Raw genomic sequence first — 56224 nt, forward strand, 5'->3', positions numbered from 1 at the left:
CTGCTGATGACGAACCAGCTGGAGCAGCAGGTCATGGATAGCAACACCATCCTGATCTACCCGAATACGGCGGCCAAGCTGAAGGAGTACCAGGAAACGGTGGTACGCACCTTCTACCTGTCCAATGCAGAAGCCAAGACGGTCGCCAACACACTGAAAACCATCCTGAAGACGCGCGACGTAGTGGCCGATGAAAAGCTCAACCTGGTGATCCTGCGCGACAGTGCCGACGCGGTGAAACTGGCTGAAAAAATCATTGCCACGCAAGACCAGGCCGAGCCTGAAGTGATGCTGGACGTGGAGATCCTGGAGATCAAGCGCAGCCGCCTGATGAAGCTGGGCGTGGAGTGGCCGAACACGGTGGGCCTGACGGTCCTGGGCAGCGCCCGCGACGACTCGAAGCTGACATTGCGCGACCTCGATTTCATCAACCGCGACAACATCGCCGTATCGAAGCTCGGCACGACCATCAATATCAAGAAAACCGACGGCGACACCAACCTGCTGGCCAGCCCGCGCATCCGCGTGCGCAACAAGGAAAAGGCCAAGGTCGTGATCGGCGAAAAGGTGCCGGTGATTACCACCACCATTTCTCCGGGCACGGGCGGCTTTGCCTCGGAGTCGGTGAGCTATGTCGACGTCGGCCTGACGCTGAATGCGGAGCCGATCATTTACCTCAACAACGAAGTGGGCATCCGCATTGCGCTGGAAGTGTCGAACTTGATCGACCGGGTGACGACCGCCACCGGCACCACTGCCTACCAGATCGGTACGCGCCAGGCATCTACCTTCCTGCAACTGAAGGACGGCGAGAACCAGGTGCTGGCGGGCCTGATCAACAGTGAAGAGCGCAGCACGGGCAACCGCGTGCCGGGCCTGGGCGACCTGCCGATCCTCGGGCGCCTGTTTGGCGCCCAGACCGACGACAACCAGAAAACCGAGATCGTGCTGTCGATTACGCCGCACCTGGTGCGCAACCTGCAACGCCCTGAAGTGACGGCGGCAGAATTCTCGGCCGGCACCGAGGCCAACTTCCGCCGCAAGCCCGATGTCACGCCGCGCCAGCCTGTCGTGCTGCCGGGCGCCCGTCCGGCCGGCGCTCCTGCCGCGCCGGCCGCGGGCACCCCCGATGCTGCTGGCGGCGCCGTTACAACCGCCGTGCCGACGCCCGGCGCCGTGCCGGCTGCGGCCGGCGAGCTGTCCGCGCCGCAGAAGCTGCCGCTGTCGGGCACGCAGCCAGGTCCCGCTTCGAGCGTGACCAAGCCGCTGCCCGCACCTGCGCCGGCAAACACCGTGCAGCCGCCTGCCAGCACGGAGCGCAAAGAGTAAGCATGCGCGCGCGCGGATTCACCCTGATCGAACTGCTGGTGACGCTGGCCATCCTCGGCCTGCTCGCGTCGCTGGCAATTCCGGTCGGGCAGACCGTGGTCCAGCGCCGCAACGAGCAGGAATTGCGCCACGCCTTGCATGATATCCGCAAAGCGCTGGACGACTACAAGAGCGCCTACGATGAAGGCCGTATCGCCAAGACCATCACAGGCAATGGCTATCCGCGCACGCTGGAAGTGCTGGTGGAGGGCGTGGTCGACGTGCGCAGCCCGAAGCGTGCCAAGATCTACTTCCTGCGCCGCATTCCGCGCGATCCCTTCAACCCGGACTCCAATGCCAGCAACGGACAAAGCTGGGGCAAGCGCAGCTACGCCAGCGATGCCGACGACCCGCGCGAAGGCGAGGATGTTTTTGACGTGTATTCGACTTCGGAGCAGGTGGGCCTGAACGGCGTGCCTTACAAGAAATGGTGAACAAGAAGGGCTTCACGCTGATCGAACTGCTGGTAGTGCTGGGCATCATCGCCTTGCTGCTGACGCTGGCTGTGCCGCGCTATTTCCCGAGCGTGGACAAGACCAAGGAAACCATCCTGGCCGACAACCTGCGCAGCACGCGTGCCATTATCGACCAGTACTACGGCGATACCGGCCGCTTCCCGGACAGCCTGGAGCAGCTGGTCGAGAAGAAGTACCTGCGCGCGCTGCCGATCGACCCGATCACGGAAAAGAGCGATAGCTGGACCATCGTGCCGCCCGACGATGTCGGCAAAGGCGGCGTGGCAGACATCAAGAGCGGAGCGCCCGGCAATGACCGCAGCGGCAAGCCCTATTCGGAGTGGTAAGCAGTCAGGGTTCACCTACGTCAGCGTAGTGATCCTGGTGGCGATTATTGGCCTGGTGGGCGCGATGTCGCTACGCCTGGGCACGACCATCCAGCGCGCGGCCGCCGAGCAAGCCTTGCTTGACATTGGCATGGAATACAGCAATGCGCTGGCCAGTTACGCCGCAGCGACGCCGCAAGGGCAGCCCAATTATCCGAATTCTTTTGCCGAACTGCTGAAAGACCCGCGTTTTCCGCAGTTGCGCCGCCATTTGCGCCGGGTGTATGTCGATCCGATGACGGGCAAGGCCGAATGGGGCCTGGTAAAGGCCAATGAGAATGGCGGCATCCTGGCCATCTACAGCCTGTCCACAGCGCCCCCGATCAAGATCGGCAATTTCCCGCCGCGCTTTGTGGCATTTGAAGGCAAGACCAGCCTGGCCGACTGGAAGTTCAGCGGCGAGGGCGTGCAGATCGCGGGAGCGAAGGGCGCCGATGGTCTGCAGCCCGGCCAGCAACCGGGCCAACCGGCCAAGCCGGGATCGGGCATGCAGCCCGGCAGCCCCATGACCGGCATGACCGGAACGCCACCTGGCGGATTGACCGGCACTCAGTCCGGCAGCAAAGCGGGCACGCCGCAGGAGCCGCCGCAGCCCGCTGAACCGCAGGAGCCGCCGCAGGAGCCGCCGGAGCCACCGCCGGAGCCACAAGAGCCGCAAGAGCCGCAAGAGCCGCCGCAGGATTCGCAGCCGGAGCAGTCCGGCGACCAGTCGCGCGAGGAGCCGCCACCGCCGCCTCGGCGGCGCTGATGCCTCGGCGTTCCTACTTGGCGCGGCGCTTGAAGTCGCGCAGGCGGAAGCCCAGCGCGAACAAGGTGCCGAAGTAGATCGCCACGCAGCCGCCGATTACCAGGAACAGCGCACCGGCGCGCAGGATCGAATGTTGGCGCATGCCCAGCCAGTCGAATTGCTGTGCGCCGAACCAGCCTGCCAGGCCCATCAGCACTACCGCCAGCAACAGCTTGAGGAAGAACGTCAGCCATCCAGACTGCGGAGCGTAGATACCTTTCCGGCGCAGGCCGCGGAACAGCAGGGCGGCGTTGAGCAGGGCGGCTACACTGATCGACAGTGCCAGGCCGGCCACCTTGAAGGCGGGAACGAAGGCCAGGTTCATGAGCTGGGTGGCAACCAGCACAAACAGTCCGATGCGTACCGGCGTGCGCACATCCTGGCGCGCGTAAAACGCCGGCGTCAGCGTCTTGACCAGGATGATGCCGACCAGGCCCACCGCATAGGCCAGCAGCGGCTGGGCCGACATGATTGCTGCCTTATCCGAGAACTCGCCGTGGTGGAACAAGGTCGCGATCAGCGGCAGCGAGAGCACGGCGATACCGATGGCAGCCGGCACCGCAAGCAGGAAGGTCAGGCGCAAGCCCCAGTCCAGAAGGGCCGAATACTCGGTAAGGTCCTGCTCCTGGCTGGCCTTGGACAGGCTTGGCAGCAGGATGGTGCCGAGCGCCACGCCCAATAGGGCATTGGGAAACTCCATCAGGCGGTCGGCGAAAGTCAGCCAGGAGACGCTGCCCTCTTCCAGCCAGGAAGCGTAGGTGGTGTTGATCATCAGGCTGATCTGCGCCACCGAGACGGCAAACACCGCCGGGCCCATATTCTTCAGCACGCGGCGCACGCCCGGATCGGACAGCCCATGGCGCGGGTTCCAGGACAGGCGCGGCAGCATGCCGATCTGCACCAGGGAAGGTACCTGGATCACGACCTGCAGGATGCCACCCACCATGACGGCAATTGCCATCGCATACACGGGTTGTTCCAGGTGCGGCGCCAGGAACAGGGCGGCAGCGATGAAGGAGAGATTGAGCAGGACTGGCGTGAAGGCCGGGATCTTGAAGTGGCGCCAGGTGTTCAGCACGCCGCTGGAGAGCGCGACGAAGGACATGCAGGCGATGTAAGGGAACATCAGGCGCGTCATCCAGACCGCCGCGTCGAAGGACTGGGGATCCTTGCTCAAGCCGGAACCAATCAGGTAGACGAACAGGGGAGCGCCTATAATACCGACTGCACTGGTTAGCAGGGTGGCCCAGACCAGCACGGTCGCTACATGGTCGACCAGGGTGCGGGTGGCCTCTTCTCCCTGCTTGGTTTTGTATTCTGCCAACATTGGCACAAATGCCTGTGAAAATGCGCCCTCGGCGAATAGCCGGCGCAGCAGGTTGGGGATGCGGAAGGCAATGTAGAAGGCGTCGGTCAATCCCCCGGCACCGAAGGCGCGGGCAAACAGGATGTCGCGCAGGAGTCCCGTGATGCGGGACAGCATTGTCATGCTGGAAATAGCAGCGAGGGTTTTGAGCAAGTTCATGGGGGGCGATTATATTTTGAATTGCCCTGGCAGCAAAACCCCGTTATAATTTAAGGCTGTACAGAATTCAGTAAGGCAGGCAGCGACGTTCAGCCGGCTCTGAAAACACCGCACCGGTTTGGCAAACGCTATTGTTTGCAAACGAACTTTGACAACGAATTAGGATTCTCAAATGGCAAATACCGCACAAGCGCGCAAACGCGCTCGTCAAGCAGTTAAGCAAAACGCGCACAACTCCGCTCAGCGTTCGACCCTGCGTACCGCTATCAAAGCTGTTCGCAAGGCAATCCAGGCTGGCGACAAAGCTGCTGCTACCACCATCTTCCAGGCTTCCGTGTCGACCATCGACTCGATCGCTGACAAGAAAATCATCCACAAGAACAAGGCTGCTCGTCACAAGAGCCGTCTGGCAGCTGCCCTGAAGGCACTGTCCGCCTAAGTTCGTGTGCTGGCGGCATTAGCCGCCAAACAGGTGTACCGGAATAACCCGCATGGCATTGCGCCATAGCGGGTTTTTCGCTTTGTAATTACTTCATCGAAGCGGCCGGCATGGCGCTGGCGGCAGGTGCGGCCGAGGCAGCCGGCGCGGAAGCGGCGGCTTTCTTGGTCTTCTTCGGCATCGAGGCCGCCGATGCGGCGGAAGCGGCAGAAGCAGCCGATGCGGCGGATGGCGCCGACGCCATGGACGCGGCCGAGGCCGCGGCGGAAGCGGAAGCCTTCATGTGGTGATCGGCAGCGTAGGCGGAAACGGAGAGCAGGGAGGCAAGCAGCACGACAGTAGTCTTGGACATGACGAACTCCTTTTATAGTGGATGCAGGTTCAGGTGAACCTGATTCATCAACGCTGCCGGAACTTGCCTGGTTGACTTATTTAGCGCGTGCCAAGGTCATCTGGCGAGACTTCCATCCACTCACCCGGCATCAGCGGATGGCTGGCCAGGGAAATGCCGCCAATAGCTGAGCGCACCAGTCGCAGTGTGGGGTGGCCGATGGCGGCGGTCATGCGGCGCACCTGGCGATTCTTGCCTTCCTGTAGTGTGATCGCCAGCCAGGAGGTGGGCTGTCCGGCGCGCTGGCGAATCGGCGGGTTGCGCGGCCACAGCCAGCCCGGTTCGGCGATGCGTACCGCCTGGCAGGGCAGGGTGGTGAAGTCCCCCAGGTCGAGCGGCGCCTGCAGGCGCGCCATGGCGCCGGCATCCGGTATGCCTTCCACCTGCACCAGGTAGGTCTTGGCTTCCTTGCGGTCGGGGTGGGCGATCTTGTGCTGCAGCTTGCCGTCGTCGGTCATCAGCATCAGGCCCTCGCTATCGTAGTCGAGGCGGCCGGCGGGGTAGACGTGCGCGATCTTGATGTAGTCGGCCAGCGTCTGCTTATCGCCAGAGGGGGAAAACTGGCACAATACCTGGAAAGGTTTATTAAAAAGTATCAGGGACATAGGCTGGATTGTATTCGTAAAAGCATGGCGCCCAGTAAAATACTGGTGCATAATGTGGAACGCCAGTGTCTTATGTCTTATAGAAGACTGCAAAAAACCCTTCTTCGGAGAACACGATGTACCAACATATCAAAGTACCTGCCGACGGCCAGAAAATCACCGTAAATGCCGATTTTTCCCTGAACGTGCCTGACACGCCGATCATTCCATACCTGGAAGGCGATGGCACCGGCGTAGACATCACCCCAGTGATGATCAAGGTGGTCGACGCTGCGGTAGCCAAGTCCTACAGCGGCAAGCGCAAGATCAGCTGGATGGAAATCTTCGCCGGCGAGAAGTCGACCAAGGTGTACGGCCCGGACGTGTGGCTGCCGGAAGAGACCTTGAAGGTATTGAAGGATTATGTTGTGTCGATCAAGGGCCCGCTGACCACCCCGGTGGGCGGCGGCATCCGTTCCCTGAACGTGGCACTGCGCCAGGAGCTGGACCTGTATGTCTGCCTGCGTCCGGTGCGCTACTTCAAAGGCGTGCCTTCGCCAGTACGCGAGCCTGAGAAGACCGATATGGTGATCTTCCGCGAAAACTCGGAAGACATCTACGCCGGCATCGAGTACCAGCAAGGCACCGAAGGCGCCAGGAAGATCATCGATTTCCTGACCAAGGAAATGGGCGTGAAGAAGATCCGCTTCCCTGAAACTTCGGGCATCGGCATCAAGCCTGTGTCGATCGAAGGCACCGAGCGCCTGGTGCGCAAGGCGATCCAATACGCGATCGACAACGACAAGCCATCCGTGACCATCGTCCACAAAGGCAACATCATGAAGTACACCGAAGGTGGCTTCCGTGACTGGGCCTACGCGCTGGCGCAAAAGGAATTCGGTGCTGAACTGATCGACGGCGGCCCATGGTGCAAGTTCAAGAATCCTAAGACCGGCCGCGAAATCACCGTCAAGGATTCCATCGCCGACGCGTTCCTGCAACAGATCCTGCTGCGTCCGGCGGAGTACTCCGTGATCGCCACCCTGAACCTGAATGGCGACTACATCTCCGACGCGCTGGCGGCGCAAGTAGGCGGCATCGGTATCGCTCCTGGCGCCAACCTGTCCGACTCCGTGGCCATGTTCGAAGCGACCCACGGCACCGCGCCTAAATACGCAGGCAAGGACTATGTGAACCCGGGTTCGCTGATCCTGTCGGCTGAAATGATGCTGCGCCATATGGGCTGGACCGAGGCGGCTGACCTGATCATCTCCTCCATGGAGAAGGCCATCACCTCCAAGAAAGTCACTTACGACTTCGCCCGCCTGATGGAAGGCGCGACCCAGGTTTCGTGCTCCGGCTTCGGCGATGTCATGATCGAACACATGTAAGCCAGGCTCGCTTCTAAACAAACCCCGCCATCCGCAAGGTGGCGGGGTTTTTATTTTGCTCGGAGATTCGGTCTCGCGGCAGGCTTCTGCGCGAAGCGTCAGGACGTTCCCCGCTTCTGAGTTAGCTCAAAATGTGCAGGCGACGGCGAGCGGACAATAAGTCGTTTATGTCCACGCAAGGAGACGATCATGTCGCAGAGCTTGCTTGACGATCAACCGGGTGCGCCTGAAGATGATAACGAAGCGCGATTTCACCAGTTGGAGAAAAAGGTGGATATTCTCAATTGCGAATTGGCCTTGTTACGTCAGCACATGGATAGTGGCTTTACCCTGGTTCGCTCCGATATTGCCGCCCGTTTTGCCGAGGCCGACTTAAGGTCAGCGGAACGGTTTGCCGAATCCGAGCGCAGGACTGCCGAGTGCTTTGCGGAGTCCGCGCGCAGGACTGCCGAGTGCTTTGCGGAATCCGAGCGAAGGGCTGCCGAGTGCTTTGCGGAATCTGAGCGAAGGACTGCTGAACGTTTTGCCGCGGCCGCTCAGCGACAAGACGACAATATGAAGGCGTTGACGTGCCAGTTGCAAGCGCAATTAGCCGATTCGGAAAGGCGGCAAGAGATCCGTCTGATGGAATTGTCGCGGAGGCAGGATGCTTTTAGTCGCTGGATGGTCGGCATGACGGTAGGTATCGCGATACTGATCGCTAACCTGGCGAGCCGGCTCTTCTAATTGTGACGATAGTGCAGGCAAGCTAGCTGGCGCTCCGCAACGCGGGCGACGATAGAAGAGGGCCCGGCCAGGGTGAAGCCGGCGCGTTCCAGTACTCGCGCGGATGCGGCGTTGGCAATGGTGACGTGGGCGTCGAGTCCTGTGAGCTCCCAGCGGCCGTAAGCCAGGTCCATCAAATGCGACAGCGCGGCGCCAGCCAGGCCGCGGCCGATCGCGGAGGCTGCGATGCGATAGCCCACCTCGGCCCGCCCGCCAATGCGGTCGATGCTTTTCAGGTTGCAGCGGCCGATAATGTCCCCATCTTCGACCAGCAGGCAGGGATGCATGCTGCCGGATGAATAGCGAACCAGGTAGTCGTCGATATGCGCCGCTACGCCGGCCAGATTGTAAAAGTCTGGCGCTCGCGCATTGACCTGGGATTCGAACCAGTCGCGGTTTGCAAGCTCGAAGGCAAGCAGGGCAGGGGCGTCAGCTAGGCTGAGAGTGCGAATTTGCATGACGAAATCGGCATAGTCCTGACTGGCGGCGGGGCGAAAAAAAACCCCGCGGGGCGGGGCTTTTCGTTGTCCGAGGCCAGGGATTAGTTGGTCTGGATGTTGGAAGCTTGCTTGCCTTTAGGGCCCTGAGTAACTTCGAACTGCACTTTTTGACCTTCTTTCAGGGTCTTGAAGCCGTTCATGTTAATCGCGGAGAAGTGTGCGAACAAATCCTCACCGCCATCATCAGGAGTGATGAAGCCAAAACCTTTGGAGTCATTGAACCACTTAACGGTACCAGTTGCCATTTTAAAAAAACTTTCAATAAAAACGAATCACACGAGCCATAAAAGCAAGAAGCTTCCTGCCCCCTCCTCGACAACTCACTTCTTACCAACATGTACAGATCTGCACAAAGTCGATATCGCATTGTTGGCGGAACAATTTTTAATGTCAAGCGCTTTCACTAGCACATGGTGAGCTTTTTGCAACAGCTTTTTTTAGAGCCCTTGATTTTGACCAAGCTGACCGCCATCTGCGGCAATCGGCGAAAACGCGTAAGATGAGTACTGGTGGAAATGCCCCTCTTAAATGGGCGTTGCAACTAGTCTGAAAGCATTAGAATATAAGCGTATGGCAACCAAGCATGACACCGAAACCGTCCTGGAAAGGCAGGCGATAAAGCCGCCACCTATGTACCAGGTGGCGCTGCTGAACGACGACTACACTCCGATGGAGTTTGTGGTCGCCATCATCCAGGAGTATTTCAATAAGGACCGGGAAACGGCCACACAAATTATGCTGAGTGTCCATCGCTACGGCAAAGGCGTGTGCGGCGTTTTCTCTAAAGATATAGCTTCAACCAAAGTGGAGTTTGTTTTAACGCATGCACGCAAGGCGGGTCATCCCCTGCAATGTGTGATGGAGGAAGTATGATTGCGCAGGAATTGGAAGTAAGTTTGCATATGGCGTTTGTCGAAGCGCGGCAGGCGCGACACGAGTTCATCACCGTGGAGCACTTGCTGCTGGCGCTGCTCGACAATCCATCGGCAGCCGAGGTGCTGCGCGCCTGCGCAGTGAATATTGAGGACCTGCGCAAAACGCTGACGAACTTCATCGGCGATAACACGCCTACCGTGCCTGGCACCGGCGAAGTGGATACCCAGCCAACCCTGGGCTTCCAGCGCGTGATCCAGCGCGCGATCATGCACGTGCAGTCGGCTTCCAACGGCAAGAAGGAAGTGACCGGCGCCAATGTGCTGGTGGCCATCTTCGGTGAAAAAGACTCGCACGCTGTTTATTACCTGCACCAGCAGGGCGTAACCCGCCTGGACGTGGTCAACTTCATCTCGCACGGTGTGCGTAAGGACCAGCAAATGGATTCCGGCAAGGCATCCGAGGGCGTGGAAGAGGGCACCGTGCCGGAAGGCCAGGCCAAGGAATCGCCGCTGGACCAGTTCACCCAGAACCTGAACAAGTCCGCTGCCGAGGGCAAGATCGACCCGCTGATCGGCCGCGAGGACGAAGTGGATCGCGTGATCCAGGTGCTGTGCCGCCGCCGCAAGAACAACCCGCTGCTGGTGGGCGAAGCCGGCGTGGGCAAGACCGCCATCGCGGAAGGCCTGGCTTACCGCATCACCCAGGGCGATGTGCCGGAAGTGCTGTCGAATGCCGTGGTCTACTCGCTGGACATGGGTGCGCTGCTGGCCGGCACCAAATACCGCGGCGACTTCGAGCAGCGCCTGAAGGCGGTGCTGAAGCAGCTGAAAGATAACCCGAACGGCATCCTGTTCATCGACGAGATCCATACCATCATCGGCGCCGGCTCGGCGTCGGGCGGTACCCTGGACGCGTCCAACCTGCTGAAACCGGCCCTGGCCAACGGCCAGCTCAAATGCATCGGCGCGACCACCTTCACGGAATTCCGTGGCGTGTTCGAGAAAGACCATGCGCTGAGCCGCCGCTTCCAGAAGGTCGACGTCAACGAACCTACCGTGGAGCAGACCGTGCAGATCCTGCGCGGCCTGAAGTCGCGATTCGAGGAACACCATGGCGTGAAGTATTCGTCGTCTGCGCTGTCGACCGCGGCCGAACTGGCTGCGCGCTTCATCAACGACCGCCACCTGCCGGACAAGGCGATCGACGTGATCGACGAGGCGGGCGCCGCCCAGCGCATCCTGCCGAAGTCGAAGCAGAAGAAAACCATCGGTAAGACCGAGATCGAGGAGATCATCTCCAAGATCGCGCGCATCCCGCCGCAGACCGTCAACCAGGACGACCGCAGCAAGCTGCAGACCATCGACCGCGACCTGCGCAACGTGGTGTTCGGCCAGGACCCGGCGATCGAAGCGCTGGCTTCCGCGATCAAGATGTCGCGCGCCGGTCTGGGCAAGCAGGACAAGCCTATTGGTTCCTTCCTGTTCTCCGGTCCGACCGGGGTCGGCAAGACCGAGGTGGCCAAGCAGCTCGCCTTCATCCTGGGCATTGAGCTGATCCGCTTCGACATGTCCGAATACATGGAACGCCATGCGGTGAGCCGCCTGATCGGCGCGCCGCCGGGCTACGTGGGTTACGACCAGGGCGGCCTGCTGACCGAGGCGATCACCAAGAAGCCGCACGCCGTGCTGCTGCTGGACGAGATCGAGAAGGCGCATCCGGATATCTTCAATATCCTGCTGCAGGTGATGGACCACGGCACGCTGACCGACAACAACGGCCGCAAAGCCGACTTCCGCAACGTGATCATCATCATGACCACCAATGCGGGCGCGGAAAGCCTGCAGAAGCGTTCCATCGGTTTCACCGACAGCAAGGAAGCGGGCGACGAGATGGCGGACATCAAGCGCATGTTCACGCCGGAGTTCCGCAACCGCCTGGACGCGACCATCAGCTTCCGTGCGCTGGACGAGGAAATCATCCTGCGCGTGGTGGACAAGTTCCTGATGCAGCTGGAAGAGCAACTGCACGAGAAGAAGGTGGAAGCGATCTTCAGCGAGAAGCTGCGCAAGTTCCTGGCGAAGAAAGGCTTCGATCCTTTGATGGGCGCGCGCCCGATGTCGCGCCTGATCCAGGACATGATCCGCAAGGCGCTGGCCGACGAGCTGCTGTTCGGCCGGCTGGTGTCCGGCGGCCGCGTCATCGTCGACCTGGACGAGGCCGAAGCGATCAAGCTGGAGTTCCCGGAACCGGATGCGGCGCCAACTCCGCCGCCAGAAACCGTCGAAGTCGAATAAGCGGCCGCGCCGCCCGGAAAACCCGCTCAGGTCCGAGCGGGTTTTTTTTTGTTATCTTTCTTTACTATAAATCAATGGAATTGGTATAATTGCAGTTGTCATTGCCGAAAAAGGAAGATTGTGAACCAACTGACCAAGCTCTTGCTCGCTGCCACCCTGGCATTTAGCGCCACTGCCCACGCGTCCCCGATCCTGTCCGGTTTCACCCAGACCAAGCTTGCCGCTTCCGATGACGGCTCCACCAAGGTCAAGCTTGCCAAAGACATGAAGCTGGGCCTGAATGGCTCCGTCTACAACAGCCTGTTTATCAACACGAACGGCAATGTGTCTTTCGGCGCTGGCATGGGCACTTACGCGCCAGCCTCGTTCGATAAGAATTCCTACGCCGCATCGTTCCTGGCGCCGTTCTTCGGTGACGTCGATACCACTAACGGCGGCGGTTCCGTCGGCTATGGCAACACCATGTTCGACGGCCATAACGCCTTCGCGGTGACTTGGTCCAATGTTGGCTATTACCCGCGCAAAAACGACAAGAAAAACACCTTCCAGCTGGTGCTGGTGGACCGTTCGGATACCGGTGCCAACAACTTCGACTTCTACTTCAACTACGGCTCGATCAAATGGGACGAGTCCAATATGACGTCCAAGGCGCGTGCCGGCTTCCATATCGATGGGACGGCTGCGGATTTCGAGTTCAAAGGCTCGGGTGCTGCGAAGGAGATGCTGGATTCAGGCAAGCACGCCCTGATCAAAGGCAGCAATGTCGGACTGGATGGCCGCTATGCCTTCAATGTGCGCAATGGCGTAGCTGCATACGGTTTGGCGCCTGTGAGCGATCCGGCCGAAGTGCCGCTGCCTGGCTCCTTGCCGCTGGTGGGCATTGGCGCCATCGCACTGGCTTTCGGGCGCCGCCGCAAGGCCTGAGCGCAGCGCAGCACGTCGGAAAACCCGCTCGCCGAGCGGGTTTTTTTTATCCGGTCAGAACTCCTGCATCTGCTTGAGTGCGGTCACCCGGCGGCGCGACACTTCCACCGTCATATCGTCGATGCGCAAGGCCATGGCGCCGCCTTCGCCGTTTTCGATGCCTTTGACAGCGGCAAGGTTGACGATGTGGCGGCGGTTGGCGCGGAAGAATTGTTGCGGGTCCAGGCGCTGCTCCAGTTGCAGCAGGGAGCGTGCCAGTAGCGGCGTGCCGCCGTCGAAGTAGAGCCGGGTGTAATTGCCTTCGGACTCGAACAGGCGGATATCCTCCAGCCGCACGAACCAGCAGCGTTCCCCATCGCGGATGAACAGTTTGCGCGGAGCAGCGCTGGGCATTGGCGCCAGCCCAAGCCGCGCCGCTGCCCGTTCCAGTGCTGCGGCCAGGCGCAGGGGATCGATGGGCTTCATCAGGTAGTCGAGCGCACTGGCTTCGAAGGCTTGCAGCGCGTACTGGTCGAACGCGGTGGTGAAAATCACCTCCGGAGCATCGTCCAGTGTGGCCAGCAGGTCGAAGCCGCTGCCGCCCGGCATTTGCACGTCAAGCAGGAGCAGGTCGGGCTCTACTGCCGCGATCTGCAGCGCGGCTTCGGCGGCATTGGCGGCCTCGCCGATAATGGTGACGCCGGCGTGGGACGCCAGCATGCGCCGCAGTTCGGCGCGCGCCAGGCGTTCGTCGTCGACAATCAGTACGCGCATCATGGTGTTCGGCTCTCTGGATGAATTGGTCGCCGCGAGCATACATCGATTCCGGTATCTCCGCACAGGACTTCCACCGCCATCCCTGCCACGTTCAGCGCCAGGGAACCGCCCGCAGTTTGCACGATGCGCTCCACATCGGCCAGGTTGACGATATGGCGGCTGCTGGCACGCAGGAATTGCTGCGGGTCGAGCATTTTCTCCAGCTGCTGCAGGGGGCGGGCTATCAAGGGAGCAGCGCCGTCAAAATAGGCGCGCGTTTGCTGTCCTTCGGATTCGAACAAGCGGATGTCGGTCAGGCGCACAAACCAGCAGCGTTCGCCATCGCGGATGAACAGCTTGCGCGGCTTCCTGCCCATGCCGGCACGGACGGCAGCGCGTTCCAGCGCCGCAGCCAGGCGTTGCGGGTGGACCGGCTTGAGCAGATAATCGGCCAGGCAGGGGCCATGGCCGGTTACAAATATGATTTCCGGTACGTCGTCCAGCACATCAAGCAGTTCGAAGCCGCTGCCGCCCGGCATCTGTACATTCAGCAGGATCAGGTCCGGCTGCAATGCAACGGCTTGCGCGATGCCGTCGGCAACATCGGTCGCTTCTCCGACAATTTCAATTTGCGGATGGCCGGCCAGCAGGCGGCGCAGCTCCTTGCGGGCCAGCCGTTCATCGTCGACCAGCAGCACGCGCATCATAACGACAAGGGGAAAGTAAGGGTGGCTCGCACCCAGCCGTCTCGTTCCACCAGATCCAGGCTGGCGTTGCCTCCCTTTGCGTGGAGCAGCCGTTTGCGGGCGTTGCTCAGGCCGACGCGCGTCGAATTCCCGAGTCTGGCCAGCGCGCCGCGGTTGGCCACTACGATCGAGGCGTGGCCGTTGGAATGGCTGGCGCTGATGCGGATTTCGGTTCCCACGCTGGATTGCTCGACGCCGTACTTGACCGCGTTTTCCACCAGGGTCTGCACCGACATGGGCGGGATCGCCACCGTATCCATGCCGCCGGCGATATCGATACTTACGCTCAAGCGCTCCTCGAAGCGGATCTTTTCGATGGCCAGATATGACTGCACGGCTTCCATCTCCTCTTTCAGCGGTACCGTATCGGCATAGCTGGACGCGAGCGTATAGCGCATCAGCGTCGCAAGCTGGTCGATCATTTGCGCGGCCGATTGCTGGTTCTCGAAAATCAGCGCGCGTACGCTGTTCAGGCTATTGAAGAAGAAGTGGGGGTTGACCTGCGCTTGCAGGGCTTTCAGTTCGGCTTCCTTGGCCAGCACGTCGAGACGCAACGCTTCGGACTCAAAGCGGTTGGCGCGGCGCAGGGCGGTGGCGGCCATGTAGGAAACCTGCCAGGCCATCATGACGCCGGACCAGAACAGGAACAGCATCGGCAACCAGCTGCCGCCGTCGGCGACGCCGACCAGGGTACGCGCGATGATGGTGACACACGCCAGTTGCAAAGGGCCGAGGATGAAGAAGGCCACGGCGAGCTGGCGCCAGTCCGCCCGGCGGGAACTCCAGTCGCGCAGCTTCATGTAGCGGTGCCACAAGTCGGTCAGCAGCACTCCGCTGACGCCATCCAGGATGCAGGTCAGGACTGCGCCTGGTTTTTCCAGGAATGGTCCATTGACCAGCAGCACGAAGGCGGTGACCGCACCCCAGCCGAGTCCTTGGAGGGTCCAGTACCAGTTGATTCTGGCTAGCAGTGGTTTTTGGGATCGTTTCATGTCTGTGTTGCTTCAGGCGGCGAGCGGAAAGCGCAAGGTTGCACGTACCCAGCCGTCATCTTCGCTCAGGTCCAGGCTGGATTGCCCGCCCTTTGCGAGCTCCAGGCGTTTGCGTGCATTGGCCATGCCAAGGCGGGTCGAGCCGGTATTGTGAAGCAGCGCGCCCTTGTTCGAAACTTCGATCACCGCATGATCACCCGACTGGCGCGCAATGATGCGGATTTCGCTTCCATCGGTGCGGCGCTCGACACCGTACTTGACCGCATTTTCAACCAGGGTCTGCAAAGTCATCGGCGGGATCGTTATGCTTGCCATTCCGGCGTCGATTTCAAAGCGTGCGTGCAGGCGTTCCTCGAAGCGCAGCTTCTCGATATTCAGGTAGGCGCGCACGGCATCGAGTTCCTGCTGCAGCGGCACGCAATCGCTGAAGGTCGACATGAGCGTGTAGCGCATCAGGGTCGCAAGCTGGTCGACCATGTGGGCGGCGTTGTCGGTGTTCTCGTACATCAGGGCGCGGACGCTGTTCAGGCTATTGAAGAAGAAGGCGTCAATGCCAGCACAGCCACCACAGGCAGTCGCCAGTCGTTGCCATGCCGGTTCCAGCGCCACGCCTTGAAGAGTCGGTGCCACGCGCTGGTCAACATCCAGCCGCTGCCAAACACCAGGATGAATACGGCCAGCAGCTTGGCATTTGTAAAGCGGCCATTGCCAAGGATGAGCAGCAGGAAGAGGGTTCCCCAGCCGGCCATTTGCAGCAGCGGGAACCAGCCAAGCCTGGAGATGATGGAGTTGTTACGGTCCATGTCGTCGATTCCTCTATGCGGCAATCGGGAAGCGCAGGGTGGCGCGCACCCAGCCATCGTGTTCGTCCAGATCGAGCCTGGCGTGCTCGCCTTTGGACAGCGCCAGGCGCTTGCGCGCATTGCTCACGCCAACACCGGTCGATTTACCGCCTGGCAGCATGTCGCCGCGGTTGGCGACTTCGATGATGGCCGTGCTGCCGGCGCTGCGCGCGCGGATGCTGATGGCGCTGCCGATGGAGGATTGTTCGACGCCGTACTTCACTGCGTTTTCCACCAGCGTTTGCAATGCCATCGGTGGCACCGTGATGGCTTCCATGTCCTGGTCTATGTCGATGGCGAACTGCAGCCGTTCTTCGAAGCGGATCTTTTCGATTGCGAGGTAGGCGCGCACTGCGGCAAGTTCGTCTGCCAGCGGAACGCAATCGTTGTAGCTGGAGACCAGGGTGTAGCGCATCAGGGTCGCCAACTGGTCGATCATATTGGCTGCGGAATCGATGTCCTGGTAGAGAAGGGCGCGCACGCTGTTCAGGCTATTGAAGAAAAAATGCGGGTTGACCTGGGCTTGCAGCGCGCGCAATTCCGCATCCTTGGCCAGGACTTCAAAGCGCAAGGCCTCTGCTTCCAACAGCAGCGCTTCCGCTTCGAGGCGCTGGTTGCGGCGCAGGGACAGGGCGGCCATGTAGCAGACATTCCAGGCCAGCATGACGCCAACCCAGAACGATAGCAGGATCAATTTCCACGGCAGGCCGCCGCCCTTCCAGCCGGGGCCAGTCAGCAGCTTGTCCATTTCGAGGTTGCTGAGGGTCTGGATGGAGCCCAGCAGCAGGGCCGCGCCCACCGCAACCGGCCAGGTGAGCCGCTTGCCGCGCTGGAGCCGGGCGTTGCACAGGTGGCGCCAGGCGGAGCTCAGTACCAGGCCGCTCAGGCCGCACCAGGCGGAGATCGGGAACAGGATGATTTCCAGGCGGTTGACCAGGGCTACGAACAAGGCGACTCCCGCCCAGCCGGCAAGCTGCAGCAAGCAAAAGTAATGTTCTCTTTTCATGGGCTGGCAGCATACCGCATCCGGCCGGGTGCCATTTCAGCAATCTGACGAGCGGTCGAATCGGATGACGGGCGGTTGCCTCAGCAGGCATGCGCGCGGCGCCGGCGCTGGCGCCGGCGGGCGCGCAAGGGGAAGATGAACCAGGTGGCAATCAACAGCACAAAGGCGGCCAGACCGCCGCCTGCACTGCCCATGTCGCTCCCAGTAACCATGTAGAGAACCACGGCAATATCCAGCGCCAGGCCGGCGGCCAGCGGCGCGAGCGCGTAGCAGATGGCCCGTGAGGAGATCTTGATCGCATGCATCGATACCTGCCCCGGCTCGGCGAGACGGTGGTAGGCGGCAGGCAGCATGACCAGCGCAATGGCCAGCACCACCAGGGCCAAGGCGGCGGCGTGGCAGTCCTGGGCGTAGATGGGCAGCCTTTCGAAGCGGTCGTTGAAGACGGCAATGGCCTGGAAACCGAATAGCGCCTGGATACCAGGCAGTATCATGCGCGCCTCTTCAATGATGCGGCCCATCTGTTCCTTTAATGTTTCACTTTCGATTTGCTCGTCCATGCAGCCGATTCTAACGAGCAGCCGCTTTGGCAGGCGCGCGCCTGCCCAGCCGCGATATCGTGCGCTACCAGCGCCGCGCCGTGGATGGACATGTGGTCGTCATCGAAATACAAGGCCTTGGCATTCATTACGGCGTGGCAATTCCGGGCATTGCAGAACCGCGCTTCCGGCCGCAGGATGCGCACGCCGGCCGGCAGTTCGCCCAGGCGCTGCTCGACATAGGCGCTGCGGCGGCGCCACCATTCGGTGGTGACGCCATCCACGCTGCGCGGATCGTCGGCCAGCCGTATCAGTTTATCCACCTGGCGCGGCAGTTCCGGCGCTTGCAGCACTACGGTCACGCGTTTGCCCGCGTTGACGAAACGGTTCAGGATCGTTTTGTAGGAAGTCCAGATGGCGCTGCGACTGGCCTCGGTAAATTCGTCCGGCAAGCGCGGGTAAGTGCTTTCGTGGTCGCCGAACAGCGCGCTGTGAAGCCGGTAGCTGACAACCACCTCCTTGATGTGCGGATCGCCGGCGATGAAATCGACCGCTTCACGCGTCCAGTCGCTACAGCCTGGATTGGGGTCTGTGCGCAGGTAGGACGGCGTGCAACCGCTGAAAGTGAACTGGCGCACTGCCTGTTGGCTGCCCTTTACTTCCACCCCCAGCGCGTAGGCCAATTCGATCGCATGGCTGTCGCCGAAGACTGCCCACTCGCCGTCGGGCCCATTGAAGGCGCAAGCGTCTTGCGGCTTGCGGTAGTCAATCCCTTTGGTATGGCAGGCAATACGTTTCGGGCTTGCCGTGACGGTGCGCAGTACTTCCTGCTGCTGAGGCGTGGTCTTCACGCTGCGCATGCCGTCGGTCTTGTGGCCGGCCAGGCCGATGCCGAAAAACAGCAGCGATCCGGCAATGGCGAAGGCAAAGACTTGCGGCCGGCCGAATTTGCTGCGGTTGCGGAAAGGCTTCTCGACAAACCGCCAGCTAAGGTAGGCCAGTACCATCGTCAGCACGACCAGGCCGGCCATCAGTGCGGGGCTGGGACCCTCGAGGCTGCGATGGCGTGCAAATGCCAGGAGCGGCTGGTGCCACAGGTATGCGCTGTAGCTGACCAGGCCCACTGCGACCAGGATCCGGCTGCCCAGAAGTTTGCCGACCGTGGTCGATGGCGCGGCGAACAGGATGATCATTGCTGTTCCCACGGTGGGCAGGAGGGCATACACGCTGGGGAAGGGCGTGTATTTGCTGAAGGCAAAAATGCTGACGCCGATCAGTCCCAGGCCCGCCAGGCTGGCAAGTTCACGCGTGCGTTGCGCGTGCTGGCCGGAGCCTGGACGCGACATGGAATAGGCGCACAGCGCACCGATGGCCAGTTCCCAGCCGCGCGTTGGCAGCAGGAAGAAGGTGGCGGTAGGGTTCCTGGCGACGCCCCATTGCGCTGCGCCGAGGCTGGCAAGCGCCGCGCCCACCAGCACTGCCAGCAGCAGGCGCTGGTTGCGGCGCCAGAACAGCATCAGCAACAGCGGGAACAGCAGGTAGAACTGCTCTTCGACCGCCAGGCTCCAGGTGTGGAGCAAGGGCTTGAATTCGGCGGAGGAGTCAAAGTAATCGCTCTGCTGCCAGAACAGGATGTTCGAAGCGAAGGTGGTTACCGCGACCAGGCTTTGCGAAAAACTCTTCAAGTCGTCCGGTACCAGCCAGAACCAGGCGAACGGCAGGCAGGCAAGCAGCAGGAAGAAGAGCGCGGGCAGGATGCGGCGCGCGCGCCGTTCGTAGAAATGAAGGAGGGAGAACTGGCCGGCTTCCAGTTCGTGGATGAGGATGGTCGTAATCAGGTAGCCGCTGATGACGAAGAAGATATCGACGCCGACGAAGCCGCCGCCAAAGAACTGGAACCCTGCGTGGAACAGGATTACCGGCAGGACGGCAAGCGCCCGCAGACCATCAATTTCCCTGCGATACTCCATGACGCCACCCTCGAAATCAATATCAAGAAGATATCGTAATATTGTAATTTGTGCAATTGCGTGTGGCGCCGGCGCGTCGGGCTATGTCTCCTGCTCCTCGCGCAAGCGGCGCCAGAGCGTGGTGCGGCTGATGCCCAGGTAGTCGGCAGCGGCGTCGCGGCGTCCTCCGAAGCGGTCCAGCACTGCGCTGACGCTTTCCGGCATGGCTGGCCGCGGGGCCGAAGCAGGGGCCGGGTGCGGTACTCCGTGCGGGAGCGGGTTCAGTTCGGGCGCAACGCCGGCGACGAAGCTGGGCGTCAGGGCTTGCAGTGGTTCGGCGGCGAGGAACAGGGCAAGGCGTTCGGTCAGGTTGCGCAGTTCGCGCACATTGCCCGGCCAGTCGTAGCGCAGCAGCAGCGGGGCGCAGGCCGCCAGTTCGGCCGGCAGGTTGGGATGGGCACGCGCCCCCAGTCCGGCCAGTGCGGTGCGCAGCGACCACTCGGCCAGCGGCAGGATGTCGGTCGGGCGTTGGCGCAGCGGCGGCAGGGCCAGGCGCAGCACGGCCAGCCGATAGAACAGGTCTGCGCGGAAGCGGCCTTCGCGCACCCGCGTTTCAAGATCGCAGTGCGTGGCGCTGATGATGCGCACGTTGACGGGGATTGGCCGCGTGCCGCCAACGCGTACCACCTCGCGTTCCTCCAGTACGCGCAGGAGCCGGGTTTGCAGCGCAAGCGGCATTTCGCCGATCTCGTCGAGGAACAAGGTGCCGCGGTTGGCCGCTTCGAACAGGCCCGCGTGACCTCCGCGCCGGGCGCCGGTGAAGGCGCCTTCCTCGTGGCCGAACAATTCCGATTCCAGCAGCGATTCGGCGATGGCGCCGCAATTCACGGCGACAAACGGCCGGTTGGCGCCGCCCAGGGTGCGCGGCGATTCGCGGTGGATGGCTTGCGCCACTAATTCCTTGCCGCAGCCGGTCTCGCCCTGGATCAGCACCGTGGCCGGCGATTTTGCATACAGCACGACGGCCTGGCGGACGCGCTCCATCGCTTCGGACTCGCCACGCAGGTCGGCCAGCCCGTGCTTGGCGCGCAGGGTGTCGGCCACGACGTGGCGGCGGCTGCGGTTGGTCTCGAGCTGTGCCAGGCGCGCCAGTTCCAGCGCGTCGTCGAAGGCCTGGCGGATCGAGGCGGCGGAGTAGACGAACACGCCGGTCAATCCGGCTTCTTCGGCCAGGTCGGTGATCAGGCCGGCGCCGACGATGGCCTTGATGCCCGAGGCTTTCAGGTCGTTGATCTGCGCGCGCGCATCTTCTTCCGTGGCGTAGGTACGCTGCTCGATCGGTACCCCGAAGGTGGCGGCGAATTCCGCCAGCGCCGGCATGTCGTCCTGGTAGGTGATGACACCGATGCGGCTGGAGACCTTGCGAGCCCGGGCCAGGGCCTGCATGAAATCGAAGCCGCTGGCCTTGGCGATCACCACCGGAACCGACAGGCGGCCTTTCAGGTAGGCGGCATTGGAGCCGGCCGCGATCACCGCATCGCAGCGCTCCGTCGCCAGGCGTTCGCGGATATGGCGCGCGGCCTCGTCGAAGCCGAGGTTGATCGGCTCGATGTCGGCCAGGGCGTCATATTCCAGCGTGATGTCGCGGAACAGCTCCGACAGGCGCGAGACGGACACTGTCCAGATCACTGGCTTGTCCGCCGGGTCGAAGGGCAGGGGCGTGGAATGTCGCATGTTTCACTGGAAGTGTTTCACGTGTTTCAAATTGAAACATTATACTCTGGGGCTGGGGTTGCAAGTGCTTGATTTTGCTGGGCAGCCGCTGCTGGCACGCCACTTGCACTATGGACGGCAAATATTCCTCAAACTGAAAGGACATCATGAGCCAATATTCCGCAGGTGCCGCCTTCCGCAAGGCCGTGCAAGAAGAATCCCCGCTGCAGGTGGTGGGCGCGATCAACGCCAACCACGCCCTGCTGGCCAAGCGCGCCGGCTTCAAGGCGATCTACCTGTCGGGCGGCGGGGTCGCTGCCGGCTCCCTGGGCCTGCCGGACTTGGGCATCTCCAGCCTGGACGACGTGCTGACCGATGTGCGCCGCATTACCGACGTGTGCGACCTGCCGCTGCTGGTCGACGTGGATACCGGCTTCGGCTCCTCCGCCTTCAATGTTGCGCGTACCGTAAAGTCGATGATCAAGTTCGGCGCCGCGGCCATGCATATCGAAGACCAGGTCGGCGCCAAGCGTTGCGGCCACCGTCCCGGCAAGGAAATCGTCTCCAAGAGCGAAATGGTCGACCGCATCAAGGCCGCCGTGGATGCCCGTACCGACGAGAACTTCGTGATCATGGCCCGCACCGATGCGCTGGCCGTGGAGGGCCTGGAGGCGGCAATCGAGCGCGCCGTCGCTTGCGTGGAAGCGGGCGCCGACATGATCTTCCCTGAAGCGATGATTTCCCTGGACATGTACAAGCAGTTCGCCGCCGCCGTGAAAGTGCCGGTGCTCGCCAACATCACCGAGTTCGGCGCGACCCCGCTGTTTACCGTGGAGGAGCTGAAGTCGGCCGACGTAGGCCTGGTGCTGTACCCCCTGTCCGCCTTCCGCGCCATGAACAAGGCTGCCGAGAATGTCTACACCGCGATCCGCCGCGACGGCACCCAGCAGAACGTTGTCGACACCATGCAGACCCGCGCCGAACTGTACGAACGCATCAACTATCACGATTTTGAACAAAAACTGGATGCGCTGTTCGCAGCGGCCAAGAAATGATCCGAGGAGAGACCGTCATGACCGAACAAGCCCCAACCTTCAAGCCGAAGAAGTCCGTAGCCCTGTCCGGCGTTGCAGCCGGCAATACCGCCCTGTGTTCCGTCGGCAAGACCGGCAATGACCTGCACTACCGCGGCTACGACATCCTGGACGTGGCCACCACCTGCGAATTCGAAGAAATCGCCTACCTGCTGGTGCACGGCAAGCTGCCCAACGTCGCCGAACTGAAAGGCTACAAATCCAAGCTGAAATCCCTGCGCGGCCTGCCGCAAGGCGTCAAGTCCGCGCTGGAAGCGCTGCCTGCGTCGGCCCACCCGATGGACGTGATGCGTACCGGCGTTTCCGTGCTGGGCTGCTGCCTGCCCGAAAAGGATGACCACAACATCGCCGGCGCGCGCGATATCGCCGACCGCCTGATGGCCTCCTTCGGCTCCATCCTGCTGTACTGGTATCACTACAGCCATAACGGCAAGCGCATCGACGTGGAAACCGACGACGAAACCATCGGCGGCCACTTCCTGCACCTGCTGCACGGCGAAAAGCCGTCCGAATCGTGGGTGCGCGCAATGCACACTTCCCTGATCCTGTACGCGGAGCACGAGTTCAACGCTTCCACCTTCACCAGCCGCGTGATTGCCGGCACCGGTTCCGACATCCACTCCGCCATCACCGGCGCGATCGGCGCACTGCGCGGCCCCAAGCATGGCGGCGCCAACGAAGTCGCGCTGGATATCCAGCAGCGCTACGAGAACGCCGATGAAGCGGAAGCCGACATCCGCAACCGTGTCGCCAACAAGGAAGTGGTGATCGGCTTCGGCCATCCGGTCTACACCATCTCCGACCCGCGCAATGTGGTGATCAAGGAAGTGGCACGCTCCCTGTCGCAGGAAGCCGGTTCCACCAAGATGTTCGATATCGCCGAGCGCCTGGAATCCGTCATGTGGGAAATCAAGAAAATGTTCCCGAACCTGGACTGGTTCTCCGCCGTGTCGTACCACATGATGGGCGTACCGACCGCCATGTTCACCCCGCTGTTCGTGATCTCCCGTACTTCGGGCTGGGCGGCCCACGTGATCGAGCAGCGCATCGACAACAAGATCATTCGTCCGAGCGCCAACTATGTCGGCCCTGAAGACCTGGCCTTTGTACCACTGAAGGACCGCAAGTGATCATGAACACCCAATACCGCAAACAACTCCCTGGCACCAGGCTGGACTACTTCGACGCGCGCGAAGCCGTCGATGCGATCAAGCCTGGCGCCTACGCCACGCTGCCCTACACCTCGCGCGTGCTGGCGGAAAACCTGGTGCGCCGCTGCGACCCGGCCACGCTGGCCGCGTCGCTGTCGCAACTGATCGAGCGCAAGCGCGACCTGGACTTCCCATGGTTCCCTGCGCGCGTGGTGTGCCACGATATCCTGGGCCAGACCGCGCTGGTCGACCTGGCCGGCCTGCGCGATGCCATCGCGGAGCAGGGCGGCGATCCTGCCCTGGTCAATCCGGTGGTGCCGACCCAATTGGTGGTCGACCATTCGCTGGCCGTGGAATGCGGCGGTTTCGACCCTGATGCGTTCGACAAGAACCGCGCCATTGAAGACCGCCGCAACGAAGACCGCTTCGACTTCATCAACTGGACCAAGAAGGCGTTCCAGAACGTTGACGTGATCCCGCCGGGTAACGGCATCCTGCACCAGATCAACCTGGAACGCATGTCGCCTGTGATCCAGGTTACCGACGGCGTGGCCTATCCGGACACCCTGGTCGGTACCGATTCCCACACCCCGATGGTCGATGCGCTGGGCGTGATCGCCATCGGCGTTGGCGGCCTGGAAGCGGAGACCGTGATGCTGGGCCGTGCCTCCTGGATGCGCCTGCCCGACATCGTCGGCGTCGAACTGACCGGCAAGCCCCAGCCTGGCATCACCGCGACCGACATCGTGCTGGCGCTGACCGAATTCCTGCGCAAGGAGAAAGTGGTTTCGGCCTACTTGGAGTTCTATGGCGAGGGCGCCACTGCGCTGACTCTGGGCGACCGCGCCACCATCTCCAACATGGCGCCGGAATTCGGCGCCACTGCTGCGATGTTCTCGATCGATTCGCAGACCATCAAGTACCTGAAGCTGACCGGCCGTGACGACGAGCTGGTGGCGCTGGTGGAAACCTACGCAAAGCACACCGGCCTGTGGTCGGACGACCTGGCCAAGGTCGAGTATGAGCGAGTGCTGAATTTCGACTTGTCGACCGTCGTACGCAATATTGCCGGCCCGTCGAATCCGCATAAGCGCGTGCCGACCAGCGAACTGGCTGCGCGCGGCATCTCGGGCGTGGTGGAGAACGAGCCTGGCAAGATGCCTGATGGCGCCGTGATCATCGCCGCCATTACGAGCTGCACCAATACGAACAATCCTCGCAATATGATCGCCGCCGGCCTGCTGGCCCGCAATGCGAACAAGGCAGGCTTGCTGCGCAAGCCTTGGGTCAAATCCTCGCTGGCGCCAGGCTCGAAAGCCGTGACCTTATACCTGGAAGAAGCCGGCCTGCTGCCCGAGCTGGAGAAGCTGGGCTTCGGTGTGGTGGCCTATGCCTGCACTTCCTGCAACGGCATGTCCGGTGCGCTGGACCCTGTGATCCAGAAGGAAGTGGTCGAGCGTGACCTGTACGCCACCGCCGTCCTGTCGGGCAACCGCAACTTTGACGGCCGCATCCACCCATACGCCAAGCAAGCCTTCCTGGCCTCGCCGCCGCTGGTGGTCGCCTACGCCATTGCCGGTACTATCCGCTTCGACATCGAAAAGGATGTGCTGGGCCACGATGCCGCCGGTAAGCCGGTTACCTTGAAGGACCTGTGGCCGAGCGACGAAGAGATCGACGCGATCGTGGCGAGCAGCGTCAAGCCGGAGCACTTCCGCAAGGTCTACATCCCGATGTTCGCGCGCAGCGAAGAAGCTGCCGAACGCGCCGAGCCGCTGTACGACTGGCGCCCGCAATCGACCTACATCCGCCGTCCGCCGTACTGGGAAGGCGCACTGGCAGGCGAGCGCACGCTGAAGGGCATGCGCGCCCTGGCCGTGCTGGGCGATAACATCACCACCGACCACCTGTCGCCGTCGAACGCGATCATGATGGATTCCGCCGCAGGCGAATACCTGCACAAAATGGGGCTGCCGGAAGAGGACTTCAACTCCTATGCAACCCACCGCGGCGACCACCTGACTGCGCAGCGCGCCACCTTCGCCAACCCGACGTTGAAAAACGAAATGGTGCGCAATGCCGACGGCAGCATCAAGGCCGGTTCGCTGGCCCGCGTCGAACCCGAAGGCAAGGTCACCCGCATGTGGGAAGCCATCGAAACCTATATGGAGCGCAAGCAGCCGCTGATCGTGATCGCCGGCGCCGACTACGGCCAGGGTTCTTCGCGCGACTGGGCCGCGAAAGGCGTGCGCCTGGCCGGAGTGGAAGCCATCGTGGCCGAGGGCTTCGAGCGCATCCACCGCACCAACCTGGTGGGCATGGGTGTGCTGCCGCTGGAGTTCAAGCCGGGTGTCAACCGCCTGACCCTGGCTATCGACGGCACCGAGACCTTCGACGTGATCGGCGAGCGCGCCCCGCGTGCCACGCTGACCCTGGTGATCAACCGCAAGAACGGCGAACGCCTGGAAGTGCCGGTCACCTGCCGCCTCGATTCGTCGGAAGACGTATCGATCTATGAAGCAGGCGGTGTGCTGCAGCGTTTCGCGCAGGACTTCCTGGAATCGGCAAAGGCGGCATAAATGGCATACAAACCGCAAATCAAGATCCCCGCCACTTACATGCGTGGCGGCACCAGCAAGGGGGTGTTCTTCCGGCTGCAGGACCTGCCGGAAGCTGCCCAGGTTCCGGGCAAGGCGCGCGACGCCTTGCTGCTGCGCGTGATTGGCAGTCCGGACCCGTATGGCAAGCAGATCGACGGCATGGGCGGGGCCACGTCGAGCACCAGCAAGACAGTGATCCTGTCCGCCTCCACCCGCGCCGATCACGACGTGGACTACCTGTTCGGCCAGGTCAGCATCGACAAGGCCTTCGTGGACTGGAGCGGCAACTGCGGCAATCTGTCAGCGGCGGTCGGCGCTTTCGCAATCAGCGGCGGGCTGGTTGCTCCAGCGCGCGTGCCGCGCGACGGCATGGCCGTAGTGCGCATCTGGCAAGCGAATATCGGCAAGACCATCATCGCCCATATCCCGATGAGCAACGGCAACGTACAGGAAACCGGCGACTTCGAGCTCGATGGCGTCACCTTCCCGGCCGCTGAAGTACAGTTGGAATTCATGGATCCGGCCGCGGAGGAGGAGGGCGTTGGCGGCACGATGTTCCCGACCGGCCGCCTGGTCGACGACCTGGAGGTTCCAGGCATCGGCACGCTGAAGGCGACCATGATCAACGCCGGCATCCCGACCATCTTCGTCAACGCCGATGCCATCGGCTACACCGGCACCGAGCTGCAGGAAGCGATCAACGGCGATGCCGCCGCGCTGGCGAAGTTCGAGACGATCCGTGCCCACGGCGCCGTGCGCATGGGCCTGATCAAGGACGTGTCGGAAGCAGCCACGCGCCAGCACACGCCGAAGGTCGCCTTCGTCGCGCCCCCAGCCAGCTACGCCGCCTCCAGCGGCAAGCAGGTGCAGGCGGGCGATATCGACCTGCTGGTGCGCGCGCTTTCGATGGGCAAGCTGCACCACGCGATGATGGGGACCGCTGCCGTGGCAATCGGTACGGCGGCGGCGATACCCGGTACGCTGGTCAACCTGGCTGCCGGCGGCGGCGAGCGTGAGGCGGTACGCTTTGGCCATCCGTCCGGCACGCTGCGCGTTGGCGCGCAAGCAACCCAGGAAAACGGTGAGTGGAACGTGAAGAAAGCCATCATGAGCCGCAGCGCGCGGGTGCTGATGGAAGGCTGGGTAAGAGTACCAGCCGAGTAAGCCCGCAACGCCCGGCTGCGCGCCGGGCGTAGGTCCAACGCGTCTACGGCGCAAGCCATCCCTCCATGCCGGAAAGACAGCAAGCGCTCCGACATTGCTCGATTCCGAAGGGACAACGGCCCTGCCAAGCGCGATGCCTATCTTCTGCGTTGATGAATCATTAATGCGTTGACAGGTCGGGATAGAATCCTGACTCGGGTGCATCAAGCGGGCGAAAGTCTCTCTTCAAGTCTTACATGAGTGCGAGATTAACCTCTGCACAACGTCCGCACGTGTGCTGTCGCGCCAATCCGCGGAGGAAAATGCGGTCAAGGATTCCGCTCGCCATCTCCAGATTGTATTCAAACCATGGAGAGGCCTCATTTCCAAGCAGTCTTTCAAATTCGCCCAGGGCGCTCTCAACCATGTTCAATCTTTCGACGTTTTGAATCATCGTACATGGCCGCCGGAATTCCTGGACCAGGCGGCCGAAGAAGAGGGCGTGGGCGGCTCGATGTTCCGACCGGCCACCTGGTCGACGGCCTTGAGGTCGCGCATTCTCTTAGGAATCCTTCATCCATTCTTCCACTGGTACGCCGTGCTGGATGACGGTCGCATAGTATGAGGTCACGGTGTTCAGGTCGACGTTGCCCGCGAGCCTGAAGCGAATGTAGGAGACCGCCAGGATCCCGCTTCGTTTTTCGAGGGCTCGAAAATCCTCGACGTCGGCTTCGGAGAAGTCGGTAAATCCGCTCACATTGCCGGATTCGGACGAGTCGATTTCCCTTCCAAGCACCATGCCGATCTTCTTCTTCAGGTCTGGGTTCAGAGTCTTTTTATTCATTTAAGTGCAGCTTTAGGTTGGTGGCGCAGCGCGCTATTTGCTTGGCCTTCCATGGACGAATACTTTCGTTGGCAATCCATTCGCGTCGAAATTGCCAATGTCGGTCGTCAAATCTCCATAGCCAAGTTTTATGCGATTTGCGCCGAATGATATGCGGCGTATAGCCATGTCGGCAATGGCTTGATCACTGCTGACAGGGTCTTGCGCCCGTAATTGCGCGAACTCATTACGGAAATTCGCCAGGTTCTTGTCGGCCAGCGAGCCGGAAAGACTAGGTGGCGGCTTATTATAGAGCGCCTGATGTGCCGCAATTGTCTGCTCCAGCGCCGCCTCGGTCATGCTGCCGCCTTCGAGTTTCAACTTGATCGATTCGCCGGCAGAAGTTACCACGCGATTGTCGAGATAGAATTGAGGGCCATCGTCGGTCATGCTGATCAAACCTACCGTATGGTCCTCGCCTTCGGCCCTGACATAGACAGCACCTTCCCCCGACTCGTCCAGCGATACAGACAAGTCCGATTTCTTGAAGGGCACGTTCCTCGGCCCTTCGGCTGCCGCGGCAGCCTCAAGCCCCTCCGAGCGCATCACGGTGGGCGGATATTCACCCGCCGCCATGCGGGCGCTGCCCCATTTTGCGCCGTACCAGCCACCGAACAGGCTACCTGCCAGCAAGGACCACTTCTGGCCGTCGGAACCTTCGCCGAACAGCTTCCCGCCCAACATGCTGCCGCCGTAGCCGCCGGCGACACCGCCAATGATGCCGCCAATCGCAACTGCCGGCGCGGCCAGCACGAAGGCAGCGCCTACGCCGACCACCAACATGGTCACATGCATCCAGGTCGGCACCAGGTCTTCGGCATGGATCTCGTCGGTCTGCACGGTCCCGCCACCGATGGTCACGTTGGGAGAGCCTTTGGTAATCGTGGCGCTGCAAGTGGTCTTGTCGTCTACCCTAGCCGCCGGCATGCTGTTGATGAATACCTTGCCGCTGCCAGTGGCCACTTTTTCTGTGTCCGTATGCTTGTCGCATTTTGCGGTGTCGAGATGGGCGCGAATGGCGCGCAAGCCGTTGGTGAAAACATTCGGCGAGCCGGTGGCCGTGATATTGCCTACTTCCTCCTTGGGCGCCCAGCTCATGGTGCTCAAGACTTCACCGATGCCGCCGCCGGCTGCTGCGGCGCCACCGATGATTGCCGCTGCGGCCAGGCCGCCAGTGCCGACGACAGCGACCGCCGTCACGGCAATGGCAGCGGCTGCGATGACGCCGGCCAGCAGCCAGCTCATGGTCGGGCTATGACCGATCGGGTCATTCAGCCTGGCTGCCTGCGCCATCGCTAGCCTGCCTGCTGCTCGAGGAAGCTGCGCACCGCGGCCAGATGGGGCAGGGCAGGGATATCCAGCGGCGGATCGTAAATGGCCGCCAGGTGCAGGTTATCCAGCAGGGTGCCGGCATCGGGATCGGGATGGGCCGCCAGCTGGTACATGCCGGTATTGCGCAGGCCCGGATCATAGGAGTTGGGTGCCGTGAATTGCGCTTGCAGCCGGTTGCCGGCGGCGTCGAAGAATGCCCATGTGTCGAGTTCGACTTCGCGCGGGTCGGTCTTGCGGCACGCTTCGGCCTGGTTTGCAAAGACGTACAGGCTGCGCCTGCGTGCCGACAGTGCGAAGGTGTAAGGCTGTGTGGCCGCCACCACCTTGCGTTTGGGCGCGGCTGCGGCAACACTCAGTGGCCTGCGCAGCGACATGCTGGCGAGAAGCCCTTCGAACGCCGCATTCCATTCTTCGCTGAAGGCTTCCAGGCAGGTGGCGGCAATCAGCATGGCCTGGCGGCTGCCGGGAGCAGGTCCTTCGACCAGCACCACGGCCTGGCGCTGGTGCATGAAGTTGCTGTCCTTGCGCCAGCTGTAGGCCAGTTCAATCGCCGGTGAGCCGCCGACCAGGGAATCCTTCAGGGCGCGCAGCTGGAAGCGAGGCAGGGCGCGGCCAAGCTCCTTGTGCAGGCGGTCGCCGAAATCGGCCAGGCTTTCCTCCGGCGCTATATCGGCGTGTGAGATAACCAGGCTGAATTCGCTGGGGCCATCGTCGCGCATGACAAACATGTGCATCGATTTGTCTTTGAGCTGGGCCGGCAGCTCGAAGCTGGCGCTGTTGGTGTGGTATTGCATGGTGTCTGTCCTACTTGTTCAGGTCGATGCGCTCGCTGCCGACAATGTCGACAAACTTGCCCTGGATAATGATGGTGCCGTCGGCGCGCAGTTCGATCTTGCTGGCGCCGACCCGCAGCGTAATGTCGGTTTTGGCGGTCAAGTGGATGTGCTGGTTGTCGGATTTGATGTCGACGAACTTGCTGGCACCCACTTCCACATGTTCGGTTTCGGCCTTGAGCATGACGTGCTTCTTCGCCGTTGCGCCGATATGCTCGGTCTCCGCCTTCAGTTCCACGAATTTCTTTGCCGTTGCGCCGATGTGTTCAGTTTCCGCCAGTATCTCGACGTTCTTTTTCGCGGTGAGGGCGATATGCTCGGTTTCCGCCGCCAGCGCGATATGCTGTTTGGCGCGCAGGTCGATATAGGATGTCTCCGACACGATTTCGATCTGCTGATTGACCGTATTGCGCTGGTAGCCCTGGCTTACCGTGTTGGTCTGGTGCGGACCGTTGACCGTGGTCGCGTGCGCGTTCTGCACGGTGGTGACCATATCCTTCTGGGCGTGGATGTTGATCAGCTCCGAGCCCTTGGAGTCGTGGATCACCATCTCGCTGAAGCCGCCGCCGCCCGGCGTGGAACGGCTCTTGAAACCCATCATGTGGGCGCCGGCGGGCAGGGCGTAAGGCGCGGGCTGGTCGGCGTTGAACAGGCGGCCGGTACACACCGGACGGTCGGGATCGCCTTCCAGGTAGTCGATCAGTACTTCCTGGCCGATGCGGGGAATGGAAACCGTGCCCCAGCCCTTGCCGGCCCATGGCTGCGAAACGCGGATCCAGCACGAGCTGGCGTTGTCGCGCCGTCCGTAGCGGTCCCAATGGAACTGCACCTTGATGCGGCCATACTGGTCGGTGTGGATTTCCTGGCCCTGCGGGCCGACCACGGTGGCGGTCTGCGGGCCCGGCATACGCGGCGCACGGTGTTCGCGCACGGGACGATAAGGGATCTTGCGGCGGATCGCAGTAAAGCTGTTGCCGTAAACGTCCTCCTGGTCGCTGGCGAAGAAGTTATTGCGGCAATCGAGCCGCACGCCGATGACCAGGAAGTCATTGTCCTTTTCGTCCGTTACGTCGAACCAGTGGTGGCCGATCAGCTTGAAGGTGTGGCCCGGGGCCATGCCGCGGCAGTCGGATTCGCCGGCAAACAGCTTGGCCTGCCATTCCATTGCTTCCATGCGCAGCTGGGCCTCGCGTTCGCCGCTGTCGCGGTCCTTATAGGAGAATGCCGGATTGCCGTCGTAGACTTCGAGCGTCGGCACATCGCCCTGGTGCGACGCGCTCGGCAGTTCCACGTATTGCACCGTGTTGGGCGACTTGAAGTCGAAGGTGTTGAGCGCGACCTTGGTCGGCTGCAGGGTGCGCCGGGCGGTGAAGGCGGTGACGGCATCGCGGTCATGCCAGCGGTTGCCGCCGTTGAACTCGATCTCGGCGTGGGCCGTCTGCGGCGGGCAGAAGGTGCTGTCGCGCGAGTCGTCGCTGATCACCATGACGTGGCCTTCCTCGCCATGTTCGAAATAGTAGAAGAGGCCGTACTTCTCCATCAGGCGGCTGACGAAGTGTTCGTCGGTTTCGTCGTACTGGACGATGTAGTTCTCCGGCAGGTAGGTCCTGGCGGTACGGAACTCGTAAGCCGCGAGGCTGCCGTAATCGGCGGTAAAGATCTGCGTCAGCACGTCCACCACGCTCAGGTCCTGGAAGATCCGGGAGTTGGTGCGGCGCTGCAGGAAAGCCAGCCAGGGAACGATCTCGGCGTGGTAGAAGGCGAATCCGCCATCCGAGCGGGCGAATCCGAATTCATTGACATAGCCGTTGATGAAATGTTCGCTGCCATCGGCCAGGCGCACGCCGACGCTGACGTTCTTGCCCAGCAGGTCCTGCAGGTCGATGCTGGAGCTTTTGGACAACAGGCTCAGTGTGAAGCGGTAAGGCGAAGACATCCTCGCTTCACCCTTGATTGTCTCGACCAGCAGGGCCTTGTTGCCTTCCAGCGGCGCGTAAAAGCGCAACAGGCGGCTGCCTTCGTGGAATGCGGCAAAGGGCCCGCTGCCGACCGCCTGCTGCAGCGCCGCCAGGCGCGGCTTCATGACAGCCGGCGCGTATTCCGCTGCGGGCGACATGAAGTCCGAGATGGCCAGCCCGGCCAGCGGGTGTTCTTCGATCTGCAATGCCTTGGCAGCGGTTTGCGCAGCAGCGGATGGGAGCTCCCGGCCGTCCATGGGCACGCTTGCCAGGACCTGGGGGGCTGGGCCGCTGTCGGCCAGGCCGGTTGCCGCCAGCAGGGAAGTGTCTTGCGCAAGCGCGGCGGACGGCGCTTCGCTGCGCGTGGCTGCGCCAGTGCCGGCGCCGATTGCGGTCTGTGCCAGCTGCGTCAGGGCGGGCGGCATCTGCTGGGCCAGGCTGTCCGCAGCGAGCGCCGAAGCGCTGCGGGTCAGCGCCGCGCCGGGCGATTCGCCGTCGGCCGTGGCGCCAAGCGCGGTTTGCGCCAGCTGCGCAGCGGCAGGCGCCAGCTGGTCCTGGGTTGCCAGTTCAACTGCGGTGGGTAGTGCGCTATCGGCCAGCTGGCCGACTAGCGCGGACGCGGCTGGGACCTCGCTTAACGGCGACGACGTGAGCGCGGTCTTGCCATCCAATGGACCAAACGACATGCGGAGCAACTCCTATCAGATTTCCGGTTGCGACAAGTGCGCTGCGGGCACTTATCAAATTTGCAAAGTTGCGAACAATACCAAATTGCCCGGAATGCCAACGCACGGTTGAAATGGGTAGGGTGCTGCGTGGCGGCAAAAACACATGTTCTTGTTGTAACAATGTCAGCAAACCCGGGCTTTCCTTTGACTAGCCAGTTTTGTACGCTATGATCGGCTGGATACCCCCGGAGTCCAGGCGTACATGAATTCTGTTTCGAGTAACGTTGAAGTTGTGGCCAGTGCCTTGCACTTGGTCGGTATGCCAGCCTGCGCTTGCGATGCCGACGGCCTGGTATTCGCTTCCAACACCGAATTCGACGCCTTGCTGCAGTCCGATCCCCGCGGCCGCAACGTGGTGGAAATGTTTGCCCGCCATGTTCGCGCCGAAGCGAACGCGCAGTTGAATGCCGCGCTGGTGGTTTCGGCCGCCTTGCCGAATCTGGCGCCGCGCACCGCCCCCAAATGGGACAGTGTGCTGGTCAACGCCAGCGGCAATTACGTCGCAGTGCAACTGACCGTCAAGGCGCTGCCGGGCGGGCTCGATGGCGGCGCCACCATCGTCTTCAACGATATCAGCAGCGCCCAGCGCGACCAGCGCGCGCTGCGCAAGGCCATGCTGGAGCAGCAGGCCATCCTGGAAAACGCGGCTGTCGGGATCATCCTTGCCAAGAACGGCTATGTCGTCGAATGCAATATGCGTGCCGCCGAAATGTTCGGCTACGCACGCCAGGAGCTGGAAGGCGCGCCAAGCGACATCCTGTATCCGACGCCGGAAGAGGCGCTGCGCATCCGCACCGAATATTTCCCGATGCTGGCCAAGGGCACGCCGCTGACGCTGGAGTTGCAACTGCGGCGCCGCGACGGCAGCCTGTTCTGGTGCCGCTCCAACGGCCGCTCGCTGGACCCGGCCGATGCCCGTGAAGGCACAGTCTTCATCCTGGAGGACATCAACGAGCAGCGCATGGCAAACGAAGCGATGGGGCGCCTGCTGCTGGAGCAGAAGGCAATCCTGGATAACGCCTCGGTCGGCATCCTGTTCACCAGGAACCAGGAAATCATGACGGTCAATCCGCGCATGGCCGAAATGTTCGGCTATACGCTGGAAGAGCTGCGCGGCCGCCATGCCTCGATCCTGTTTGAAGACGTTGAGCAGCACAAGGATTTCGGCCGCCAGGCCGGGCCCCTGCTGGCGGCCGGCCGCTTGTTCGAGCTGCGCGAGTGCCAGCTGATGCGCAAGGATGGCACGATCATCTGGTGCCGTGTGCGCGCCCAGGCGGTGGACCAGGAACACAACGCAGGCGGCACGATCTGGATCCTGGAGGACGTGACGCTGTCGCGCCAGACCCAGATGGAAGTCGAGGCCATCATGACCAACGCTTCGATCAGCATCCTGTTTACCAAGAACCGGCTGATCACGCGTTACAACCGCGGCTTTGCCGACATGTTCGGCTACCTGGGCGACGAGGCGCTTGGCATGCCGGGCCGGGCGATCTATCCGGACGACGAAACGTACAACCGGGTCGGCTCGATTGCCGGCCCGCTGCTGAGCCAGGGCAAGCACTTCCACTCGGAGACCCTGATGCGCAGGAAGGACGGCAGCGACTTCTGGGCACAGCTGATCGGCTATGTGGTGAACCCGGAAGACCCGACCCAGGGCACGATCTGGATCATCGAAGACCGCACCGCGCAAAAGCACGACGAAGAATCGCTGCGCAATGCATTGCTGGAGAACCAGGCGATTCTGGACAGCGCAGTGATGGGCATTTCCGTCTGCGAAAACGGCCGCAACCTGCGCTGCAACGCCAAAATGGAGGAGTTGTTCGGTTACGGCCCGGGTGAAATGGCAGGCGTCAGCGTGCAGACCTTCTACCCCGACCTGGCCGGATGGGACGCGGCTCGCAAGGCAACGGAAAAGGACTTTCTGGCCGGTCACGCCAGCTCCTACGAGTACCAGCTGGTGCGCAAGGATGGCAGCAGTTTCTGGGCGCGCCTTTCTGGGCGCCCGTTCGACATGGCCGATCCGAAGGGCCGCTCGGTATGGCTGATCGACGACGTGACCTCGCGCCGCGAAGCCGCTGAAGCAGTGCGCCGTGCACGCGACGAGCTGGAAGTGCGCGTGCTGGAGCGCACCGCGGAACTGGCCGGCGCGAACGCGCAACTGCAGGCGGAAATCGTGGAGCGGCGCCAAGCCGAGGCCCGCGTGCACCACATGGCATACCACGACAGCCTGACCGGCCTGCCGAACCGCGCACTGCTGGCTGACCGCCTGGACCGCGCCATGCTGGCGGCACAGCGCTCCGAGCGCCGCCTGGCCGTGATGTTCATCGACCTGGACCGTTTCAAGACCATCAACGACTCGCTGGGGCACATGACCGGCGACGCCTTGCTGAAGGAAGTGGCGGCGCGCCTGGTGGGGGCTGTGCGCGCCAGCGATACCGTGGCGCGCCTAGGCGGCGACGAATTCGTGGTGCTGCTGCCCGGCATCCACACCACGGACGAATCAAGCCAGGTGGCGCAAAAGATCATCGACTTGCTGTCCGAACCGATTCCGCTGGAAGGCCGCCTGCTGCATATCACGCCATCGATCGGCATTTGCACTTACCCCGACGATGGAAGCGACGTCGCTACGCTGATGCGCAATGCCGATGCGGCCATGTACCATGCCAAGGCTTCCGGCCGTAACAACTACCAGTACTTCAATGAAGCGATGAACATGGCAGCGGCCATGCATTTCGAAATGGAGAGCGCGCTGCGCTCGGCGCTGCAGCTTGGCCAGTTTGAATTGCACTACCAGCCGATCATGGATATTGCCACGCGCCGCCTAGCCACGCTGGAGGTGCTGCTGCGCTGGCGCCGCCCCGCTGGCGGCCTGGTGATGCCGGACCAGTTCATCCCGCTGATCGAGGAAAATGGCCTGATCGTGCCGATTGGAGAATGGGTCATGCGCCGCGCCTGCGAACAAAGCATGGAGTGGCAGCGGCAGGGGATGGCGCCGGTACCGATGGCAATCAACCTGTCGGCGCGCCAGTTCATGCATCGGGGCCTGGTCGACTCGATCCGGCGCACGCTGGACGAGACGGGCATCGATCCGGCATTGATCGAATTCGAGATCACCGAAACGGCGCTGATGCAGCACGGCGAGCAGACGCTGGAGATCCTGGGGCAGATCAACGCGATGGGCATCCGGCTGTCGATCGACGACTTCGGCACCGGATATTCCTCGCTGGCCTACCTGAAGCGGTTCCCGGTACGCAAGATCAAGATTGACCGCGCCTTCATCAAGGACCTGGAAGAGAGCGCCGAGGACCGCGCCATCGTGGCGGCGATCATCGCGCTGTCCGACAGCCTGCAGCTATCGGTGGTGGCGGAAGGGGTGGAGACCGAAGCACAGTTCCAGCTGTTGCGCGAGCAAGGCTGCACCTATGCCCAGGGCTACCTGTTCTCGAAACCGGTGCTGGGCGTGCGCGCCCAGCTCATGATGGAGTGCCAGGCGGCTTAAGCGCCCAGGGTGGCAATCACCGGCGCGTGGTCGGACGGCTGCTGCCATTTGCGCGGCGCGCGGTCGATCACGCAGGAAAGGCAGCGTTCTTTCAGCGGCGCGGACAGCAGCACGTGGTCGATGCGCAGCCCCTTGTTCTTCTGGAAGCCCAGCATGCGGTAATCCCACCACGAGAAAGTCTTCTCCGGCTGTTCGAACAGGCGGAAGGAATCGTGCAGGCCGAGGTCGAACAGGGCTTGCAGCGCGGCGCGCTCCTTCTCCGAACAGAAGATGTCGCCCTCCATCGCCGGGTCGTGGGTGTCGCGGACATCCGGCACGATGTTGTAGTCGCCCAGCACGGCCAGGTGCGGGTTGCCGGCCAGTTCTTCGCCCAGCCAGTCGCGGAAGCTGGCCATCCAGCCGAGCTTGTAGGTGTATTTGTCCGAGTCGAGCGCCTGTCCGTTCGGCACGTAGGCGTTCACCACGCGGATGCCGTTGATGGTGGCGGCCAGGATGCGCTGCTGTTCGTCCGGGTAGCGCGGGTTGTTCTTGACCACGTCCTGCATCGGATGGCGCGACAGGATGGCGACGCCGTTGTAGGTCTTCTGGCCGTTGAACGCCACCTGGTAGCCCATCTCCTCGATCTCCCTGACCGGGAACTTGTCGTCGGTGAGCTTAGTTTCCTGGATGCAAAGCACATCCACCGGGTTTTCACCGAGCCATTTCGTAACGTGCGGCAAGCGAACGTTCAATGAGTTAACATTCCAGGTGGCTAATTTCATTTCAGTCTTTCTAATTGCGTGGGAGCAGATCTTATCAATACTCACTATGCTCTGGGAAGCTGTCGCATTTGAGCCAAACAATGATTCTACGCTGACATCAAAATTGTGCTTTCTTGTCGCAAAAAAGGTGTCACCGTAAAAATAATTTCCAATAGTGCTTCAAAGTTATCAGATTGGTACTAAAATTACGGTATCAACAACCGTCAATGTCAATATAATTACAAGGTTGGTATCGAAGTTGTTTCCACGAAGCTGGGTGATTTTGCTTATTACAACGGATTTTAATGTTGTCCTGCGTCAATAAGTGGTAATATTAGGAAACTAATTCCGATTTAACGAGCACTGCAAACTAAAGGAATACACATGCGATCTGCATTCGAAGCATGGGCGCAGAAGGACGGCCAAATCGTCCGTCGGCGCGAAGACAAACCAGAAGAGTACCTGGTTTATGAGACACAACGTCGTTGGCTGATCTGGCAAGCGGCACTGGAGCACGGCAAGTCGCCTAGCGGCCGCAAGTCCACCCGCGAGGCAAGCGCACGCGCAGCGTCCCAGCGCCCGCAAGCTATTGCTGCTGCTGACGCCGAGGTGCGTAACGAAGTCTTGAACGAAGTCCTCGACGCGTTCCAGGGCATCGGTGCGAACAGCATGGACGACATCATGCACGTCATCCAGGGGCTGCGCCAGAAAAAAGGCCAGTCGGCCGACTGAGCCCGACTGAATGCCATCCAGGCTAAGCCGATCCGCGTCCGCTGCGCTGTGCGCAGTGGCGTTGGTCGGCTGCGCCACCTTGTTCGATTCGACCGAACAGTCGGTGCTGGTGCAGACCGTGCTGGATCACCAGCAGGTGTCTGCCATCGGCTGCGTGCTCTCCAATGACAGGGGGCGCTGGTTTGTCACTTCCCCGGGCCGGGTTACGGTGCGCAAGAGTACCCAGCCGCTCGTGGTGGACTGCCGCCGCGAAGACGTCTGGGCTTACGACCAGATCGAAGCGCGCCAGAATGCCTCAAAGTGGGGCAATATCATCTTTACCTTCGGGGCTGGCCAGATTGTCGACAAGCACACTGGCGCCGGCTTCGATTTGCCTTCCACGCTGACGGTGATCCTGCAGCGCGGGGAGGGCGCTGCTGCGCGCGGTGCGCCGGCGCAGCAGCCGATGCCGACATCGGCGATCTACTGACAATAAAAAAGCCGGGTCTCCCCGGCTTTTTTACTGGCCGGCCCGGCTATCAGCCGGCGCGGCCGATCAGGAAGTTGGCCAGCAACGGTACCGGACGGCCGGTCGCGCCTTTGGCGGCGCCCGATTTCCAGGCGGTGCCGGCGATATCGACGTGCGCCCATGGATACTTGCGGGTGAAGTTTTCCAGGAATGCGGCAGCGGTGCAGGATGCGCCGCCCGGGGAGCCGATGTTTGCCAGGTCTGCGAAGTTGGACTTCAACTGCTCGTTGTACTGCTCGCCGATCGGCAGGCGCCATGCGGTGTCGCCGGTCGCTTTGCCCGATGCCAGCAGGGCGTCGGCCAGCGCGTTGCCCGCCTCGTCGTCGCGTGCGAACACGCCGCTATTGTGGTGGCCCAGGGCGACGATGCAGGCGCCGGTCAGGGTCGCCACGTCGATCACGGCGGCCGGGTTGAAGCGCTCGGCGTAGGTCAGGGCGTCGCACAGGATCAGGCGGCCTTCGGCGTCGGTATTCAGGATTTCGATGGTCAGGCCGTTCATCGAGGTGACGATGTCGCCCGGCTTGGTGGCGCGGCCCGAAGGCATGTTTTCGCATGCGGCCACGATGCCGACCACGTTCGACTTCAGGCCCATTTCGCCGATCGCGCGGAAGGTGCCCAGCACGGAGCCGGCGCCGCACATATCGTATTTCATCTCGTCCATGCCGGGACCGGCCTTGATCGAAATGCCGCCGGTGTCGAAGGTGATGCCTTTGCCCACCAGGACGGTTGGCGCATCCTTGGCCTTGCCGCCCTTGTGTTTGAGCACGATGAACTTGGGTGCCTGCTCGGAACCGTTGGTCACGGACAGGAAGGAGCCCATCTTCAGCGCTTCCATCTGCTTGCGGTCCAGGATTTCGACTTCAAAGCCGAAGTCCTTGCCCAGCTTCTTGGCGACGTTGGCCAGGTAGGTCGGGGTGCAGACGTTGGCCGACAGGTTGCCCAGGTCCTTGGTCAGTTCCATGCCGTTGGCGATGGCAACGGCCTGCGACAGCGCCAGCTTGTTGCCGGCGTTGTTTGCCACCGCCAGCGCCAGCTTCTTCGGGCCGGCCCATGCCGGGTCTTTCTTCGATTTCTGTGCGTCGGTGCGGTACACGGCGTCGCGGCCTGCCAGCACAACGGAACGGACCGCCCAGTTGGCGTCGCGGCCTTTCACTTCTTCCAGGGGCAGTGCGATAATAGCGTCCGCCGATGCCACGGTGCCCAGCGCCTTGATGGCCGCGTTGATGGCGGAGCCGATGGCTTTATCGGCGACTGCTTCATCGGCGCCCAGGCCTACCAGCAGCACGCGTTCGGCGGCAGCGCCTTTCAGGCCGCGCAGCAGCAAGGTGGTGCCGGCTTTGCCGGTGATGTCGCCGGATTTCAGTGCAGCGGTGATTTCACCTGCGCCGTCGAGGGCTTTAGCCGCTTTCGAGAGCTTCTTGTTTTCGAAGACGCCGACCACGACGCAGCCGCTTTTGGCGCTGGCGATGGTGTTCTTGGCGTCGAGTGCTTTTATGCTAAAGTCCATTTGGTTTCTCCTTAATTTTGTAGAACGAATTATAAACGTCGAATGATTTTCCATCGCGCCCTCCGAAAAGAGCTGATCAGCTCCGCCGGGGCTTCCTTCACGGTGCTGTTCTCGATCCTCCTGACGTGGACCCTGATTTCGATCCTCGGCAAAGCCGCAGGCGGCAAGGTCGCGTCCAGCGATGTCATTGCGCTTATTGCGTTCGCAGCCCTGAATTATCTGCCAATTGTCCTGATTTTCACCAGTTTTATTTCCGTACTAATGGTGGTGACCCGCGTCTACAAGGATTCGGAGATGGTGGTATGGTTTGCAGCGGGCGTCAGCCTGACGAAATTCATCAAGCCGGTATTCCTCTTTGCCTTGCCGCTGATCCTGTTGACCGGCGCGCTCAGTTTTTATGCAACGCCGTGGGCACGCTCGAAGAGCGCCGAATACATCGAGCGCTTTACCAAGCGCGAAGACCTGCAGAAGGTTTCTCCCGGCCAGTTCAAGGAGTCCTCGTCGGCCAACCGTATCTTTTTCGTCGAAGGGGTTTCGGGCAGCAGCGCGGTGGTGCGCAATGTGTTCGTCAACCAGGTTGATGCCAAGGGCACCTCCGTCGTGGTGGCAAGCGAGGGTGTGATCGAGACGCTGCCGTCGGGAGACCGCCACCTGGTGCTGAAGAACGGCCGCCGCTACCAGGGTAAGCCGGGCGATGCCGATTTCCAGAGCATGGAGTTCGAGCGCTACAGCATGCGCGTTTCGCAGCAGTCGTCCGCGTCCGATGGCCAGAAGGAGACTAAGACCTTGTCGACCTCCGAGCTGATTGAGGCCGGCACCAATCCAGCCAAGGGGGAACTGATGTGGCGCCTGTCGCTGCCCCTGGCTTGCCTGATGCTGTCCATGCTGGCGATTCCGCTGGGCTTCGTCAATCCCCGCGCGGGCAGTTCCATCAACCTTATTCTCGCGGTGCTGATCTTCTTTACCTACAATAACCTGATCAATGTGTTCGAGTCCGGCATCCGGCGCGGCAACTTCTCATTCGGCATGAGCTGGTGGCCGCTGCACCTGGCGATGGCGCTTGCAGTGCTGGCGCTGTTTGCCTGGCGCCTGAACGTGAATCACCGCTACCATCCGCGTGCGGTATGGGCGGCAATCAAGCGGGGAGGGCGCAAATGAGCACCCTGCAACGCTATTTCTTCGTCTCGATCCTGCAGGCCGTCGCTTTTGCACTGGCGGCCCTGCTTGGGCTGCAGGCATTCTTCGACCTGACCGGGGAGTTGCCCGTCGTCGGCAAGAACGGTTATGGCATGCAGCACGCCGCCCTGTACACGCTGACCATGCTGCCCCAGCACGTGAACGAGGTGCTGCCGGTGGCTGCCCTGATCGGCACCATCTATACCATGGCGCAATTCGCGTCGACCTCCGAATTCACGATCATGCGCGCATCTTCCATGTCCACGCGCATGGCCGCGGTCATGGTCGGGAAGGTCGGTCTGGTACTGGTGGTTCTTGCGTTTATCTTTGGGGAACTGATTACCCCGCGCCTGGCGCCGGTGGCGGAAAAAGTCCGTCTGATGGGTCGTGGCGCCACGGTGTCGTCGGAGTTCCGCTCCGGAATGTGGACCAAGGACATCATCAAGAGCGAAGGCTTGACCGGCCAGGTGCAAGGCACGCGCTTTTTCAATGTGCGCGAAGTGCGCTCGGATGGACAGCTGCTGGACGTCAAGCTGTACGACTTTGACAATCGTTTCCGCCTGCGTACGCTGACCTATGCCAAGACGGCTTCTTTCAAGGGCAACAATACCTGGCTGCTGAACGATGTAACGGAAAACATCTTCGGCAACCCGGCATTGGCGGTCGAAGGCGCGCAGGCCAACCTGGCCAATAACTACGCGCAGGCGACCAGCGTGGTGGAGATCAGGCAGCATGCCAGCAAGGAACTGATCTCCGAGATCACGCCGAAGATCCTGTCGGTGTCGCGCTCCGATCCGGAGCACATGTCGGCCAACGAGCTTGCCGTATATACCCGCCACCTGCAGGAAAACAAGCAGGAGACCGAGCGCTTCAAGATCGCGTTCTGGAAGAAGCTGTTCGACCCGCTGGCGATCCTGGTGCTGATGGCGCTGGCCCTGCCGTTCGCCTACCTGCATACGCGCGCGGGCGGCGTGAGCCTGAAGATCTTCATCGGCATCATGATTGGCGTGAGCTTCCTGCTGGTCAATACCTTGTTCTCCCATATCGGCCTGCTGTCGGCGCTGCCCGCTGTCCTGACGGCGTTGATGCCAAGCCTGTTGTACCTGGCGTTGGCAGTAGCGGCCCTGCGCTGGGTGGAGCGTCACTAGCATGGGCCGCCGGGCGCTGGTGCTGTTCGCGCATGGCGCCCGTTCCGCCAGTTGGGCGGCGCCGTTCGAACAATTGCGCGAGATGGTGGCAACGCGTGCGCCGGATGTCGAGGTCTCGCTGGCTTTCCTGGAATTGATGTCGCCGCGCCTGCCGGAACAGGTGGCTTTGCTTGCCGCGCAAGGTGTCGACGATGTGACTGTGGTGCCGGTTTTCCTGGGGCAGGGCGGTCATGTGCTGCGCGACCTGCCGCTGCTCCTCGATGAAATGCGCCTGGCGCATCCGGAGGTGACGATCCGCGCGGTGGGCGCGGTGGGAGAAGACCCCACCGTGCTCAAGGCGATGACGGATTACTGTTTGTCTTCGCTGCCTTTGGCGTGAGCCACCATGGCGGCAATGGTGCTGCCCGGGTTGTCGAATTCGCGCTGGACGGCGTCGCGCAGGGCTTCCGACTTCAGTGAGTCGAGTGCGGCGGCACTGGCCCTGGCCACTTCCTCATCTTCGCCCAGGCGGCGGAATACCTCCACCACCAGGCGCACCTCCTTGGTGTAGTTCAGCACGAACGCCAGCAGCTGCGGGGCTGAGGAGGTGTTGCCGCGCCTGGCCAGGTCTTCGGCGAAGTCGTTGACGCGCTTGGCCAGGGCGGCGATGCGGGCCACCGGGTCAGGCAGGTAGCGGCGCGCCAACTGGAAATCTTCCACCGCCACCAGGGCAGGCAGTGCCAGTTCGGCGCAATCCTTGGCCAGCTCCGGCAATTGGGCGTCGATCTGCGTGAACAGGTCATGGGTGGCCCGTTCCTCGCCCAGTGCGCTGTTGATGGCGCTGACATCATGGAAACGGCCCAGTGTGGCGCTGCCGTTCAGGATGCGCTGGGTGTCGCGGTCGCGGATGGCCTGCAGGGCGCGGCGCGCCAGCGGGAATTGTTCTGCGAGGTAGATCCAGTCGCGCAGGGCGAACGACAGTCGAACACCGGCCAGGGTCGGATCTTCTTCGAGCGCATGCTCGTGGAACCACAGGTGGTCGCGCAGGGCGTCTTCGTATTTGCCTGCCAGGCGCGCATTGCGGGCGCGCTCCAGGACTTCGTGGGCTTGGCTCATCTTGTTCCTCTCATTGCAAGAGGACGACATTTTACGCCCAAAACCGGTAAGCCGGTGTCAGACCCGCAGGGCCTGACACCCGTCGCGCGGCGGCTGCTGCCGAGGTGCCTGGCCCTGTGGGGTAGGCACCGGTTTACCGGTTTTGCTGCGCCCGCGCAGCCATCGCCTTGCCCAGCATGACCAGCACCGGCCCGTGCGCCGCCGGCAGCCCATGCGCCAGCTCGGCCAGGGTGATGCGCTCGATGCGCTGGTCGGCGCGGCTGACGTTTTCGATCACGACCACCGGCGTCTCCGGCGAACGCCCCTGCGACAGCAGGTTGTTGGCGGTGGCGATGGCCTCGCGCCCGCCCATGTACTGCACCAGGGTATCGGTGGAAGGGATGGTGAGTTCTTCCGGGTGTCCCGGCGCCGTGGAGGAGGTAAAGAAGGCCACACTGCGCGCCACGCCGCGCTTGGTCAGCGGCTGCAAGGCCGCCGCCGCGGCGGCAACCGCGGTGGTGATGCCCGGCACGACCTCGACCTCGATGCCGTGCGCTTCCAGCGCCGACAATTCCTCGTCGGCACGGCCGAACAGCATCGGGTCGCCGCCTTTCAGGCGCACCACAAGCCGGTAGCGCGCAGCGCAGTCGACCAGTTGCTCGTTGATGAAGTTCTGCGCCGTCGAGCGCTGGCCGGCGCGCTTGCCGACCGAGATCTTTTCCGCCTGCGGGCACAGTGCCAGCATTTCTTCCGTCACCAGCGCGTCGTACAGCACCACCTCGGCTTGCGCCAGCAGCCGTGCGCCGCGCATGGTGATCAGGTCCTGCGCCCCGGGTCCAGCTCCAATCAAATACACTTTCCCGTATGGCATTGCGCAGGCTCCTGTCTGGCGTTGTTACTCGCCGAGGCGGATCATGCCGGCGGCTACTGTCTGGTGCGTGACCTCATCGATCAGGATGAAGGCGCCGGTGGCGCGGATGTCCGAGTAGGCATCGGCCGCCAGCGGTTGCTGCACGGTCAGCGCAATGCGCGCTACATCGTTCAGCTTCAACGCATCCGCATCGTGACGCTGCTGGGTGTTGATGTCAAGGATGGAGTCGATTTTCGTGACCTTGGCCGCGGTCTGCCGGGTGCCGTGCTTGATCCAGTATTTACGGCGCAGGTCCAGCGGCTCCTCCGACAGCCAGCATACGTCGGCGCTGACTTGCTTGAGCAGGGTGGCCGGCTGTGCGCTGGAGGCCAGCAGGTCGCCGCGCGATACGTCCACGTACTCCTCCAGTACGATGGTGACGGACTGGCCGGCGCTGGCGGTCTGCAGGGAGCCGTCGAAGGTGACGATTTCCTTGACCGTTGCCCCCTGGCCCGAAGGCTGCACCACCAGCTTGTCGCCCACCGAAACCTTGCCAGCCTCGATACGGCCCATGTAGCCGCGGAAGTCGTTGGCTTCGTGGCCGTTGTGGCGTGCCACCAGTTGCACCGGGAAGCGGAAGGCGGCGCCGTGCGAGTCGTCGTACACCGACAGGTCTTCCAGCAATTCGATCAGGGTAGGGCCCTGGTACCACGGCATGCGCTCGCTCGCGTCAACCACGTTGTCGCCGGCCAGTGCCGACAGTGGAATCGTCTTCACGTCCTTGATGCCAAGGGTGGCTGCGAATTCGCGGTAAGCCTTGACGATGCGCTCATATACATCCTGGTCATAGTTCACCAGGTCCATCTTGTTCACGGCCACCACCACGTGCTCGATCTGCAGCAGGTGGGCGATGGTGGAGTGGCGCTTGGTCTGGATCAGGAGGTCAACGCCGCCGTCTTCGCGCAGCTTCACCTTCGACACGTCGACCAGGATGATCACGGCGTCGGCGGTGGATGCGCCTGTCACCATATTGCGGGTGTACTGCTCGTGGCCCGGAGTATCGGCGATGATGAACTTGCGCTTGGGTGTAGCGAAGTAGCGGTAGGCCACATCGATGGTGATGCCCTGTTCGCGCTCGGCTTCCAGGCCGTCGGTCAGCAGCGACAGGTCGATGGTGTCGCCTACCGTGCGCTTATGCTTGGCTCGCGACACGGCCGCCAGTTGGTCGGCGAAGATGCCCTTGCTGTCGAACAGCAGGCGGCCGATCAGGGTGCTCTTGCCGTCGTCGACGGAACCGGCGGTGATGAAGCGCAGCAGATTGCGTTCGTTCAGATTTTCGTTCAGTGCGTTCATCAGAAGTATCCTTGCTTCTTGCGTTTTTCCATGGAGGCTTCGGAGGTCTGGTCGTCCATCCGGGTGGCGCCGCGCTCGGTGATCTGGGTGACAGCGGTTTCCGCGATGATCGCGTCCACGTCGGCTGCGTCGGAAGACACGGGGCAGGTGCAGGAAATGTCGCCCACGGTGCGGAAGCGCACCACCCGGGTTTCCACGGTTTCGCCTTCACGGGCCGGAGTCAGCCCGGTCAGCGGCACCAGCAGGCCGTTGCGCGGGATCACCTGGCGCTCGTGCGCGAAGTAGATCGATGGCAGGGCCAGTTTTTCGCGGGCAATGTACTGCCACACATCCAGCTCGGTCCAGTTCGAAATCGGGAACACGCGCATGTTTTCGCCAGGGTGGACGCGGGTGTTATACAAGTCCCACAGTTCCGGGCGCTGGGCTTTCGGATCCCATTGGCCGAATTCGTCGCGGAAGGAGAAGATGCGCTCCTTGGCACGGGCCTTTTCCTCGTCGCGGCGCGCGCCGCCGATGCAGGCGTCGAAGCCGTGTTCGGCGATGGTTTCCAGCAGCGTCACCGCTTGCGCGGCGTTGCGCGAATCAGTGGCCGGATTGCGCAGGCGCACGGTGCCTTTCCTGATCGAGTCTTCCACCGAGCCGACGATCAGGCGTTCGCCCAGTTCGGCCACGCGGCGGTCGCGAAACTCGATCACTTCAGGGAAGTTATGGCCGGTGTCGATGTGCACCAGGGGGAAGGGAAATTTCCCTGGGCGGAAAGCTTTTTCCGCCAGGCGCAGCAGCACCACGGAGTCCTTGCCGCCGCTGAACAGCAGGGCAGGGTTCGAGCACTCGGCGGCAACCTCGCGCAGGATGTGGATGGCTTCGGACTCCAGCGCATCGAGGTGGCGCGAATTGACGTGTTGTTCTACCAGTGCGTTCATTTAGCCTACTTTCTTAATTCGAATCAGTTTGCCGTCTACCAGGTGCAAGCCGCATTCCTTCGAGTCCGGGTTTTCCCACCACCAGCGTCCGGCGCGTACGTCCTCGCCCGGCTGGATGGCGCGGGTGCAAGGTTCGCAGCCGATCGACGGGTAGCCCTGGTCATGCAGCGGGTTATATGGCACATCGTTGGCGTGGATATACTCCCATACCTCCTGCTCCGACCAGTCGGCCAGTGGATTGAACTTTTCCATGTTGTGCGAGCCATCATACTCCTGCACCGACAGTTCGGAGCGGGTTGCAGATTGGGCGCGACGCTGGCCGGTAATCCAGGCCTTCTTGCCGCCCAGGGCCCGGCCCAGCGGTTCGACTTTGCGGATCTGGCAGCATTCCTTGCGCAGGTCGACGCTGTCGTAGAAGGCATTCAGGCCCTTCTTTTCCACGTAGGCGTCGACCCTGGCCTGCACCGGGCGGTACAGCGCGATCTCGTAGCCATAACGCTCCTGAACGCGCTCCACCATGCCCAGCGTTTCCTTGTGCAGGCGGCCGGTCTCCAGCGAGAAGATGCCGATCGGCAGGCCGGCTTTCAGGATCAGGTCCGTCAGGACCATGTCCTCGGCGGCCAGGCTGGAGGCGAAAACGGCAGGCGAAAACTCTTCCGCAACGCGTTCGAGCGTGGCTAGCGTATCCCGCACGCGGGTGGCGAGCTCGCTCATGGTCATGCCTCGGTCGTGGCGGCGGCCGGCGCCGGGCGCGCGTGGCGGCGGAACAGGGGCACTCGCTGGTCGACCGATGCCTGGTAAGTCTCGCTGAACACGGTCAGGCCCTTGAGTGCATCTTCGATGCTGCGGTCCGGGCGCGTGTCGTAGGCGTCAAAGCCCACGCGCTGCATGGAGAACAGCTGGTCGCGCAATACGTCGCCAATGGCGCGCAGTTCGCCGGTCCAGCCCAGGCGGGAGCGCAGGTTCCAGGCGTGGGAGTAGCCGCGGCCGTCGGTGAACTTAGGGAAGTCGACCGCCACTAGCGCCAGTCGGGGCAGGTCCTCGCGCAGGGCGACGGGATCTTCGTCCGGTGCCAGCCAGACGCCGATCTCGCCGGCAGCTGCGCGGGAGGCCAGCGCGCCGCGCTGTGCCAGCCAGGTTGCCAGCGGCACGATCACACGGCCAGGCGGCACGGCAAGGCCGGCGGCGGTGGCTGCTGCGGCAGCAGCTTCGGCGCCTTCGGCTACTTCCGGCGCGCGCAGCAGGTTCCAGTCGTCGGCCACGATTGCGCGGCCCTTGATGATTTGCTTAGGCATATTCGTCTTCTCCTACCAGGCGGCCAGCGGTTTCAATCGGTGTGGCGTATACAAATTCCTTGAACGGGGCGATGCCCAGGCGCTGCGCGGTGTCGACGAAACGCTCTTCCGGAGTGCGTTCTCGTACATATACTTGCAGCAGGCGGTCGATCACTTCCGGCATTTGCTGCGCGGAGAACGACGGGCCGATGATCTTGCCGATGGCGGAGTTGTTGCCTTGCGCGCCGCCGATCGACACCTGGTACCATTCGCTGCCATCCTTGTCGACGCCCAGCACGCCGATATTGCCGACGTGGTGATGGCCGCAGGCGTTGATGCAGCCCGAGATATTGAGCTCGAAGTCGCCGATATCGTGCAAGAAGTCGATATGGTCGAAGCGTTCTGCAATCGCCTGTGCGATCGGGATCGACTTGGCATTGGCCAGCGAGCAGAAGTCGCCGCCTGGGCAGCAGATAATGTCGGTCAGCAGGCCGATATTAGGCGTTGCCAGGCCGTGCGCCTTGATCTCCTGCCACAGTGCGAACAACCGGGATTGTTCGACGTCGGCCAGCACGATGTTCTGCTCGTGCGTCACACGCAGTTCGCCAAAGCTGTAGCGGTCGGCCAGGTCGGCCATGTAATCCATTTGTTCCGCTGTTGCATCGCCGGGCGGCACGCCTGTCTTCTTCAGCGACAGCACGACAGCGGCGTAACCCGGCACCTTGTGCGGCTTCACATTGCGTTTCAACCAGTTCTGGAACGGCTTTTCCGCATGGGCGGCGGCAGCGTCGTAAGAAGGCAGCGCCTTGTAATCGTGCGGCTGGAAGTAAGCGATGATGCGCTCCATTTCCTCCAGCGTCAGGGTCTGTTCCGTACCCTTCAGGTCTTCCCATTCTGCCTCCACCTGGCGGGTGAACTCCTCCACGCCCAGGGCTTTCAGCAGGATCTTGATGCGCGCCTTGTACTTGTTGTCGCGGCGGCCGTGCAGGTTATACACGCGCATGATCGCTTCGGTATAGGTGAGCAGGTGTTCGCGTGGCAGGAACTCGCGGATCACGCTGCCCAGGATCGGGGTACGGCCCATGCCGCCGCCGACCATCACCTTGAAGCCGATTTCTCCGGCTTCGTTCTTCACCACGGTCAGGCCGATGTCGTGCACGGCGATGGCGGCACGGTCTTCCACGGCGCCGTTGATCGCCACTTTGAATTTGCGGGGCAGGGCAATAAATTCCGGGTGGAAGGTCGACCACTGGCGCAGCACTTCGGCGTACGGGCGCGGGTCGATGATCTCGTCGGCGGCCACGCCGGCGAATTCGTCGGAAGTGACATTGCGGATGCAGTTGCCCGAAGTCTGGATGGCGTGCATTTCCACCGAAGCCAGGTCGCTCAGGATTTCCGGGGTTTCTTCCAGCTTGATCCAGTTGAACTGGATGTTCTGGCGGGTGGTGAAGTGGCCGTAGCCGCGGTCATATTTGCGGGCGATGTGCGCGAACATGCGCATTTGCCTGGAACTGAGCAGGCCGTAAGGGACGGCGATACGCAGCATGTAAGCGTGACGCTGCATGTACAGGCCGTTTTGTAAGCGCAGCGGCAGGAATTCGGCCTCGGTCAACTCATCATTCAGGCGGCGTTTTACCTGGTCGCGATACTGCTCGATGCGTTCGCGGATGATGAGGTGGTCGTATTGATCGTATTGATACATAGCTTTCCCAGTAAGGCATGCCCAAAGTGGAATCAATGGTAATAAACTGGGGGCTTATTCCAAACAACATAGTCTTTATTTGCTTATATGCTGTTAAGGCATAAGCATCAGCGTAAAATACGCGCTGGGGAGTCCAACGAGAGCGAGAATGAACCTTCACCAACTGCGATTCGTGCGGGAAGCCGTGCGCCAGAACTACAACCTGACCGACGCCGCCAAGGCCTTGTTTACCTCCCAGCCGGGCGTTTCCAAGGCGATCATCGAACTGGAAGAAGAGCTGGGTGTTGATATTTTCACAAGGCACGGCAAGCGGATCCGCGGTTTGACCGAGCCAGGCAGGCTGGTTTTGCAGTCGGTTGAACTGATCATGCAGGAGATCGACAGCCTGAAACGGATCGGCAAGGAATACGCGGCCCAGGACTCGGGCAGCTTCACCATCGCCACCACCCACACCCAGGCCCGTTACACCCTGCCTAAAGTGGTACAGGCCTTCATGCAGAAGTATCCGAAAGTGCGCTTGTCTTTATTGCAAGGCAATCCGAAGCAGATCGCGGAGATGGTGCAACGGGACCAGGCCGACCTGGCCATCGCCACCGAATCCATCGCCGCCATCGAAGGCCTGATTACGCTGCCTTGCTACCAGTGGGAGCACGTGGTGGTGGTGCCGCCCGACCATCCGCTGTTAAGGATCAAGTCCGTCACGCTGGAAGAAGTGGCCGAGCACCACATCATCACGTATGATGCCGCCTTCGCCGGCCGGTCGCGTATCGACCAGGCTTTCGATAAGCGCGGCCTGAAACCGGACGTGCTGCTGGAAGCGATCGATGCGGACGTGATCAAGACCTATGTGGAGCTTGGCATGGGTGTCGGGATCATCGCCGGCATGGCCTTTGACCCCGAGCGCGACCGCAACCTGCGGGCCATCCCCGCCGGCCACCTGTTTGGCATGAATGTGTCGCGCGTGGCCGTCAAGCAGGGAGCCTACCTGCGATCCTATATATATACCTTCATCGAGCTGCTGGCGCCGACATTGAACCGCAAGCTGATCGAACAGGCGATGAAGGGCGAACATGAGAACTACGAACTGTGATCAACGAACAAGAATTGAATGAGGTGCGCGAGCACATTGAAGAACTGCTGGAAGACCACGAGGTCCTGCAGCTGGAAAGCCTTGACCTGGACAGCGTGGATGCCGCACCGGGGCAGTACACGGCCGTCTATGCCGAATTCCTGTGGGCCCAGCTGGGACGTGAGAAACAGGACAAGTTCCTGAAGCAGCTTCGTGACAAGGTCGGCAAGGATGTGCTGCTGGTTCTGATGGGCGAAGACTATGTCGATGGCGAGAGCTTCCCCGTCGCCCGTACCGACCAGCACGGAAATACCTACGAGTTCCAGAAAGATGACGACGGAAACCGTTTCGAAGTGATGAAGAATTACCCGTCAGACAGCTGGCTGCGCAAGCGTTTGGGTATCGCAGCGCGCGAGATCAAGGTCCTGCGCTCTGAATATTACTGGGTCGTTACATCACGCCTGAAGTAATTTTTTCCTGTCACATTGTTGAAGTAATTGAGGGGCAATATAGCTGCGTTTGAAACATTTCCCTCAACTTCAACAACGTAGGACAACAAGTGAAAAAACTTACTCTGGCAGCACTGATCATCGGCGGTTTCGCAGCACAAGCTCAAGCCCAGTCCAATGTGACCATCTATGGTATCGCTGATGCCGGCTTCGTCGCAGAGCGCGGTGGCGTGAACGGCAGCGTCAACAAGGTGACCAGTGGTGTGGGTTCGGCTTCCCGCCTGGGCTTCAAAGGTGTTGAAGACCTGGGCGGCGGCACTTCCGCTATCTTCACGATCGAATCCGGCGTCAAGATCGACACCGGCGAGCAGGATACCGCAGGCGTGTTCGCACAGCGCCAGGCTTTCGTTGGCCTGAAGAGTGCCAGCATGGGCCAGATCACCCTCGGCCGCCAGTACACCATGCTGTACAACGCCCTGTCGCAAGTTGCCGACCCATTCGGCGCTGGCTATGCCGGCAATGCCAAGAACCTGTTCCCTACCGGCGGCGTCAACACCCGCCTGTCGAACTCCATCGTCTACAACTCCCCGATGTTCTCGGGCTTCAGCTTTGATGCTCTGTACGGCATGGGCGAGCAAGCTGGCGACAATACCGCCGGCCGCCAGTTCGGCTTCGGCGTGAACTACACCAGCAAGGAACTGAATGTTCGCCTGGTCCACAACAACAAGAACAACGACGTGGCTGCTGTCGGCGCCACCCCGGCTGTTCGCAGGGACAAAGCCAAGAACACCCTGTTGGCTGCCAACTACGACTTCGGCGTGGCTAAAGTCTACTTCGGCTACGAAAAAGACAAGGGTGCCGGCTCGGCACCGTTGCCAGTGGCTAACGCCTACGGCCGTGCAGTGCCTCCAAAGGCTTCCACCGACGGCAACGAAGTGCTGCTGGGTGTGGGCGTGCCTATGGGCGGCGGCACCCTGGTTGCTTCGTACATCCGCAAGGAAGACAAGTCCAACAACCAGGACGCCAACCAGTTCGGCATCGGCTACCTGTACGCCATGTCCAAGCGCACCACCGCTTACACCTCGATCGCCAAGGTGAAGAACAAGAACGGCGCCGGCTACACCGTTGGCAACAACACCGAAGCCGGTTCGGGCGACAAGGCATTCAACCTGGGCCTGCGCCACGCCTTCTAAGCAGTTTTTTGTAGCACGCAGTACCTCTCTCTCGAGGTGATTCATGATCTTTGGCGGGTCTCCGGACCCGCCCTTTTTTTATGTGCCGCCGGGGAGGGGGATTGTGATCGAGATGCGCGTGCCGCTGCCGCCGTCAACCTCCATACTGCCGCGCAGTGATGCGACGCGTTCGCGCATGCCAAGCAGGCCAAGCGCATCCGCCTTCGCCATGTCGCCGACGGCAATGCCGCGCCCATCATCCGAAATATCGATGTACAGCTCCCCGCCGATGCGCTGAAAGCACACCTTAGCGGTGCCAGCGCCGGCATGGCGGGCGATATTGGTTAATGATTCCTGCACCAGCCGGTAGATGGCGGTGCTATAGCGCTCATCGAGGACCAGTGCCTCGGGCACGGCATTGAGCACGCAGCGAATGCCGTGGCGCTTCTCGAATTCACGCCGCAGCGACTCCAGCGCAAAGTACAGCCCACCTTCGTCAAGTGCGCGCGGGCGCAAGTTGCCGGCGATACGGCGTAATGAGCCGATTGCCGTCAGCAGCAGGCTGTCCATGCTGGACAGCCGCGCTTCCGCTTCGGCTGAGCCGGGCGGTAGCTGTTGCAGCAATGTGAGTTCAACGCGCAGGGTGGCCAGCAACTGCCCAAGGTCGTCGTGCAGTTCGCGCGAAATATGGACGCGTTCATCCTCCCGGATGTCCGCCAGGGCGGAATCGGTGGAGCGGCGTCCCTGGACGCGGGTGCGGGGATTCTTCAAATTGGCCTCCTGGTGGCAGCGACCACCAGGACACCGTATTACAGCAAGCCGCCGGGCGGCTTGATCTGGATCACATCTGCTTGAACAGATGCAGGAAGGAGCGGCTGACTTCCAGCTTGTCTGGGCGGCCTTTGATCATCACCAGGTGGCGCCCGCGGATGTCGCGCGTTACGCCCTCGATGGCATTCACATTGACCAGGGTCGCGCGGTGGATCTGCCAGAACAGGGAGGGGTCCAGCTCCTCGGCCAGGTCGCGTACCGGCTTGCGGATCAGGGCCTCGAATTTATCGGTCTGCACGCAGGTGTATTTTTCGTCCGAACGGAAGAACAGGATTTCCTCGACCGGGATCATGCGCAGGTCTGAACCAATGCTGGCCTGGATCCACTGCAGGTATTTCGGCTTTGGCGCAGCGATCTTCTCCGCAAGCTGGTTCAGGATAGCCGCCATATCGGCGCCCTGCGCCGCGCTCGCGGCAGGCGAGGACAGGCGGCTTTTCAGGCGCTCGACGGTGATCTTCAGGCGCTCAGGCTCCGGCGGTTTCAGCACGTAGTCGACCGCGCCGCGCTCGAATGCCTCGACAGCATACGCGTCGTAAGCGGTGACGAAAACCACATTACTCTTGTTGCCGATTTCGGCGGCTGCTTCCATCCCGGTCTTGCCGGGCATGCGGATATCGAGGAAGGTGAAATCCGGCTTCAGTTCGTTCACCAGTTCAACCGCTTCGTCGCCGTTCTTGGCTTCACCGAGGATCTCCAGGTCTGGCCAGACTTGTTCCAGCCGCATGCGCAGCTGGTCGCGCATCAGTCGCTCATCGTCGGCAATAATTGCTGTGGGCATAGTGCTCAATATTGGGAAATAAGAAGTATCAATTATTCAATGGATCGCTGCACAAGGCAATCGCTTATTCCGAGCGCGCCAACTGGTACGGCACCTCGATAATCGCAATGACGCCGCTTGGCTGGTTGGGCTCGATTTTCAGCGAAGCCTGGTCGCCGTGCAGCAGCTTCAGTCGTTCGCGGATATTGGTCAGGCCCAGGCCGGTGCCGGTGCTTGGCTTGGCGCCAAAACCCAGGCCATCGTCGGTCACGGTCACACGCAGCTTGCTGTGCGCCACTTCGGCGCGGACTTTCAGGTAGCCGCCTTCGGGCTTGCCTTCCAGGCCGTGCTTGATCGCGTTTTCCACCATCGACTGCAGCATCATCGGTGGGAAGGCCGCGGTACGCAGGCCTTCGGGCACGTCGAAGTCGATGGTGAGGCGCTCTTCCATGCGCATTTTCAGCAAGGCGAGGTAAGCGGCCACCATATCGGACTCGCTGCCGAGCGTGCTGGTCAGCTTGTTCTCGCGCATTTGCGGCAGCACGGCGCGCAGGTATTTGATCAGGCTGCGCTGCATGGCCGAGGCCCGGGGCGGGTCGGTCTCGATCAAGTGCTCGACAGAAGCCAGGGTGTTGAACAGGAAGTGCGGCTCGACCTGGGCCTGCATCATTTGCATCTTCGCTTCGCTTAGCTGGCGCTGCATGGATTCGCGTTCAGCTGCGGCGTTCGCCACTTGGGCTTCGGCTTCTGCCTTCTTCTTGCCGCCAACTAGCGCCTTCATCGCAAAAAGTGCCAGCAAAAGGAGGGTGATAAAGCTGGTAAACCAGGTCGACGCCTGTTTGTGGTAGCGCGAGACTTTCTCTTCGGCTGCGCTATCGACGGCTTGCTCGAGTGCGTTCGACAGCTCTTCGCCAATCTGTGGTGGCAGTTCGATGTGAACTTCTTCGCCAGGCATTGGCGCTGCCGGCGGCGCTGGCGGAGCAGGTTTCGTTTTGCTCGCCTTTGCCGCAGGCGGGGCAGGGGGTACTGGGGTAGCTGGATCTTCGGGCTCTGACGGCATTGCCGGCGCGGCAGCTTCTGCAGCGGCCGCCTCTGCCGCATCCGGGGCGTCGTGCGTATGGGTGTTTTCGTCGCTGCTTGCCTCAGCGTTGGATTGTTTCTTGATTTTGCCTGCGCGCGGATTGAAGTGGATCCCGCTGTCATCGATGGTGATATTTGGATCCGCATTGCCCGACTTTGTACGCTTATGGGAGCGGATCACCATCTCATCATCGCGGGAAGGCGAAAACAGTTCATCCTGCAAAATCGACGCAGCAATCATCGATAATGCCGCAAACAGGAAGAACTTCCACCAAGACAGGTGCGTGACCCAGCCGGTCGTCGCATCAAAGCCGCGGTGGAGCCAGGCCAGGATGGTTTTTGCTGTGTCTTGGGCTTTCGGAGTTGGAAACATGCGCAACTTTCTATTGAATATGGGGCAAGTGTAGATAAGCTTGAGCAAAGCCGCCACCGGCGTGCGACAGAATGCAGAAATACGGGAATGGAAGAATGCCCTTGCGGACGGCCGGATCGTTTGCTATAGTTCTGTCCCTCGCAACGCAGTGCCGCTAACGCGGTAGAGCGAAACGAGAAAAAAGAAGGGGTTGACGAGTTGCACGCTGTACCGCATAATCTCGCTTCTCTGCTGCAACGAACACAACGCTTCGTAACACAAAAGCAGCGATCTTTAAAAATCAACAGTCGATAAGTGTGGGCGTTTGACGATATGCCCGGACCTTCGGGTCCGATGCTCAAAATATACGTTATAACGCTCGCACAAAATAAACGTAAATCTCGAAAGAGATTTCGTCAGTATTTTGAGTGAGTGACCTCGGCAGTAATGCCGAAAAACAGAGATTGAACTGAAGAGTTTGATCCTGGCTCAGATTGAACGCTGGCGGCATGCTTTACACATGCAAGTCGAACGGCAGCGCGGGCTTCGGCCTGGCGGCGAGTGGCGAACGGGTGAGTAATATATCGGAACGTACCCAAGAGTGGGGGATAACGTAGCGAAAGTTACGCTAATACCGCATACGATCTAAGGATGAAAGCAGGGGATCGCAAGACCTTGTGCTCCTGGAGCGGCCGATATCTGATTAGCTAGTTGGTGAGGTAAAGGCTCACCAAGGCAACGATCAGTAGCTGGTCTGAGAGGACGACCAGCCACACTGGAACTGAGACACGGTCCAGACTCCTACGGGAGGCAGCAGTGGGGAATTTTGGACAATGGGGGCAACCCTGATCCAGCAATGCCGCGTGAGTGAAGAAGGCCTTCGGGTTGTAAAGCTCTTTTGTCAGGGAAGAAAAGGTCGTGGCTAATATCCACGACTGCTGACGGTACCTGAAGAATAAGCACCGGCTAACTACGTGCCAGCAGCCGCGGTAATACGTAGGGTGCAAGCGTTAATCGGAATTACTGGGCGTAAAGCGTGCGCAGGCGGTTTCGTAAGTCTGTCGTGAAATCCCCGGGCTTAACCTGGGAATGGCGATGG

At 61.6% G+C, this 56224-nt stretch carries 53 protein-coding genes and 1 rRNA gene (2 of these 54 only partly in view); 24 read left to right on the forward strand and 30 right to left on the reverse strand.

Going from position 1 to position 56224, the window contains the following annotated elements; all coding sequences use genetic code 11:
* The 4 genes in view from ACWBU6_RS09855 to ACWBU6_RS09870 are tightly spaced (at most 2 nt apart) and all read left to right on the forward strand, a layout consistent with a single transcriptional unit that may run on beyond the window.
* Positions 1–1329 carry the 3' portion of a secretin N-terminal domain-containing protein gene (locus ACWBU6_RS09855; RefSeq protein ID WP_452648622.1) on the forward strand. 702 nt of this gene lie to the left of the window's left edge, so the window shows 1329 of its 2031 coding nt (coding positions 703–2031); its start codon lies beyond the left edge, outside the window; the stop codon is at positions 1327–1329.
* Between the two features lie 2 nt (positions 1330–1331).
* Positions 1332–1802 carry a type II secretion system protein gene (locus ACWBU6_RS09860; protein WP_452648623.1) on the forward strand — a complete coding sequence of 157 codons (471 nt, stop codon included), beginning with the start codon at positions 1332–1334 and terminating at the stop codon, positions 1800–1802.
* Positions 1796–2170, forward strand: coding sequence for a type II secretion system protein (locus ACWBU6_RS09865; protein ID WP_057260214.1), 375 nt, complete (start codon positions 1796–1798; stop codon positions 2168–2170). The genes ACWBU6_RS09860 and ACWBU6_RS09865 overlap by 7 nt, the downstream gene beginning before the upstream one ends.
* Positions 2136–2957 carry a type II secretion system protein gene (locus ACWBU6_RS09870; protein WP_452648624.1) on the forward strand — a complete coding sequence of 274 codons (822 nt, stop codon included), beginning with the start codon at positions 2136–2138 and terminating at the stop codon, positions 2955–2957. The genes ACWBU6_RS09865 and ACWBU6_RS09870 overlap by 35 nt, the downstream gene beginning before the upstream one ends.
* A 13-nt stretch (positions 2958–2970) precedes the next feature.
* Here ACWBU6_RS09870 and murJ read toward each other — a convergent pair whose 3' ends face one another.
* On the reverse strand, positions 2971–4521 hold the full coding sequence (gene murJ / locus ACWBU6_RS09875) for a murein biosynthesis integral membrane protein MurJ (RefSeq protein WP_452648625.1): 1551 nt from the start codon (positions 4519–4521) through the stop codon (positions 2971–2973).
* A 172-nt stretch (positions 4522–4693) separates the two neighbouring features.
* Between murJ and rpsT the strand changes: the two genes are divergently transcribed.
* Complete coding sequence (gene rpsT / locus ACWBU6_RS09880; protein WP_055937377.1) at positions 4694–4960, forward strand: 30S ribosomal protein S20; 267 nt, start codon at positions 4694–4696, stop codon at positions 4958–4960.
* An 88-nt stretch (positions 4961–5048) separates the two neighbouring features.
* Here rpsT and ACWBU6_RS09885 read toward each other — a convergent pair whose 3' ends face one another.
* On the reverse strand, positions 5049–5312 hold the full coding sequence (locus ACWBU6_RS09885; RefSeq protein ID WP_452648626.1) for a hypothetical protein: 264 nt from the start codon (positions 5310–5312) through the stop codon (positions 5049–5051).
* Positions 5313–5392: 80 nt separating this feature from the next.
* Positions 5393–5956 (reverse strand): pseudouridine synthase, encoded by a 564-nt coding sequence (locus tag ACWBU6_RS09890; RefSeq protein ID WP_452648627.1) that lies wholly within the window; start codon positions 5954–5956, stop codon positions 5393–5395.
* A 116-nt stretch (positions 5957–6072) separates the two neighbouring features.
* Between ACWBU6_RS09890 and icd the strand changes: the two genes are divergently transcribed.
* On the forward strand, positions 6073–7326 hold the full coding sequence (icd, locus tag ACWBU6_RS09895) for an NADP-dependent isocitrate dehydrogenase (protein WP_452648628.1): 1254 nt from the start codon (positions 6073–6075) through the stop codon (positions 7324–7326).
* 189 nt (positions 7327–7515) lie between these two features.
* A complete protein-coding gene (locus ACWBU6_RS09900; protein ID WP_452648629.1) occupies positions 7516–8052 on the forward strand; it encodes a hypothetical protein in 537 nt (178 codons plus the stop codon).
* Here the strand turns inward: ACWBU6_RS09900 and ACWBU6_RS09905 are convergent.
* Positions 8049–8549 carry a GNAT family N-acetyltransferase gene (locus tag ACWBU6_RS09905; protein ID WP_452648630.1) on the reverse strand — a complete coding sequence of 167 codons (501 nt, stop codon included), beginning with the start codon at positions 8547–8549 and terminating at the stop codon, positions 8049–8051. The genes ACWBU6_RS09900 and ACWBU6_RS09905 overlap by 4 nt on opposite strands.
* 83 nt (positions 8550–8632) lie before the next feature.
* Positions 8633–8836: a transcription antiterminator/RNA stability regulator CspE gene (gene cspE / locus ACWBU6_RS09910; RefSeq protein WP_130314874.1), complete on the reverse strand. Its 204-nt coding sequence runs from the start codon at positions 8834–8836 to the stop codon at positions 8633–8635.
* Positions 8837–9161: 325 nt separating this feature from the next.
* Here cspE and clpS point away from each other — a divergent pair, with 325 nt between their 5' ends.
* From clpS to ACWBU6_RS09925, 3 genes are all read left to right on the forward strand, one after another.
* Positions 9162–9464, forward strand: coding sequence for an ATP-dependent Clp protease adapter ClpS (clpS, locus tag ACWBU6_RS09915; RefSeq protein WP_055937573.1), 303 nt, complete (start codon positions 9162–9164; stop codon positions 9462–9464).
* The gene (clpA, locus tag ACWBU6_RS09920) at positions 9461–11761 is read left to right on the forward strand and encodes an ATP-dependent Clp protease ATP-binding subunit ClpA (RefSeq protein ID WP_452648631.1); all 2301 of its coding nucleotides are present in this window, start codon (positions 9461–9463) and stop codon (positions 11759–11761) included. Before clpS ends, clpA begins: the two co-directional genes overlap by 4 nt.
* Before the next feature lie 120 nt (positions 11762–11881).
* Positions 11882–12685, forward strand: a complete 804-nt coding sequence (locus ACWBU6_RS09925; protein ID WP_452648632.1) for a nidogen-like domain-containing protein — start codon at positions 11882–11884, stop codon at positions 12683–12685.
* 54 nt (positions 12686–12739) lie between these two features.
* Here ACWBU6_RS09925 and ACWBU6_RS09930 read toward each other — a convergent pair whose 3' ends face one another.
* The 9 genes from ACWBU6_RS09930 to prpR all read right to left on the reverse strand — a co-directional run bounded on the left by ACWBU6_RS09930 (position 12740) and on the right by prpR (position 21228).
* On the reverse strand, positions 12740–13441 hold the full coding sequence (locus tag ACWBU6_RS09930; RefSeq protein ID WP_452648633.1) for a LytR/AlgR family response regulator transcription factor: 702 nt from the start codon (positions 13439–13441) through the stop codon (positions 12740–12742).
* The gene (locus tag ACWBU6_RS09935; protein WP_452648634.1) at positions 13438–14127 is read right to left on the reverse strand and encodes a LytR/AlgR family response regulator transcription factor; all 690 of its coding nucleotides are present in this window, start codon (positions 14125–14127) and stop codon (positions 13438–13440) included. Before ACWBU6_RS09935 ends, ACWBU6_RS09930 begins: the two co-directional genes overlap by 4 nt.
* Positions 14124–15158: a sensor histidine kinase gene (locus ACWBU6_RS09940; RefSeq protein WP_452648635.1), complete on the reverse strand. Its 1035-nt coding sequence runs from the start codon at positions 15156–15158 to the stop codon at positions 14124–14126. Before ACWBU6_RS09940 ends, ACWBU6_RS09935 begins: the two co-directional genes overlap by 4 nt.
* Positions 15159–15170: 12 nt before the next feature.
* Entirely contained in the window at positions 15171–15788 is a 618-nt protein-coding gene (locus ACWBU6_RS09945; protein WP_452648636.1) for a sensor histidine kinase, read from the reverse strand.
* Positions 15683–15961 carry a hypothetical protein gene (locus tag ACWBU6_RS09950; RefSeq protein WP_452648637.1) on the reverse strand — a complete coding sequence of 93 codons (279 nt, stop codon included), beginning with the start codon at positions 15959–15961 and terminating at the stop codon, positions 15683–15685. Before ACWBU6_RS09950 ends, ACWBU6_RS09945 begins: the two co-directional genes overlap by 106 nt.
* A gap of 13 nt (positions 15962–15974) precedes the next feature.
* Positions 15975–17006 (reverse strand): sensor histidine kinase, encoded by a 1032-nt coding sequence (locus ACWBU6_RS09955; protein ID WP_452648638.1) that lies wholly within the window; start codon positions 17004–17006, stop codon positions 15975–15977.
* 80 nt (positions 17007–17086) lie between these two features.
* Positions 17087–17566: a DUF6328 family protein gene (locus tag ACWBU6_RS09960; RefSeq protein WP_452648639.1), complete on the reverse strand. Its 480-nt coding sequence runs from the start codon at positions 17564–17566 to the stop codon at positions 17087–17089.
* On the reverse strand, positions 17536–19515 hold the full coding sequence (locus ACWBU6_RS09965; protein ID WP_452648640.1) for an acyltransferase family protein: 1980 nt from the start codon (positions 19513–19515) through the stop codon (positions 17536–17538). The genes ACWBU6_RS09960 and ACWBU6_RS09965 overlap by 31 nt, the downstream gene beginning before the upstream one ends.
* A gap of 81 nt (positions 19516–19596) precedes the next feature.
* Positions 19597–21228, reverse strand: coding sequence for a propionate catabolism operon regulatory protein PrpR (gene prpR / locus ACWBU6_RS09970; RefSeq protein WP_452648641.1), 1632 nt, complete (start codon positions 21226–21228; stop codon positions 19597–19599).
* A 146-nt stretch (positions 21229–21374) separates the two neighbouring features.
* On the opposite strand from prpR, the gene prpB reads away from it, so the two are divergent.
* Genes prpB through prpF form a run of 4 tightly spaced genes read left to right on the forward strand, consistent with a single transcriptional unit; the run spans position 21375 to position 27216 of the window.
* Positions 21375–22262 carry a methylisocitrate lyase gene (gene prpB / locus ACWBU6_RS09975; protein WP_452648642.1) on the forward strand — a complete coding sequence of 296 codons (888 nt, stop codon included), beginning with the start codon at positions 21375–21377 and terminating at the stop codon, positions 22260–22262.
* A 17-nt stretch (positions 22263–22279) separates the two neighbouring features.
* Positions 22280–23431, forward strand: a complete 1152-nt coding sequence (gene prpC, locus ACWBU6_RS09980; RefSeq protein WP_452648643.1) for a bifunctional 2-methylcitrate synthase/citrate synthase — start codon at positions 22280–22282, stop codon at positions 23429–23431.
* Positions 23432–23433: 2 nt separating this feature from the next.
* Entirely contained in the window at positions 23434–26031 is a 2598-nt protein-coding gene (gene acnD / locus ACWBU6_RS09985) for a Fe/S-dependent 2-methylisocitrate dehydratase AcnD (protein ID WP_452648644.1), read from the forward strand.
* Positions 26032–27216, forward strand: a complete 1185-nt coding sequence (gene prpF, locus ACWBU6_RS09990) for a 2-methylaconitate cis-trans isomerase PrpF (RefSeq protein WP_452648645.1) — start codon at positions 26032–26034, stop codon at positions 27214–27216.
* A 541-nt stretch (positions 27217–27757) separates the two neighbouring features.
* Here the strand turns inward: prpF and ACWBU6_RS09995 are convergent.
* Genes ACWBU6_RS09995 through ACWBU6_RS10010 form a run of 4 tightly spaced genes read right to left on the reverse strand, consistent with a single transcriptional unit; the run spans position 27758 to position 32887 of the window.
* Positions 27758–28039: a hypothetical protein gene (locus ACWBU6_RS09995; RefSeq protein ID WP_452648646.1), complete on the reverse strand. Its 282-nt coding sequence runs from the start codon at positions 28037–28039 to the stop codon at positions 27758–27760.
* Positions 28040–28072: 33 nt separating this feature from the next.
* Entirely contained in the window at positions 28073–29371 is a 1299-nt protein-coding gene (locus ACWBU6_RS10000; protein ID WP_452648647.1) for a PAAR domain-containing protein, read from the reverse strand.
* A 2-nt stretch (positions 29372–29373) separates the two neighbouring features.
* Entirely contained in the window at positions 29374–30204 is an 831-nt protein-coding gene (locus tag ACWBU6_RS10005; RefSeq protein WP_452648648.1) for a DcrB-related protein, read from the reverse strand.
* A gap of 10 nt (positions 30205–30214) precedes the next feature.
* Positions 30215–32887 (reverse strand): type VI secretion system Vgr family protein, encoded by a 2673-nt coding sequence (locus tag ACWBU6_RS10010; RefSeq protein ID WP_452648649.1) that lies wholly within the window; start codon positions 32885–32887, stop codon positions 30215–30217.
* Positions 32888–33131: 244 nt separating this feature from the next.
* Here ACWBU6_RS10010 and ACWBU6_RS10015 point away from each other — a divergent pair, with 244 nt between their 5' ends.
* Entirely contained in the window at positions 33132–36428 is a 3297-nt protein-coding gene (locus ACWBU6_RS10015) for a sensor domain-containing protein (RefSeq protein WP_452648650.1), read from the forward strand.
* Here ACWBU6_RS10015 and xth read toward each other — a convergent pair.
* Entirely contained in the window at positions 36425–37189 is a 765-nt protein-coding gene (gene xth, locus ACWBU6_RS10020) for an exodeoxyribonuclease III (protein ID WP_452648651.1), read from the reverse strand. The two genes, ACWBU6_RS10015 and xth, sit on opposite strands and share 4 nt — an antisense overlap.
* A 363-nt stretch (positions 37190–37552) precedes the next feature.
* On the opposite strand from xth, the gene ACWBU6_RS10025 reads away from it, so the two are divergent.
* Both ACWBU6_RS10025 and ACWBU6_RS10030 read left to right on the forward strand, forming a co-directional pair.
* Complete coding sequence (locus tag ACWBU6_RS10025; protein ID WP_452648652.1) at positions 37553–37900, forward strand: hypothetical protein; 348 nt, start codon at positions 37553–37555, stop codon at positions 37898–37900.
* A gap of 10 nt (positions 37901–37910) precedes the next feature.
* Positions 37911–38369, forward strand: a complete 459-nt coding sequence (locus ACWBU6_RS10030) for a hypothetical protein (protein WP_452648653.1) — start codon at positions 37911–37913, stop codon at positions 38367–38369.
* Positions 38370–38418: 49 nt separating this feature from the next.
* Here the strand turns inward: ACWBU6_RS10030 and ACWBU6_RS10035 are convergent, their stop codons facing one another.
* Positions 38419–39915 (reverse strand): leucyl aminopeptidase, encoded by a 1497-nt coding sequence (locus ACWBU6_RS10035; protein WP_452648654.1) that lies wholly within the window; start codon positions 39913–39915, stop codon positions 38419–38421.
* Between the two features lie 42 nt (positions 39916–39957).
* Between ACWBU6_RS10035 and lptF the strand changes: the two genes are divergently transcribed.
* The 3 genes from lptF to ACWBU6_RS10050 are packed head-to-tail and all read left to right on the forward strand — an operon-like array spanning position 39958 to position 42618.
* Positions 39958–41073, forward strand: a complete 1116-nt coding sequence (lptF, locus tag ACWBU6_RS10040; protein WP_452648655.1) for an LPS export ABC transporter permease LptF — start codon at positions 39958–39960, stop codon at positions 41071–41073.
* The gene (gene lptG / locus ACWBU6_RS10045; protein WP_452648656.1) at positions 41070–42239 is read left to right on the forward strand and encodes an LPS export ABC transporter permease LptG; all 1170 of its coding nucleotides are present in this window, start codon (positions 41070–41072) and stop codon (positions 42237–42239) included. The genes lptF and lptG overlap by 4 nt, the downstream gene beginning before the upstream one ends.
* Before the next feature lies 1 nt (position 42240).
* A complete protein-coding gene (locus ACWBU6_RS10050) occupies positions 42241–42618 on the forward strand; it encodes a sirohydrochlorin chelatase (protein WP_452648657.1) in 378 nt (125 codons plus the stop codon).
* Here ACWBU6_RS10050 and ACWBU6_RS10055 read toward each other — a convergent pair.
* From ACWBU6_RS10055 to ACWBU6_RS10085, 7 genes are all read right to left on the reverse strand, one after another.
* Entirely contained in the window at positions 42588–43334 is a 747-nt protein-coding gene (locus tag ACWBU6_RS10055; protein WP_452648658.1) for a hypothetical protein, read from the reverse strand. The genes ACWBU6_RS10050 and ACWBU6_RS10055 overlap by 31 nt on opposite strands.
* A 133-nt stretch (positions 43335–43467) precedes the next feature.
* Positions 43468–44184: a uroporphyrinogen-III C-methyltransferase gene (gene cobA, locus ACWBU6_RS10060; protein ID WP_452648659.1), complete on the reverse strand. Its 717-nt coding sequence runs from the start codon at positions 44182–44184 to the stop codon at positions 43468–43470.
* A gap of 24 nt (positions 44185–44208) precedes the next feature.
* On the reverse strand, positions 44209–45516 hold the full coding sequence (locus ACWBU6_RS10065) for a sulfate adenylyltransferase subunit 1 (protein ID WP_452648660.1): 1308 nt from the start codon (positions 45514–45516) through the stop codon (positions 44209–44211).
* A complete protein-coding gene (cysD, locus tag ACWBU6_RS10070; RefSeq protein WP_452648661.1) occupies positions 45516–46439 on the reverse strand; it encodes a sulfate adenylyltransferase subunit CysD in 924 nt (307 codons plus the stop codon). The genes ACWBU6_RS10065 and cysD overlap by 1 nt, the downstream gene beginning before the upstream one ends.
* The gene (locus tag ACWBU6_RS10075) at positions 46440–47153 is read right to left on the reverse strand and encodes a phosphoadenylyl-sulfate reductase (RefSeq protein WP_452648662.1); all 714 of its coding nucleotides are present in this window, start codon (positions 47151–47153) and stop codon (positions 46440–46442) included.
* Positions 47154–47155: 2 nt separating this feature from the next.
* Entirely contained in the window at positions 47156–47734 is a 579-nt protein-coding gene (locus ACWBU6_RS10080; RefSeq protein WP_452648663.1) for a DUF934 domain-containing protein, read from the reverse strand.
* The gene (locus ACWBU6_RS10085; protein WP_452648664.1) at positions 47727–49415 is read right to left on the reverse strand and encodes a nitrite/sulfite reductase; all 1689 of its coding nucleotides are present in this window, start codon (positions 49413–49415) and stop codon (positions 47727–47729) included. Before ACWBU6_RS10085 ends, ACWBU6_RS10080 begins: the two co-directional genes overlap by 8 nt.
* Positions 49416–49563: 148 nt before the next feature.
* On the opposite strand from ACWBU6_RS10085, the gene ACWBU6_RS10090 reads away from it, so the two are divergent.
* The 3 genes from ACWBU6_RS10090 to ACWBU6_RS10100 all read left to right on the forward strand — a co-directional run bounded on the left by ACWBU6_RS10090 (position 49564) and on the right by ACWBU6_RS10100 (position 52126).
* Positions 49564–50505: a CysB family HTH-type transcriptional regulator gene (locus ACWBU6_RS10090; RefSeq protein WP_452648665.1), complete on the forward strand. Its 942-nt coding sequence runs from the start codon at positions 49564–49566 to the stop codon at positions 50503–50505.
* On the forward strand, positions 50502–50954 hold the full coding sequence (locus ACWBU6_RS10095) for a hypothetical protein (RefSeq protein ID WP_452648666.1): 453 nt from the start codon (positions 50502–50504) through the stop codon (positions 50952–50954). Before ACWBU6_RS10090 ends, ACWBU6_RS10095 begins: the two co-directional genes overlap by 4 nt.
* Positions 50955–51043: 89 nt before the next feature.
* On the forward strand, positions 51044–52126 hold the full coding sequence (locus tag ACWBU6_RS10100; protein ID WP_452648667.1) for a porin: 1083 nt from the start codon (positions 51044–51046) through the stop codon (positions 52124–52126).
* Between the two features lie 78 nt (positions 52127–52204).
* On the opposite strand, the gene ACWBU6_RS10105 is transcribed toward ACWBU6_RS10100, so the two are convergent.
* The 3 genes from ACWBU6_RS10105 to ACWBU6_RS10115 all read right to left on the reverse strand — a co-directional run bounded on the left by ACWBU6_RS10105 (position 52205) and on the right by ACWBU6_RS10115 (position 55146).
* Positions 52205–52876: a sensor histidine kinase gene (locus ACWBU6_RS10105; protein ID WP_452648668.1), complete on the reverse strand. Its 672-nt coding sequence runs from the start codon at positions 52874–52876 to the stop codon at positions 52205–52207.
* 70 nt (positions 52877–52946) lie between these two features.
* The gene (locus tag ACWBU6_RS10110) at positions 52947–53714 is read right to left on the reverse strand and encodes a LytR/AlgR family response regulator transcription factor (protein ID WP_452648669.1); all 768 of its coding nucleotides are present in this window, start codon (positions 53712–53714) and stop codon (positions 52947–52949) included.
* A gap of 64 nt (positions 53715–53778) precedes the next feature.
* A complete protein-coding gene (locus ACWBU6_RS10115; protein ID WP_452648670.1) occupies positions 53779–55146 on the reverse strand; it encodes a sensor histidine kinase in 1368 nt (455 codons plus the stop codon).
* A gap of 445 nt (positions 55147–55591) precedes the next feature.
* Between ACWBU6_RS10115 and ACWBU6_RS10120 the strand changes: the two genes are divergently transcribed.
* Positions 55592–56224: ribosomal RNA gene (locus ACWBU6_RS10120) — 16S ribosomal RNA — on the forward strand; it runs 898 nt beyond the window's last position.

This window comes from Pseudoduganella sp. HUAS MS19 (assembly GCF_053615455.1).

Coding starts and splice junctions, on each gene's coding strand:
- ACWBU6_RS10115 (WP_452648670.1), bottom strand. CDS start 55,146: ATGTTTCCAACTCCGAAAGCCCAAGACACAGCAAAAACCATCCTGGCC.
- lptF (WP_452648655.1), top strand. CDS start 39,958: ATGATTTTCCATCGCGCCCTCCGAAAAGAGCTGATCAGCTCCGCCGGG.
- clpS (WP_055937573.1), top strand. CDS start 9,162: ATGGCAACCAAGCATGACACCGAAACCGTCCTGGAAAGGCAGGCGATA.
- cysD (WP_452648661.1), bottom strand. CDS start 46,439: ATGAACGCACTGGTAGAACAACACGTCAATTCGCGCCACCTCGATGCG.
- ACWBU6_RS09950 (WP_452648637.1), bottom strand. CDS start 15,961: ATGGACCGTAACAACTCCATCATCTCCAGGCTTGGCTGGTTCCCGCTG.
- prpR (WP_452648641.1), bottom strand. CDS start 21,228: ATGCGACATTCCACGCCCCTGCCCTTCGACCCGGCGGACAAGCCAGTG.
- ACWBU6_RS10035 (WP_452648654.1), bottom strand. CDS start 39,915: ATGGACTTTAGCATAAAAGCACTCGACGCCAAGAACACCATCGCCAGC.
- ACWBU6_RS10080 (WP_452648663.1), bottom strand. CDS start 47,734: ATGCCTAAGCAAATCATCAAGGGCCGCGCAATCGTGGCCGACGACTGG.
- ACWBU6_RS09865 (WP_057260214.1), top strand. CDS start 1,796: ATGGTGAACAAGAAGGGCTTCACGCTGATCGAACTGCTGGTAGTGCTG.
- prpF (WP_452648645.1), top strand. CDS start 26,032: ATGGCATACAAACCGCAAATCAAGATCCCCGCCACTTACATGCGTGGC.
- ACWBU6_RS09995 (WP_452648646.1), bottom strand. CDS start 28,039: ATGAATAAAAAGACTCTGAACCCAGACCTGAAGAAGAAGATCGGCATG.
- ACWBU6_RS09960 (WP_452648639.1), bottom strand. CDS start 17,566: ATGGACGAGCAAATCGAAAGTGAAACATTAAAGGAACAGATGGGCCGC.
- lptG (WP_452648656.1), top strand. CDS start 41,070: ATGAGCACCCTGCAACGCTATTTCTTCGTCTCGATCCTGCAGGCCGTC.
- rpsT (WP_055937377.1), top strand. CDS start 4,694: ATGGCAAATACCGCACAAGCGCGCAAACGCGCTCGTCAAGCAGTTAAG.
- ACWBU6_RS09860 (WP_452648623.1), top strand. CDS start 1,332: ATGCGCGCGCGCGGATTCACCCTGATCGAACTGCTGGTGACGCTGGCC.
- ACWBU6_RS09965 (WP_452648640.1), bottom strand. CDS start 19,515: ATGGAGTATCGCAGGGAAATTGATGGTCTGCGGGCGCTTGCCGTCCTG.
- clpA (WP_452648631.1), top strand. CDS start 9,461: ATGATTGCGCAGGAATTGGAAGTAAGTTTGCATATGGCGTTTGTCGAA.
- ACWBU6_RS09935 (WP_452648634.1), bottom strand. CDS start 14,127: ATGATGCGCGTGCTGCTGGTCGACGATGAACGGCTGGCCCGCAAGGAG.
- ACWBU6_RS10000 (WP_452648647.1), bottom strand. CDS start 29,371: ATGGCGCAGGCAGCCAGGCTGAATGACCCGATCGGTCATAGCCCGACC.
- ACWBU6_RS10065 (WP_452648660.1), bottom strand. CDS start 45,516: ATGAACGCACTGAACGAAAATCTGAACGAACGCAATCTGCTGCGCTTC.
- ACWBU6_RS10075 (WP_452648662.1), bottom strand. CDS start 47,153: ATGAGCGAGCTCGCCACCCGCGTGCGGGATACGCTAGCCACGCTCGAA.
- ACWBU6_RS10010 (WP_452648649.1), bottom strand. CDS start 32,887: ATGTCGTTTGGTCCATTGGATGGCAAGACCGCGCTCACGTCGTCGCCG.
- prpC (WP_452648643.1), top strand. CDS start 22,280: ATGACCGAACAAGCCCCAACCTTCAAGCCGAAGAAGTCCGTAGCCCTG.
- cspE (WP_130314874.1), bottom strand. CDS start 8,836: ATGGCAACTGGTACCGTTAAGTGGTTCAATGACTCCAAAGGTTTTGGC.
- prpB (WP_452648642.1), top strand. CDS start 21,375: ATGAGCCAATATTCCGCAGGTGCCGCCTTCCGCAAGGCCGTGCAAGAA.
- ACWBU6_RS09930 (WP_452648633.1), bottom strand. CDS start 13,441: ATGATGCGCGTACTGATTGTCGACGACGAACGCCTGGCGCGCGCCGAA.
- ACWBU6_RS10005 (WP_452648648.1), bottom strand. CDS start 30,204: ATGCAATACCACACCAACAGCGCCAGCTTCGAGCTGCCGGCCCAGCTC.
- ACWBU6_RS10025 (WP_452648652.1), top strand. CDS start 37,553: ATGCGATCTGCATTCGAAGCATGGGCGCAGAAGGACGGCCAAATCGTC.
- ACWBU6_RS09940 (WP_452648635.1), bottom strand. CDS start 15,158: ATGAAACGATCCCAAAAACCACTGCTAGCCAGAATCAACTGGTACTGG.
- ACWBU6_RS09955 (WP_452648638.1), bottom strand. CDS start 17,006: ATGAAAAGAGAACATTACTTTTGCTTGCTGCAGCTTGCCGGCTGGGCG.
- ACWBU6_RS10030 (WP_452648653.1), top strand. CDS start 37,911: ATGCCATCCAGGCTAAGCCGATCCGCGTCCGCTGCGCTGTGCGCAGTG.
- ACWBU6_RS10085 (WP_452648664.1), bottom strand. CDS start 49,415: ATGTATCAATACGATCAATACGACCACCTCATCATCCGCGAACGCATC.
- ACWBU6_RS10015 (WP_452648650.1), top strand. CDS start 33,132: ATGAATTCTGTTTCGAGTAACGTTGAAGTTGTGGCCAGTGCCTTGCAC.
- ACWBU6_RS09885 (WP_452648626.1), bottom strand. CDS start 5,312: ATGTCCAAGACTACTGTCGTGCTGCTTGCCTCCCTGCTCTCCGTTTCC.
- xth (WP_452648651.1), bottom strand. CDS start 37,189: ATGAAATTAGCCACCTGGAATGTTAACTCATTGAACGTTCGCTTGCCG.
- ACWBU6_RS09890 (WP_452648627.1), bottom strand. CDS start 5,956: ATGTCCCTGATACTTTTTAATAAACCTTTCCAGGTATTGTGCCAGTTT.
- murJ (WP_452648625.1), bottom strand. CDS start 4,521: ATGAACTTGCTCAAAACCCTCGCTGCTATTTCCAGCATGACAATGCTG.
- ACWBU6_RS10090 (WP_452648665.1), top strand. CDS start 49,564: ATGAACCTTCACCAACTGCGATTCGTGCGGGAAGCCGTGCGCCAGAAC.
- icd (WP_452648628.1), top strand. CDS start 6,073: ATGTACCAACATATCAAAGTACCTGCCGACGGCCAGAAAATCACCGTA.
- ACWBU6_RS10055 (WP_452648658.1), bottom strand. CDS start 43,334: ATGAGCCAAGCCCACGAAGTCCTGGAGCGCGCCCGCAATGCGCGCCTG.
- ACWBU6_RS09900 (WP_452648629.1), top strand. CDS start 7,516: ATGTCGCAGAGCTTGCTTGACGATCAACCGGGTGCGCCTGAAGATGAT.
- acnD (WP_452648644.1), top strand. CDS start 23,434: ATGAACACCCAATACCGCAAACAACTCCCTGGCACCAGGCTGGACTAC.
- ACWBU6_RS10110 (WP_452648669.1), bottom strand. CDS start 53,714: ATGCCCACAGCAATTATTGCCGACGATGAGCGACTGATGCGCGACCAG.
- ACWBU6_RS10050 (WP_452648657.1), top strand. CDS start 42,241: ATGGGCCGCCGGGCGCTGGTGCTGTTCGCGCATGGCGCCCGTTCCGCC.
- ACWBU6_RS09870 (WP_452648624.1), top strand. CDS start 2,136: ATGACCGCAGCGGCAAGCCCTATTCGGAGTGGTAAGCAGTCAGGGTTC.
- cobA (WP_452648659.1), bottom strand. CDS start 44,184: ATGCCATACGGGAAAGTGTATTTGATTGGAGCTGGACCCGGGGCGCAG.
- ACWBU6_RS09905 (WP_452648630.1), bottom strand. CDS start 8,549: ATGCAAATTCGCACTCTCAGCCTAGCTGACGCCCCTGCCCTGCTTGCC.